The 57,671-nt window shown below is 39.5% G+C and carries 52 protein-coding genes (1 of these 52 running past the window's edge); 22 read left to right on the forward strand and 30 right to left on the reverse strand.

Annotated features, from left to right (window positions below; all coding sequences use genetic code 11):
* Positions 1 to 26: 26 nt before the first annotated feature.
* The 4 genes from R2S10_RS24060 to R2S10_RS24075 all read right to left on the reverse strand — a co-directional run bounded on the left by R2S10_RS24060 (position 27) and on the right by R2S10_RS24075 (position 4,812).
* Entirely contained in the window at positions 27 to 2,189 is a 2,163-nt protein-coding gene (locus tag R2S10_RS24060) for a carboxy terminal-processing peptidase (RefSeq protein WP_316842948.1), read from the reverse strand.
* Between the two features lie 176 nt (positions 2,190 to 2,365).
* Positions 2,366 to 3,046 (reverse strand): hypothetical protein, encoded by a 681-nt coding sequence (locus R2S10_RS24065; protein ID WP_316842949.1) that lies wholly within the window; start codon positions 3,044 to 3,046, stop codon positions 2,366 to 2,368.
* Between the two features lie 20 nt (positions 3,047 to 3,066).
* The gene (locus tag R2S10_RS24070) at positions 3,067 to 3,909 is read right to left on the reverse strand and encodes an isoaspartyl peptidase/L-asparaginase (protein ID WP_316842950.1); all 843 of its coding nucleotides are present in this window, start codon (positions 3,907 to 3,909) and stop codon (positions 3,067 to 3,069) included.
* Between the two features lie 27 nt (positions 3,910 to 3,936).
* Entirely contained in the window at positions 3,937 to 4,812 is an 876-nt protein-coding gene (locus R2S10_RS24075) for a cyanophycinase (protein ID WP_316842951.1), read from the reverse strand.
* A gap of 270 nt (positions 4,813 to 5,082) precedes the next feature.
* On the opposite strand from R2S10_RS24075, the gene cphA reads away from it, so the two are divergent.
* Positions 5,083 to 7,698 carry a cyanophycin synthetase gene (cphA, locus tag R2S10_RS24080; protein ID WP_316842952.1) on the forward strand — a complete coding sequence of 872 codons (2,616 nt, stop codon included), beginning with the start codon at positions 5,083 to 5,085 and terminating at the stop codon, positions 7,696 to 7,698.
* Positions 7,699 to 7,899: 201 nt separating this feature from the next.
* Here the strand turns inward: cphA and R2S10_RS24085 are convergent, their stop codons facing one another.
* From R2S10_RS24085 to fumC, 5 genes are all read right to left on the reverse strand, one after another.
* Positions 7,900 to 8,463 carry a DUF1543 domain-containing protein gene (locus R2S10_RS24085; protein WP_316842953.1) on the reverse strand — a complete coding sequence of 188 codons (564 nt, stop codon included), beginning with the start codon at positions 8,461 to 8,463 and terminating at the stop codon, positions 7,900 to 7,902.
* Between the two features lie 25 nt (positions 8,464 to 8,488).
* A complete protein-coding gene (locus R2S10_RS24090; RefSeq protein ID WP_316842954.1) occupies positions 8,489 to 8,938 on the reverse strand; it encodes a low molecular weight protein-tyrosine-phosphatase in 450 nt (149 codons plus the stop codon).
* A gap of 5 nt (positions 8,939 to 8,943) precedes the next feature.
* Positions 8,944 to 9,750, reverse strand: coding sequence for a S1/P1 nuclease (locus R2S10_RS24095; RefSeq protein ID WP_316842955.1), 807 nt, complete (start codon positions 9,748 to 9,750; stop codon positions 8,944 to 8,946).
* Between the two features lie 65 nt (positions 9,751 to 9,815).
* Positions 9,816 to 10,310 (reverse strand): fumarate hydratase, encoded by a 495-nt coding sequence (locus tag R2S10_RS24100; protein ID WP_316842956.1) that lies wholly within the window; start codon positions 10,308 to 10,310, stop codon positions 9,816 to 9,818.
* A 19-nt stretch (positions 10,311 to 10,329) separates the two neighbouring features.
* Positions 10,330 to 11,727: a class II fumarate hydratase gene (gene fumC / locus R2S10_RS24105; protein WP_316842957.1), complete on the reverse strand. Its 1,398-nt coding sequence runs from the start codon at positions 11,725 to 11,727 to the stop codon at positions 10,330 to 10,332.
* Between the two features lie 281 nt (positions 11,728 to 12,008).
* Between fumC and R2S10_RS24110 the strand changes: the two genes are divergently transcribed.
* Positions 12,009 to 13,226 carry a serine hydrolase domain-containing protein gene (locus R2S10_RS24110; RefSeq protein WP_316842958.1) on the forward strand — a complete coding sequence of 406 codons (1,218 nt, stop codon included), beginning with the start codon at positions 12,009 to 12,011 and terminating at the stop codon, positions 13,224 to 13,226.
* A gap of 7 nt (positions 13,227 to 13,233) precedes the next feature.
* Here the strand turns inward: R2S10_RS24110 and recG are convergent, their stop codons facing one another.
* The 6 genes from recG to meaB all read right to left on the reverse strand — a co-directional run bounded on the left by recG (position 13,234) and on the right by meaB (position 19,513).
* Positions 13,234 to 15,339: an ATP-dependent DNA helicase RecG gene (gene recG / locus R2S10_RS24115; RefSeq protein ID WP_316842959.1), complete on the reverse strand. Its 2,106-nt coding sequence runs from the start codon at positions 15,337 to 15,339 to the stop codon at positions 13,234 to 13,236.
* A gap of 4 nt (positions 15,340 to 15,343) precedes the next feature.
* Entirely contained in the window at positions 15,344 to 16,255 is a 912-nt protein-coding gene (locus tag R2S10_RS24120; RefSeq protein WP_316842960.1) for an EamA family transporter, read from the reverse strand.
* A 3-nt stretch (positions 16,256 to 16,258) separates the two neighbouring features.
* On the reverse strand, positions 16,259 to 16,645 hold the full coding sequence (locus tag R2S10_RS24125; protein WP_316842961.1) for a RidA family protein: 387 nt from the start codon (positions 16,643 to 16,645) through the stop codon (positions 16,259 to 16,261).
* A 21-nt stretch (positions 16,646 to 16,666) separates the two neighbouring features.
* The gene (locus R2S10_RS24130; RefSeq protein WP_316822084.1) at positions 16,667 to 16,801 is read right to left on the reverse strand and encodes a DUF6728 family protein; all 135 of its coding nucleotides are present in this window, start codon (positions 16,799 to 16,801) and stop codon (positions 16,667 to 16,669) included.
* Positions 16,802 to 16,881: 80 nt separating this feature from the next.
* Positions 16,882 to 18,207: an OmpA family protein gene (locus R2S10_RS24135; protein WP_316842999.1), complete on the reverse strand. Its 1,326-nt coding sequence runs from the start codon at positions 18,205 to 18,207 to the stop codon at positions 16,882 to 16,884.
* Between the two features lie 412 nt (positions 18,208 to 18,619).
* A complete protein-coding gene (gene meaB / locus R2S10_RS24140) occupies positions 18,620 to 19,513 on the reverse strand; it encodes a methylmalonyl Co-A mutase-associated GTPase MeaB (RefSeq protein WP_316842962.1) in 894 nt (297 codons plus the stop codon).
* 122 nt (positions 19,514 to 19,635) lie between these two features.
* Here meaB and R2S10_RS24145 point away from each other — a divergent pair, with 122 nt between their 5' ends.
* From R2S10_RS24145 to R2S10_RS24155, 3 genes are read left to right on the forward strand one after another with little or no spacing between them, the layout of a single operon-like run.
* The gene (locus tag R2S10_RS24145) at positions 19,636 to 21,471 is read left to right on the forward strand and encodes an ABC transporter ATP-binding protein (RefSeq protein WP_316842963.1); all 1,836 of its coding nucleotides are present in this window, start codon (positions 19,636 to 19,638) and stop codon (positions 21,469 to 21,471) included.
* A gap of 60 nt (positions 21,472 to 21,531) precedes the next feature.
* Positions 21,532 to 22,557 (forward strand): glycosyltransferase family 1 protein, encoded by a 1,026-nt coding sequence (locus R2S10_RS24150; protein ID WP_316842964.1) that lies wholly within the window; start codon positions 21,532 to 21,534, stop codon positions 22,555 to 22,557.
* Between the two features lie 8 nt (positions 22,558 to 22,565).
* Complete coding sequence (locus R2S10_RS24155; protein WP_316842965.1) at positions 22,566 to 23,351, forward strand: DUF5672 family protein; 786 nt, start codon at positions 22,566 to 22,568, stop codon at positions 23,349 to 23,351.
* Positions 23,352 to 23,386: 35 nt separating this feature from the next.
* Here R2S10_RS24155 and R2S10_RS24160 read toward each other — a convergent pair whose 3' ends face one another.
* Together R2S10_RS24160 and R2S10_RS24165 are read right to left on the reverse strand one after the other, a co-directional pair.
* Positions 23,387 to 24,511, reverse strand: coding sequence for a glycosyltransferase family 4 protein (locus tag R2S10_RS24160; protein ID WP_316842966.1), 1,125 nt, complete (start codon positions 24,509 to 24,511; stop codon positions 23,387 to 23,389).
* Between the two features lie 29 nt (positions 24,512 to 24,540).
* Positions 24,541 to 25,329 (reverse strand): glycosyltransferase family 2 protein, encoded by a 789-nt coding sequence (locus R2S10_RS24165; RefSeq protein WP_316842967.1) that lies wholly within the window; start codon positions 25,327 to 25,329, stop codon positions 24,541 to 24,543.
* A gap of 212 nt (positions 25,330 to 25,541) precedes the next feature.
* On the opposite strand from R2S10_RS24165, the gene R2S10_RS24170 reads away from it, so the two are divergent.
* Both R2S10_RS24170 and R2S10_RS24175 read left to right on the forward strand, forming a co-directional pair.
* A complete protein-coding gene (locus R2S10_RS24170) occupies positions 25,542 to 26,462 on the forward strand; it encodes a glycosyltransferase family 2 protein (RefSeq protein WP_316842968.1) in 921 nt (306 codons plus the stop codon).
* A gap of 13 nt (positions 26,463 to 26,475) precedes the next feature.
* On the forward strand, positions 26,476 to 27,450 hold the full coding sequence (locus tag R2S10_RS24175) for a glycosyltransferase (protein ID WP_316842969.1): 975 nt from the start codon (positions 26,476 to 26,478) through the stop codon (positions 27,448 to 27,450).
* Here the strand turns inward: R2S10_RS24175 and R2S10_RS24180 are convergent.
* From R2S10_RS24180 to R2S10_RS24200, 5 genes are all read right to left on the reverse strand, one after another.
* A complete protein-coding gene (locus R2S10_RS24180) occupies positions 27,447 to 28,304 on the reverse strand; it encodes a hypothetical protein (protein WP_316842970.1) in 858 nt (285 codons plus the stop codon). The genes R2S10_RS24175 and R2S10_RS24180 overlap by 4 nt on opposite strands.
* Positions 28,305 to 28,382: 78 nt before the next feature.
* Positions 28,383 to 31,448, reverse strand: a complete 3,066-nt coding sequence (gene infB / locus R2S10_RS24185) for a translation initiation factor IF-2 (RefSeq protein WP_316842971.1) — start codon at positions 31,446 to 31,448, stop codon at positions 28,383 to 28,385.
* Positions 31,449 to 31,564: 116 nt separating this feature from the next.
* Complete coding sequence (nusA, locus tag R2S10_RS24190) at positions 31,565 to 32,800, reverse strand: transcription termination factor NusA (protein WP_062550746.1); 1,236 nt, start codon at positions 32,798 to 32,800, stop codon at positions 31,565 to 31,567.
* Positions 32,801 to 32,802: 2 nt separating this feature from the next.
* The gene (gene rimP, locus R2S10_RS24195) at positions 32,803 to 33,267 is read right to left on the reverse strand and encodes a ribosome assembly cofactor RimP (protein ID WP_316842972.1); all 465 of its coding nucleotides are present in this window, start codon (positions 33,265 to 33,267) and stop codon (positions 32,803 to 32,805) included.
* Between the two features lie 175 nt (positions 33,268 to 33,442).
* Entirely contained in the window at positions 33,443 to 33,877 is a 435-nt protein-coding gene (locus tag R2S10_RS24200; RefSeq protein ID WP_316842973.1) for a hypothetical protein, read from the reverse strand.
* An 18-nt stretch (positions 33,878 to 33,895) separates the two neighbouring features.
* On the opposite strand from R2S10_RS24200, the gene R2S10_RS24205 reads away from it, so the two are divergent.
* Positions 33,896 to 34,243 carry a phage holin family protein gene (locus R2S10_RS24205; RefSeq protein WP_316842974.1) on the forward strand — a complete coding sequence of 116 codons (348 nt, stop codon included), beginning with the start codon at positions 33,896 to 33,898 and terminating at the stop codon, positions 34,241 to 34,243.
* A gap of 290 nt (positions 34,244 to 34,533) precedes the next feature.
* Here R2S10_RS24205 and R2S10_RS24210 read toward each other — a convergent pair whose 3' ends face one another.
* The 3 genes from R2S10_RS24210 to panC form a co-directional block, all read right to left on the reverse strand.
* Complete coding sequence (locus R2S10_RS24210; RefSeq protein ID WP_316842975.1) at positions 34,534 to 35,673, reverse strand: acyl-CoA dehydrogenase family protein; 1,140 nt, start codon at positions 35,671 to 35,673, stop codon at positions 34,534 to 34,536.
* Positions 35,674 to 35,770: 97 nt separating this feature from the next.
* The gene (gene panD / locus R2S10_RS24215; protein ID WP_062550751.1) at positions 35,771 to 36,121 is read right to left on the reverse strand and encodes an aspartate 1-decarboxylase; all 351 of its coding nucleotides are present in this window, start codon (positions 36,119 to 36,121) and stop codon (positions 35,771 to 35,773) included.
* A gap of 46 nt (positions 36,122 to 36,167) precedes the next feature.
* Positions 36,168 to 37,007: a pantoate--beta-alanine ligase gene (gene panC, locus R2S10_RS24220; RefSeq protein WP_316842976.1), complete on the reverse strand. Its 840-nt coding sequence runs from the start codon at positions 37,005 to 37,007 to the stop codon at positions 36,168 to 36,170.
* A gap of 154 nt (positions 37,008 to 37,161) precedes the next feature.
* Between panC and R2S10_RS24225 the strand changes: the two genes are divergently transcribed.
* From R2S10_RS24225 to glmS, 3 genes are all read left to right on the forward strand, one after another.
* On the forward strand, positions 37,162 to 37,986 hold the full coding sequence (locus R2S10_RS24225) for a glycogen/starch synthase (protein ID WP_316842977.1): 825 nt from the start codon (positions 37,162 to 37,164) through the stop codon (positions 37,984 to 37,986).
* Positions 37,987 to 38,009: 23 nt separating this feature from the next.
* Positions 38,010 to 39,452, forward strand: a complete 1,443-nt coding sequence (locus tag R2S10_RS24230; RefSeq protein ID WP_316842978.1) for a DUF4270 domain-containing protein — start codon at positions 38,010 to 38,012, stop codon at positions 39,450 to 39,452.
* Between the two features lie 75 nt (positions 39,453 to 39,527).
* Positions 39,528 to 41,366 carry a glutamine--fructose-6-phosphate transaminase (isomerizing) gene (gene glmS / locus R2S10_RS24235; RefSeq protein ID WP_316842979.1) on the forward strand — a complete coding sequence of 613 codons (1,839 nt, stop codon included), beginning with the start codon at positions 39,528 to 39,530 and terminating at the stop codon, positions 41,364 to 41,366.
* Between the two features lie 65 nt (positions 41,367 to 41,431).
* Here the strand turns inward: glmS and R2S10_RS24240 are convergent, their stop codons facing one another.
* Genes R2S10_RS24240 through mutY form a run of 3 tightly spaced genes read right to left on the reverse strand, consistent with a single transcriptional unit; the run spans position 41,432 to position 43,413 of the window.
* Complete coding sequence (locus tag R2S10_RS24240; protein ID WP_316842980.1) at positions 41,432 to 41,920, reverse strand: DinB family protein; 489 nt, start codon at positions 41,918 to 41,920, stop codon at positions 41,432 to 41,434.
* Positions 41,921 to 42,349, reverse strand: a complete 429-nt coding sequence (locus R2S10_RS24245; RefSeq protein WP_316842981.1) for a single-stranded DNA-binding protein — start codon at positions 42,347 to 42,349, stop codon at positions 41,921 to 41,923.
* Positions 42,350 to 42,360: 11 nt separating this feature from the next.
* Positions 42,361 to 43,413 (reverse strand): A/G-specific adenine glycosylase, encoded by a 1,053-nt coding sequence (gene mutY / locus R2S10_RS24250; protein ID WP_316842982.1) that lies wholly within the window; start codon positions 43,411 to 43,413, stop codon positions 42,361 to 42,363.
* Between the two features lie 172 nt (positions 43,414 to 43,585).
* Between mutY and R2S10_RS24255 the strand changes: the two genes are divergently transcribed.
* The 7 genes from R2S10_RS24255 (at position 43,586) to R2S10_RS24285 (ending at position 50,617) form a co-directional block, all read left to right on the forward strand.
* Positions 43,586 to 43,888: an HU family DNA-binding protein gene (locus R2S10_RS24255; protein ID WP_062550757.1), complete on the forward strand. Its 303-nt coding sequence runs from the start codon at positions 43,586 to 43,588 to the stop codon at positions 43,886 to 43,888.
* 6 nt (positions 43,889 to 43,894) lie between these two features.
* Positions 43,895 to 44,767, forward strand: coding sequence for a tetratricopeptide repeat protein (locus R2S10_RS24260; protein WP_316842983.1), 873 nt, complete (start codon positions 43,895 to 43,897; stop codon positions 44,765 to 44,767).
* A gap of 250 nt (positions 44,768 to 45,017) precedes the next feature.
* Positions 45,018 to 46,568, forward strand: a complete 1,551-nt coding sequence (locus R2S10_RS24265) for an Rne/Rng family ribonuclease (RefSeq protein ID WP_316842984.1) — start codon at positions 45,018 to 45,020, stop codon at positions 46,566 to 46,568.
* Positions 46,569 to 46,694: 126 nt separating this feature from the next.
* Entirely contained in the window at positions 46,695 to 48,071 is a 1,377-nt protein-coding gene (gene radA / locus R2S10_RS24270) for a DNA repair protein RadA (protein ID WP_316842985.1), read from the forward strand.
* A 389-nt stretch (positions 48,072 to 48,460) separates the two neighbouring features.
* Positions 48,461 to 48,928: a DUF4920 domain-containing protein gene (locus tag R2S10_RS24275; RefSeq protein WP_316842986.1), complete on the forward strand. Its 468-nt coding sequence runs from the start codon at positions 48,461 to 48,463 to the stop codon at positions 48,926 to 48,928.
* Positions 48,929 to 49,094: 166 nt separating this feature from the next.
* Entirely contained in the window at positions 49,095 to 49,658 is a 564-nt protein-coding gene (locus R2S10_RS24280; protein ID WP_316842987.1) for a LemA family protein, read from the forward strand.
* Positions 49,658 to 50,617, forward strand: a complete 960-nt coding sequence (locus R2S10_RS24285) for a DUF3137 domain-containing protein (RefSeq protein ID WP_316842988.1) — start codon at positions 49,658 to 49,660, stop codon at positions 50,615 to 50,617. Before R2S10_RS24280 ends, R2S10_RS24285 begins: the two co-directional genes overlap by 1 nt.
* A gap of 84 nt (positions 50,618 to 50,701) precedes the next feature.
* On the opposite strand, the gene carB is transcribed toward R2S10_RS24285, so the two are convergent.
* Complete coding sequence (carB, locus tag R2S10_RS24290) at positions 50,702 to 53,518, reverse strand: carbamoyl-phosphate synthase large subunit (protein WP_316842989.1); 2,817 nt, start codon at positions 53,516 to 53,518, stop codon at positions 50,702 to 50,704.
* A gap of 232 nt (positions 53,519 to 53,750) precedes the next feature.
* Positions 53,751 to 54,068 (reverse strand): carboxypeptidase regulatory-like domain-containing protein, encoded by a 318-nt coding sequence (locus R2S10_RS24295; protein ID WP_316842990.1) that lies wholly within the window; start codon positions 54,066 to 54,068, stop codon positions 53,751 to 53,753.
* A 346-nt stretch (positions 54,069 to 54,414) separates the two neighbouring features.
* Between R2S10_RS24295 and R2S10_RS24300 the strand changes: the two genes are divergently transcribed.
* From R2S10_RS24300 to R2S10_RS24315, 4 genes are all read left to right on the forward strand, one after another.
* Positions 54,415 to 54,939: a hypothetical protein gene (locus R2S10_RS24300; RefSeq protein ID WP_316842991.1), complete on the forward strand. Its 525-nt coding sequence runs from the start codon at positions 54,415 to 54,417 to the stop codon at positions 54,937 to 54,939.
* Positions 54,940 to 54,997: 58 nt separating this feature from the next.
* The gene (gene pnuC, locus R2S10_RS24305) at positions 54,998 to 55,615 is read left to right on the forward strand and encodes a nicotinamide riboside transporter PnuC (protein ID WP_316842992.1); all 618 of its coding nucleotides are present in this window, start codon (positions 54,998 to 55,000) and stop codon (positions 55,613 to 55,615) included.
* A complete protein-coding gene (locus tag R2S10_RS24310; RefSeq protein WP_316842993.1) occupies positions 55,599 to 56,129 on the forward strand; it encodes an ATP-binding protein in 531 nt (176 codons plus the stop codon). The genes pnuC and R2S10_RS24310 overlap by 17 nt, the downstream gene beginning before the upstream one ends.
* 311 nt (positions 56,130 to 56,440) lie before the next feature.
* Positions 56,441 to 57,671 carry the 5' portion of a TonB-dependent receptor gene (locus tag R2S10_RS24315; protein WP_316842994.1) on the forward strand. Its footprint extends 1,229 nt past the window's final position, so only the first 1,231 of its 2,460 coding nucleotides appear in the window; it begins with the start codon at positions 56,441 to 56,443; the stop codon falls past the right edge of the window.

A 57,671-nucleotide genomic window follows, 5' to 3' on the forward strand; every position in this document is an offset into this window, starting at 1 on the left:
TCCCCTTTTTTTATATAGGTGCGAATTTAATTAAACCCGGTCGTTCTATTCACCAATTCTGATTTCTTTGGACCAGAAAGCTTGATTAAATCGGCCATGATCTGTAAACTTTCATCTTCAATAAAATCAACGTTCTCTTCTTTTTTAACCTTATCTCCTTTTTTAACAGGAGGAAGACCTTTTGAAGCTCTTAACTTATTGATTCTATCCAGTGATTTCGCTTCCAAACTATCGCGCTCCGCTTTAAGTTTTGTTTCATTTAAAGTGATTGAGATTTCTCCATCACGTTTTTTCATATCAGCAATATCTTGTTCCAGCGTTTTGTAATCCAATGATTTCGCCATTCTTTCTTCATGCAATTTAATCAATTCTGGCTTCAATGGTGCTAGATTAGCTACAGGTGCGAAGTTAGATTTAGGCACCTCATCCCAAGGCAAAGCAGATGGCTCTGTATCCTCTCCTATTTTATTAAGAGGATAAAGAGAAGGAAACTGAATATCCGGCATTACCCCTTTATGTTGTGTACTACTACCATTAACACGGTAAAACTTAGCCATTGTTAAGTTGATTTGTCCCAATTGAATTGGTGCGCCATCTTTGGTAGTCATTGTCGTTTTAGCATCTTTATTCACTAATGCAGCAATCCTTTGTAGCAAAGAAGGGTTAACCAACCTGTTAAGATCGATAGACGACTGAACCGTACCTTTACCATAGGTTTGTGTCCCCATGATTACTCCTCTACCATAATCCTGGATGGCACCAGCAAAAATTTCAGAGGCAGAAGCACTCAGGCGATCCACCATCACACCCAGCGGACCATTCCAAGCTACCCCCGGATTAGTATCTTCATTTACTTCGATTTCATTCTTCGTATTTCTAACTTGTACAACCGGTCCCTTATCGATAAACAGCCCTGTCAAATCAATCGCCTCTACTAAAGAACCACCACCATTAGCACGTAAGTCCATTACAATAGCATCCACTTTATCTTTATTTTTAAGTGTATCAATTAATAGCCTCACATCACGGGTAGTACTTTTATAATTCGGATCACCAGCATTGGCCGCTTTAAAATCTGCATAAAAAGCAGGAACTCGAATAATACCAATTTTATACGGTTTGCCATCAGATTGGATTGTTTTCACCGTTTTCTTAGCTGACTGGTCTTCCATTACAATACGCTCTCTCATTAACTCAATAATGACAGGCTTAGAAGAAAGCTCACGTCCAGCAGGAATAATTTTAAGTCTTACCTTGGTGCCTTTAGGTCCTTTTATCTTAGAGACTGAGTTATCAATTCTCCAGCCTATAATATCCTCAAACTCACCATTTCCTTGAGCCACACCTACAATACGGTCGCCGGCACTTAGTAATTTACTTTTGAAGGCAGGTCCTCCTGGAATTACTTCATCAATTTTAAGGATGTCATTTTCCAGTTTAAGTCTTGCGCCAATACCCTCGAAAGAGCGAGCCATATCTTCATTGAATTGTTGTGCATTTGCCGGATTAAAATAATTGGTATGAGGATCGATCGTTTCTGTAAAAGCATCCATGACCAATTGGAACACATCCTGATTATTTACCTTATTGGTCTGAGACTTTAGATTTTCGTATCTTTTTGTTAGTGTTTCTATATTTTTTGCCGGCGGAGTACCTGCAATTTTCAGGTTCACCAAATCATATTTGACCTTTTTCTTCCAAATATCCTGCAATCCTGCAACTGTCGTTTCCCAAGGCATTTTCTCACGATCAAACACATAAGTATCATCTTCTTTGAAATCGTATTTACCTTTAACCTGAGCAAGCGTATAGTTCAACCATTCATTGTATCTTTTCAAATAAACGTTAAAGATGTAAAAGGGCGCACTTAAGTCCCCATTTCTGAAATCGTCATCTAAAGAATACCTGAATTGTTCAAAATCCTTGATATCTGAAGCCAAAAAATAATACCTATATGGATCCAGATCTTTGATATATTTATCAAGAATCAAGGAGGAGATAGAATCATTTAATTTTATCTTTTTGTAGTTATAGTTTTCGATCAAGCCCACAACCTCTCTAACTACAAGTGCTTGGCGCTCGTCCGGCACAATATTACTTACGCCCTTAACTAATGGTTGTGGCTTAGGGGAAGCTTGGCATGCCAATACAGCAGCAGTAAAGATGACCAGTAATGTTCTTTTTAACATTTCTTTGAATAATTTAAAATCCATTTTATAATCCACAACTAATATGATACCAATATCACGAATAAACAGAAAAGAGACAGTATTATTACCGTCTCTTTTCTGTCAACTTCTCAAAAGTAATTAAAATACTTATACAAAAACCTATCAGTTGTGGATAAATTCGTAGGTTTTAAATATTACTTCTTAGCAACTAATTTTGAGGGAATTAACGCTTTTGTCTCCTTAATTCTGCTTTTTAATTGTACATTATTTGCGGATTTCAATAGCAGCTCTGCCCTATTAAGGTCTCTCAAAGCGAGATTATATTCTTTTTTCTTAATTTTCACCTGAGCAATACCGATAACAGACTCAACATAAGCACTATTGTTATTGAGTTGTTTCGCGAGGATGCCTTGCTGAGTATAAAACCAAAGTGATTGTGTCAATTTATTAGCAGCAAAATAAATCCGGCCCAATTGATAATAAGATTCCATCTGGCCGACTTTACTGCCAATTTTAGAATAGTTTTTCAGCGCGACATTTAAGATTACCTGTTCTGCTTCGGTATAATGGTTCATCAATAGGTGTACATTTCCGAGTTTTAATAATGCTTCACCATAACGAACAAAAAGTTTGGAGGTATTAAATTCAAATGCTGCTTTAGCGTATAAATTCAAGGCATCATTCAAGTCACCTCTTTTTTCATTCTTCAGGGCTTCTGCAAAATAGGTATTACCATCTGCCTCTTCCAAGCTGGAGGTAACAATATTAATAGCTCCGCTCGTTACTGGTGGTTCTTGAGGAAGAAAAGTATTGGTTTGTGTCATTGCCCTTTCCGAAAAGAATAGAAAAAGAATAACTAAACAAAGTTTGTTCATCTTGTAAAGATATAACAAATTTAGTTAAACACCTGTAAACTACCGTCAAATGACGCCCAGACCATATAGGGATGGGAGTCGGTATGGTAAATTTCTCCTGAAGCGCTGATACCGACTACTCCAGCAAAACCATCAAAAGTTTTCAGCTCGTCAAAAGATTTATCACAGGCATTTTTTAACGTAAAACCGTCAGTTACTCGGATCACAATTTTGGCTGCAAGCGCTGCACTGACAATATCTTCACCGACGCCGGTACATGAGATCCCTGCTGATGCATTCGCAAAATTACCTGCTACAGTAGCAGAATCACTTACACGACAAGGAATTTCAAATCCTTTCCCTCCTGTGGATGTCGCCGCAGCCAGATTGCCATCTGAGTCTAAAGCTACACATCCTACAGTCCCTAATCTGGAAGACTGTAAAAGCTTCTGTTCATATTCCTGTTGTCGTTGTGGAATGATTGGATCAAAAAAATCAAATCCCTGCTCACGTGCAAAATTCAATGCACCTTCACCGCTCAATACACGGTCCTCATAAGCTAACAGTTTTTTAGAGACCTGGATTGGATTTTTGATATTTTGAACATTAATTACACCGCTAAATTTCTGGCTTTTACCATCCATTAAAGAAGCGCTTAACCTAAGCTGTCCATCGCTCTGAATTTGCGAACCTAATCCTGCATTAAAAAGCGGATTATCCTCTAATAAGCTAACCGCATAAACCACTGTTTCTAATGCCGTATGGGTACTTAAATAGGCGTAAGCTTCGCTTACGATAATAGAAAGGGCTTCTTGCTTTGCTAATTTGGTTTCCTGGTTGGTTCCAGACTCGCTGAAAAAACCGCCATGAATAATGATTTTCATCCTAATAATTTGCTGTATGAACTAATATTAATCTACCGGGATCACTTTTGGGTGATGAATGGTCAATTTATGAGCGGTAAGGTCATAAATATCTCCATCGCACATCACATGAACAGTCATATTACTGATGGAAACCGGCTGTCCCATTTCTACATCTGTCAGGTTAGTATCGGTCATATTTCTTCCATCTACCAGAATAACCATTCCCGATCCTATAGCTTCCATTACATTCCCACCGGAAATAAACAGTCCTGTATCTTCACCTAGGCCAATCCCCAGAATTCCAGGACTACTAGCGGTTGCGTATAACAATCTGCCTATGCGTCCTCTTTGTACAAAATGAGTATCTACAATTACCCCATCAATAAAACCAAGGCCACCAGTAATTTTGACTTCGCCTTTTAGCAAAGCATCTTTACTACTTCCTTGATAAATCATGTTTTTTGAACTTGCAGCAGCACCAGCAGAAGTTCCTGCAATGACTACCGGTTCATCCTGGTATTTATCCAGCAAGATCTGGTGGATGGCCGTACCTCCAAAAATAGAGGACAAACGCAATTGATCACCACCGGTAAAAACAATCACATCAGCTGCTTTGATTCGGGCACAATTTTCTTCGGAATTGGCCTGCTCTCTACTGATGATATTTAAAACACCGACATCCTGAACATCTAATTGTGCAAAAGCTTTAATATACTCCTCTCCAACTCTTTCAGGAATTAAAGAAGCTGTCGTAATAATTTCAAAGCGAGACGCAGTTGCCTTTATAGATTCCGTCGTGATTTTCTTCAGAATTCCTCTTTCAAAGAAATTCATATTCTGGGGCAATCCGAAAGTTGTTTCTGTGAAACTTCCGGTGTTAATTGCACCACCTATAATTATTAGTTTACCCTTCGGAGTCATTATAAATCTTTTCGTTGCTAAATTTCAAATATATAGGGTAATACCCAATATCGATGAATTATTTATCAATATTAGTCCCTTATCAACATTTCGATTTAGCACAATAATCCGTCCGTTATTTCCGCCAAAATATATTACCAAGATTTAACCTCGTTCATAGCTTTTTTTTCGGAAAAAATCCTTACTTTAATGTCTCCGTTCGACCCTATCCGAGAAACTGATAACTTCCCCATAATATGGTCACTACCAACACAAAATAACAAATCTAGAATGAAAATATTAGGCATACAGGTGCTACGCGGACCAAACATATGGTCTATCAAAAGAAAAAAATTAATTCAAATGCGACTGGACCTGGAGGAAATGGAACAGTATCCGACCAACGTGATTGACGGATTTGGAGAAAGAATCGAAAAATTAATACCTACCCTGTATACACATCGCTGTTCAAAAGGAGAACCTGGAGGATTACTCATGAGAATTCAGGAGGGTACCTGGATGGGCCATGTTATTGAACATATCGCCTTAGAAATCCAGACACTTGCAGGAATGGACACTGGATTTGGCAGAACACGCCAAACTAAAACAGAAGGCATTTACAATGTTGTATTCAGCTATTTAGAAGAAAAGGCAGGTCTTTATGCTGCAGAAGCTGCCGTAAGAATTGCAGAGGCGCTGATTGCCGGTACAGACTACGATCTGGAACATGACATCCAAAAGATGCGTGAACTTAGGGAATTAGAGCGTCTGGGGCCTAGTACCGGATCCATTGTTGACGAGGCTATCTCAAGAGACATTCCATGGATCAGACTAAATAAAAGTTCATTGGTGCAATTGGGTTACGGAAAAAATCAGGTACGTTTCCGTGCCACTATGACAGAAAGAACAAACTCTATCGCAGTAGACATTGCCTGCAATAAAGATGAAACCAAGCGTTTACTTCAAGATTCAGCGATTCCCGTTGCAAAAGGAGTAACGATTTGGAATCCTGAAGATCTAGAAGATGCCATCCAAAAAGTAGGCTATCCGATGGTATTCAAGCCCCTGGATGGAAACCATGGAAAAGGCGCAACTATAAACGTAAAAACTGATGAAGAGGCGAAAGCCGCGTTTGAATATGCGCAGCAATATTCCAAGAAAGTCATTATCGAAAAATTCATTACCGGTTATGATTTCAGAATCTTAGTAATAGATCATCAAATGGTAGCCGCGGCACTTCGAGTTCCTGCACATGTGACTGGAAACGGTCAGCTGACGATCCAGGAACTCATCGATAAAGAAAACCTTGATCCAAGAAGAGGCTACGGACATGAAAATGTATTAACAGAAATCAGTGTAGACAGAGACACCCTTGACTTACTGGCGAAGAAAGAATATACATTGGAAACTGTTCCTCCACAAGGAGAAATCGTATACCTCAAATCTACGGCTAACTTAAGTACTGGTGGTACTTCAATTGATGTGACTGATCTTGTTCACCCTCAAAATGTATTTATCAGTGAACGCATTTCCAGAGTCATTGGACTTGATATTTGCGGCATTGATATCATGGCAGAAAACTTAACACAACCTCTAACAGAAAACGGAGGAGTAGTGCTGGAAGTGAATGCAGCACCAGGATTCAGAATGCACCTTGCGCCAAGTGAAGGCTTGCCAAGAAATGTAGCGGCTCCGGTGATTGATATGTTATATCCTCCTGGGAAATCTACACGAATCCCAATTATCGCGGTAACCGGAACTAATGGTAAAACTACTACGACCAGATTAATCGCTCATATTGTAAAAAGCAATGGAACCAGAGTAGGTTTTACTACCTCCGATGGTATCTATGTGCAGAATACGATGTTGATGAAAGGCGATACTACCGGACCGGTAAGTGCAGAATTTATCCTGAGAGATCCAACTGTAGAATTTGCAGTGTTGGAAACTGCGAGAGGAGGAATTCTTAGAGCAGGTCTGGGCTTCAACCATTGCGATATTGGTGTCATTACCAATATCCAGGAAGACCATCTGGGCATTTCAGATATCCATACCCTTGACGACCTGGCAAGAGTAAAATCGGTGATCATAGGCTCTGTTAAGAGAAACGGCTGGGCTGTATTAAATGCAGACAACAAATACTGTATTAAAATTGCCAATGCTGCCGATTGTAACATTGCATATTTCAGTATGGACGAGAAAAACCCTGTGATTGTAGAGCACTGTAAAGCAGGTGGTATTGCTGCAATCTATGAAAACGGGTACATCACTGTTAAAAAAGGAGACTGGAAAATCAGGGTAGAAAAAGTAACTCATGTGCCATTAACCTTTGGCGGCAGCGTAGACTTTATGATCCAGAATGTGCTGGCGGCAACACTTGCAACCTTCCTATGGGGATATAAAATTGAAGACATTCGAATGTCACTGGAAACGTTCATTCCTTCTGCTGCGCAAACACCAGGTAGGATGAATACTTTCAAGTTCAAGGAATTTAAGATTATGGTAGATTTCGCTCACAATCCTGATGGATTTAACGGCATCAAATCTTACTTGAAAACAGTTGACGCTACAGAACATATCGGTGTCATCTCGGCAACAGGCGATAGAAGAGATTCAGATAATTTAGAAATTGCTAAGATCTCTGCACAGATGTTTGATAAGATTATCATTTGTCAGGAGAAATATCTTCGAGGCAGACCTCCACAGGAGTTGATCGATTTATTGATCACCGGGATTCGTGAGGTAAAGCCGGATATGGATATCATCATCAATAATAATGGGGATGACTGCTTGAAATATATTATGGCAACTGCTCGTTCAGGATCATTCTTCACAATTTTAAGTGATACCATAGACGACGCAATTGTTAAAGTAACAGATTACCTTGATAAAGAATTTGGGGTATAAACAATAAATCCTGCGCATAGTGGAAACCGATCTTAAAGATTAGGGCTACTGCAGGATATCAAAACGGGAGTTCTCTTTTCATCCTTGAATCTTTGCTGAAACGCAAATATTCACCGGTTTTCAAAGAAAAACTCCCGTTTTATATTTAACTCAATTTTGTAAACTTCTTTAGATTTTTTGGATTTCGCAGTACTTATCTCTTTAGATTTTACTAAGTTTAAAGTAACCCAGATGGATTTCATCAGCCAATAAACCATCTTCCAAAGTGATTTTTAGCTCATAATTGTTTTTAAGCGATTCAGGAAGTACATCTATTACTTCAAAAGCATCATCCACATCTACACCATACTTATCATCGATATGAGAGGTTGCGCCTTCAAATCCGGTATGTTTATAAAATGTCGTTTGTTTTGCCTGTTGAATGGCGTTAGCCATGTCAGGAGCAACGATGAGCATTTTATAATGCGGCTCATCAAATTCATTAGCCTTATACCCCCCAAGGTTCATGAAAAACAGTTTATGTTGTTGTTCCTGCTCCTTTAGTGCAACCTTAGGTACGACCTCAATTTTATACCCATCCACCGTATTTACTTCACGCCAGGCATCCACATGAATCTTCTCTCCTGCTTCAGGCCAAAAATCAAGAATCTCTTGTTTTAAATCCTTTAAAGCAGTTCCAATAGAGAAAAGCATATCATGTTGCTCAATCCTCCGTGTTGCTGGTTTACAACCCAGCATTAGCATAAACAGTTTAGGTGATTCCATAGTCGGGGTAAAAAAGGGGGGGGGATTATAATGATTCTTTTCTAATCTCTTCGATAATTTCTCTGCAGCGTGCTTCAATTTGAAGGAAAACCGGTTCAAACAACTTATCATCGAAATAAGGATCTGCTACTTCCAGCTCATCTGGCAAAAAGAGCATTACTTTTTCCCGATGGTGTACCACTTCTGCCTGTCTTAGCACATCTTTTTGATTCTGTTGATCCATCACCAAAATCTTGTCGAAAGATTCAAAGTGATCTGCATTAAAATGCCTGGCTCTTTGCTTAGAGATATCATATCCATGTTTTTTTGCAATGGCAATACTCCTTTTATCCGCAGGCTCGTTGATGTGCCAATCGCCTGTGCCTGCAGAGGCGATCTGCCAGTCCAAACCTTGTTCTTCCACTAAATGGCGCATTACCCCCTCAGCTAATGGAGAACGGCAGATATTACCAAGACAAACCATCAATATTTTCATATCTCTTAACTATAAATATCGTTTAGAATATTGGCTAAACAAATCCCGCCCTTCAACAATTGCGCATCTAATAGCCCTACAAAATCATAATTGTATCTGTAACTTAATTTTGCTTCTGGTTTAGTTTCTGCGTAAATCTTATTACAGGCTTCATAAGAACCGTAAACAAAGTCTTTTAGAGAATAGCTTTTCCAAGTGGTTAGCTGTTCTTTAGAAGGGTGGTTAATGGCGTCTGCATATTCTGTATAGCTCAATTGCTGGTAGCCGATTAATCCTTCATCCCAAACCTTGTGTAGATTAGATTTCTCACCAAACCAGGTCACATATACTTTATTACCACCTAGATCTTCTTTACGTGCGGTGTGCATAGGTTGGTTTAAATCTCCTACCATATGAACTAGCATGCGCATCGCCAACAGCTTCTGATCAGCAGTACTTGCTGGATTTTTCAAAATGGCCGCCATTTCAAGCGTCTTGTTATAAACATTGGCATCATGATCTGAATCCAGGAAGCTAAATACGCCTTGCTTATCCAATCCACCTGGAAAGTTGACAAAATGCCAGTTGTACAAATAATTATAAGCGGTATCAGATTTAATAAAATCTCCCCAATTACTGGCCATTGCCAAAGTTTCTGAGCCCAATACTCCTCTTACACCTTTAAGTGCTTTTTTAGTCAGGTGTGTTTCTGCTACTTGTCCAACGATGCGATGACCAAGCATTCCCCATGCATTTGCATTTAAAGGTAGGTAAGCCATAACAGCTACAGTAAGCGCAACCTTAAATGATCTTTTAATAGATTTTGTGTTCATTAGAATTAATATTTAGAGTGCGTTTTTTATTAAAGGCTAATTTATAACTTCTTTTATCGCTCAATTTACAATGCTTTAGGTTCGCAAATGATCTTCTCTTTCAAGACTAGGTTACATTCCCTTTGATCACTGGTATTCACCAGAGACAGTTTATTCGGCTCAAAAGACTTCACAAAAAAGCTCCTCACATATCTTCCAATCTGATAACAACCGGTCACTTTCTGTTTATAATTGGCCTTGGTATACGTACCTTCCAGAATCAGACTGTCATTTCGGACCTCATAAACTCCTTTTGCATACTCCTTCCAAACACCATTATTAAAACAAGAATCAGCATAGTAATTCGCCTTAGAATAAGTAGTTAAATCTACGTAGAACGAATCACAGGTAAATTTAAACTTATGCTGAGTATAATTCAGCAATTCTTCTTTGTGCGCTATACTATCCTGATTCCAAACACCCTGCAAAAAAGCCTCACCTTTCCCTTGCACGTTCGGCAGTCTGGTGCAAGCAGCAAACAAAGCTGAAATTAGTACAAGGGATAATATCAATCTCCGCATATCCGGGTATTTTTATAAATTATTTTAAACTACCAACCATATCTTCCGGGCGTACCCATTCGTCGAATTGCTCACCTGTCAGTAAACCTAGCTCAATTGCTGCAGCGCGTAAAGTTTTGTTCTCTTTATGTGCTTTTTTAGCGATTTTGGCTGCATTTTCATAGCCTACATGAGGATTTAAAGCAGTTACCAACATTAAAGAATTTTCCAGGTGCTTTTTGATTTCTGGTAGATTTGGCAAAATACCTTCTGCACACTTATCATTGAATGAAACGCAGGCATCACCAATCAGACGACCTGATTGTAACACATTAGCAGCAATCACTGGCTTGAATACATTCAGTTCAAAATGACCATTGCTACCGCCAATACCTACGGTTACATCATTACCCATCACCTGTGCGCAAACCATTGTTAATGCTTCTGGCTGCGTAGGATTTACTTTTCCTGGCATGATCGAAGATCCTGGCTCATTATCAGGAATGATAATTTCACCAATACCGCAACGTGGACCAGAACTCAACATTCTGATGTCGTTACCAATTTTCATTAGTGCTACTGCAGTACGTTTGTAAGCTGCAGACAATTCAACCATAGCATCATGTGCTGCCAAAGCTTCGAATTTATTCGGAGCTGTTACAAAAGGAAGTCCTGTCAGGTCGGCGATTTTAGTCGCTACGAGCACATCATAACCTTTAGGCGTATTCAATCCAGTACCTACTGCAGTACCGCCAAGCGCAAGCTCAGCGATCATTACTAGCGCATTTTTGATCGCTCTAACACTGTTGTCAATTTGTTGTACATATCCTGAGAATTCCTGTCCCAATGTTAGTGGCGTTGCATCCATAAAATGGGTACGCCCAGTTTTTACAATGTCACTGAATTCTGCTACTTTCCCACTTAAGGTGTGACGTAACTTCTCTAATCCTGGAATGGTAATTTCTACAGCTTGTTTGTAAGCCGCGATGTGCATAGCCGTTGGATAAGTATCATTTGAAGATTGTGATTTGTTCACATCATCATTCGGGTGCAAAACTTTATTGGCATCCGCAAGTGTACCACCATTAATGACGTGGGCACGATTGGCAATTACCTCATTGGCATTCATGTTACTCTGTGTTCCAGAACCTGTTTGCCAGATTACTAAAGGAAACTGCTCATCCAAAGCGCCTGCGATCACTTCATCACAAGCTGTAGCAATTAATGCTGCTTTTTCTGCTGTTAATACGCCCAACTCTGTATTTGCCAAGGCTGCTGCTTTCTTCAGATAGCCAAAAGCGTGTATGATTTCCTTTGGCATCGAAGCCTCTGGACCTATTTTAAAATTATTACGTGAACGTTCAGTTTGAGCCCCCCAATATTTATCGGCAGGTACCTGCACTTCACCCATGGTATCGTGTTCAGTTCTAAAATTCATAGTGTTTTTTTTGTAATGACAAATTTAGTTTTTTATAATTTAATGGTAGCGCTATTCTCCGATGAGCTGCTGCTGTAAAGAAAAATTTACCTGGCAGTAACATCAGGGCAGAATTCCTTTATCTCCGAATTAAAGTAAAAATGTCGGGTAAATCGCTCATTTGAACAAATGTATACAATTTCGTAAGCTAAATAATAGCTGCCTATAATGTTTAAAACTCTTTTACGTTTAAAAGGTTAATATTCCTTATTTTTCGGGCGTTTAAAGCACCATCATTATTCATGACTTATCGTAATATTCTAGCCGTAGCTTCAGTAGCCACCTTATTATTCTTTTCTTGTTCAAATTCTAAAAAATCCGCGGTGCTTTCTGAGCCAAGTAAGGAGCGGACCGCAGAAGATGACAAGGCCGACAGCTTGCTATTGGTCTACAATCCAGCCAAAGGCGATAAATGGATTGCCGATTTTGTACAGAATCTCCATAAAAAATATGGCTTTAATGGAAATATGCTGGTTGCAAAAGACGGCAAAATCCTTTATGAAAAAGCGATAGGATGGGCAGATTACTTACACCGCGACAGTTTAAAAATCAACTCTGAATTTGAGCTGGCTTCCATCACTAAAACATTTACCGGAACAGCCATCATGCAGCTGGTGGAGCAGGGAAAATTAAAACTAACAGACGATGTAAAAAAGTTTTATCCAAACTTCCCATATGAAGGCATCAATGTTAAATTGCTCTTGACTCACCGTAGCGGAATGATGAATTATGTTTATTTTACGGATGGCATCTGGAAAGACAAGAAAAAACCAATGAGCAACAATGATGTCATGAATCTGATTGCTGAGTATAAACCGAACCGTTATGCCAAACCGGATACCCGTTTTCATTACAACAACTCTAACTATATGGTATTGGCCGCCATTATTGAGAAAGTGACCGGCAAGCCATATTCTGATTACATGATGGAGCATATTTTCAAACCTGCCGGAATGAAAAACACCCATGTTTACTCTACTACTGTCTATCCAAAAATCCCTGTAGATGTGGTAGGCCATGACCGTACCTGGAGATATTCTGTAGTGCAAAACTTCCTGGACGGACCTGTTGGCGATAAAGGAATATACAGTACACTACATGATTTAGTATTGTACGACAAAGCCCTGAAAAACGGTCGTTTGTTAAAGAAAGAGAGTTTAGATTCAGCTTATAAAGGACATAATAAAGCCATCAATGGCCATTTCAACTACGGTTACGGCTGGAGAATGTTTGATGGTGAGAACGGTAGAAAAGTAGTTTACCATACGGGATGGTGGCATGGTTTCAGACACATCTACGTACGTGATGTGCAAAAGAACATTGTGGTGATCTTTTTGGGTAACCTAACCAATGGCAGTTTAATGCATTTGGACGACCTATATAAACATCTTGGAATGCCGATCATTAGAAAAGGAGCCTATTCAGGTTCAGGTTCATTGCCAGGCAGCGATGAAGATTAATAAATATCTAAGAGATTTTATCTAAAGCAATACCTCTGCTTCTTTTAGCGAGGTATGTTTTTAACAAGCTATTTTCAGGGAGTTCCAGCTGTGGATCTCCCGCGAGAATATCAATTACGGTTGACCTGGCCTCCTGTAAAATCAACTGATCCGTTGCCAGATTGGCCAATTTCAATTCCAATACCCCACTTTGCTGTGTACCAGTCAGGTCTCCAGGCCCTCGCAACTGGAGATCGATCTCCGAGATCTCGAAACCATTATTGGTCTTTACCATTGTTTCTAAACGAAGGCGACCATCCGCACTGAGCTTATTACCAGACATCAGAATACAAAAAGACTGTTCCGCCCCTCTACCTACACGTCCACGCAACTGGTGAAGCTGCGACAAGCCAAAACGCTCCGCATTTTCAATGATCATAATCGAAGCATTCGGCACATTCACCCCGACTTCAATCACTGTAGTAGCCACCATAATCTGGCTTTTACCATCAATAAACTGCTGCATTTCGAACTGCTTCTCGGCATTTTTCATTTTACCATGAACGATACTAATCTGAAAATCAGGTCTGGGAAACTGATAGCTCATCTGCTCAATTCCAGCTTCCAGATTCAATAAATCTAGCTTTTCACTTTCCTTGATCAAGGGATAAACCACATACACCTGTCGGCCTTTAGCAATCTCTTCCCTCATAAATCCGAACATACGCAAGCGCTGACCTTCAAAAAAGTGACGGGTATCAATTGGTTTTCTACCTACCGGTAGTTCATCGATTGAGGAGACATCAAGATCTCCGTATAAAGTCATGGCCAAAGTACGGGGAATAGGCGTTGCCGTCATCACCAGAATATGTGGGGGAATTACATTTTTACGCCAAAGTTTAGCGCGTTGTTCCACACCAAAGCGGTGTTGTTCGTCTATGACCACTAAAGCCAGGTTTTTAAACACCACTTTATCTTCAATCAGTGCGTGGGTACCTACCAGAATATCAATCTCTCCTGCTTCCAGCTCTTCATGTAATTTTGTACGTTGCTTTTTGGTACTACTTCCTGTAAGGATCCCCACCTTCGCCAGGCGGCCATCTAACAATGAAGTTATAGATTCATAGTGCTGACGCGCCAGAATCTCTGTAGGCGCCATCATACAGGCCTGAAAACCATTATCTTTCGCCAACAGCATACTCATCAGTGCCACCACTGTTTTTCCACTTCCAACATCACCTTGCACCAATCGGTTCATTTGAACGCCACGTTGTGTATCCGTTCTTATTTCCTTAATTACCCGCTTCTGCGCGCCTGTAAGTTCAAAGGGCAGGATTTCCTTATAAAAAGTATTTACACTCTCTCCTACCGAGTTAAATGGATGTCCTTTAAACTTCCACTCTCTGATTTGTTTATTGTGCAATAGTTGCAGCTGAATATAGAAAAGCTCTTCGAACTTCAGTCTGCGCTCTGCCGCTTTCAAAGCTTTTACATCTCTTGGGAAATGTATACTCAGCAGTGCTTCCTTTTTATTCACCATCTGGTATTTATCCAGAATATAAGCTGGCAAACTTTCCTTCACTTCAGAAAGGTGTTGTTCCATGACCAAAGTCTGGAGTTTCTGAAGTCCTTTACTATCGAGGAAGAATTTCTTTAGCTTTTCCGTGGAGTTATATACTGGCTGCAACCTCAGGTTTCCGGTGATTGTGGCTGGTCTGGGGTAGTTTTCCAATTCTGGATGGGAGATGCTAAACCCCCCATTAAAAGCCGTGGGTTTCCCGAAAACGATATATACTTTTCCGCGCTGCACATTTTCGTCTACCCATTTCAAACTTTGAAACCAAACCAATTCAATAGAGCCGGTTTCATCGGTAAGACGGGCAACGATTCGCTTCTTGTGCTTCTCTCCAATCTGTTCTTTTCCGGTAATCCGACCCAGGATTTGTACGTAGGGAAGTTCGCTGTTCAGCTCATTTACCTTATAAAACCTGGTACGGTCGATGTAACGAAAAGGAAAATAATTGAGGAGGTGATCGTAAGTGAAAATACGCAGCTCCTTTTGCAGGAGTTCCGCACGCTTAGGCCCTACGCCTTTAAGATATTCGATGGTGGTATCTAAACTGGAAGCAAACAAGGCCTTAAATGGTTTTTTTCCTAAAGGTAAGGATATCTTTAATGATGCTCCAATTAAATACGACAACAGACACGACCAGCAGGAAATAAGCAATCAGTTTATTAGAATCTACATGTTCATCAAAATAAAAGATGGCTACATTAAAGGCGATAATGGGATTTACATAAATGATGATGCCCAAGGTCGATGAAGGTATTCCAATTAGCGCATATAGGCTAAGGAAAAGTGGGATGATGGTAAAAAACACCGCGACTACAATGATGTTGCTCCAAAACCAGGCAGAATCAGGAATACCACCGTGTTGAAAAAGATAAAAAGGGAGCATCAGGATTACGGCAAGGCCGATTTGCAGGGCCAGTACATTGAGCTTATCGAGGTTTTGCATTTTCCGCTGAATGATCAGGTAAAACGCATATAGAGAAGCGATGATGACGGACCACAATACTTCTACAAAGGAGCCGGTGGCCAGCAGAATAATACTTAGCAGGGCGATGGCCAGGGAAATCAGTTTTAAACGCGATAAATGTTCTTTGAGAAGGATAAATCCTCCAAATGCAGTAATCAATGGGCAGACCATATAAGCGAAGGCTGCCGATTGAAGACTGACATTATTTACGGCATAAATATAAGTGTACCAATTTGAAGTGAGCAGGACGGTAGAAACTCCAATTTGCAATGCTACGGTATTCTTGTCCTTTCTGCTTAAACCGGCAAGGTAATCCAGGTCCTTTTTGATTTGCTTTTTCCTAAAAACCAATATCGCGATCCACAAAAAAACCAGGGAAGTAAAGATCCTGTAATAAAGGATTTCCTCAGAGGGGAAAGCCTTTAAGTTTCTCAGTGGAATGGAGAAAAAACCCCAGATAGCGAAAGATAGAATGCCGGCAAAGAAGTACCTGAGATTTGATTTCCCCAAAACTTATCCTTTAGAGGCGATGATTGAAATTTCTACGTTTACACCTTTAGGCAAGCCTTTCACAGCAACAGTTTCACGTGCAGGAAAATTGCTTTTGCTATCGAAATAAGAACCGTATACAGCATTCACTTCATTAAACAATGCCATATCAGTTAGAAATATAGTTGTCTTTATCACATCACCGAAGGTATAAGAAGCTTCCAATAATACAGCTTTAATATTTCTCATCACCTGGTGAGTTTCTTCAGAGATCGAAGTCATGTTTAATTCACCATTTTGCGGGTTGATTGCGATCTGGCCTGACAAGAATAAGAAACCATTTGCTTTTACAGCCTGGCTGTATGGACCAATAGGAGCTGGTGCGTCGTCGGTATTGAATATTTGCTTCATAATTATATAGGTTTTATTGTTCTAAAAAAGCCAGCTGATCAGCTTATAAAGCAGTCCAGCTACAAAAACAGCGATTGCAACGGCATTAATGACGTGCATGATTTTTAGGTTGATATTGGTTGGTCGGTTCGGATCTTTCTTTCTAAATAGATACATACGTCCACAAATGTAGGCATAAAAAAAAAGAGAGCTTCAAAATTGAAGCCCTCTTTTTTATAATATTTACTTAGAAAGTATTAGTTTCTAGCAGATTCAACACGACGGTTTTGGATACGACCTTCTTCAGTATCGTTAGAAGCGATTGGATTAGCTTCACCATGACCTTTAGTGATTACTTGACTAGCGTTAACACCAGAGTTAACTAAGTAAGTTTTCACAGAGTTAGCTCTGTCTTTAGATAATTTTAAGTTGTAAGCAGCAGTACCTTCGCTTGAAGCATAACCATTAACAGTTACTTTACCACCAGCATCACGCAATACAGAAGATAATTTATCTAAAGTAGGGTATGAATCAGTTTTAAGAACTGAAGAGTTAAATTCAAATTGGATTCTTTCGAAACCAGTTACATTGCTAGCATCAACTACAGCAACTTCTACTTTAGGTAGAGGACAGCCTGAACCATCAACTGCAACTCCTGCTGGAGTACCTGGACATTTATCGAATTGATCAGCAACACCGTCACCATCAGAATCTTTTTTCAAATCTTCAACAGATTTTTCAACGCTAGATACACGAACTTTTAATGCTTCAACTTCTTGACGTAATGAAGGATCTTTCAATTCATCATACATTAAAGCTAAAGGATTAACCCAGTCAAGGTTTGGTTTAGATTTAGAACCTAGAGAGAATTCTAGACCTGCATATCCGTAAGAGAATTTATCTTTAGTAGTTGCTTTTGCATATACTCCGTCAAAATTATCACCGTCGATGAAGTGCATAGTGTAACCTAAGTTAAATGACACACGGTCAGATACTTTAAATTTAACACCTGCTCCAACTGGGATATAAGCTTCTTTTACGAAGTCTTTATCTTTGTCTTCACCAAATTTACCTTTGTTGTCTTTACCGTCAACGATTGGGTTGTAAGCAACTAAACCGTAACCAGCAGTTACGAAGAAGTTTACTGAGTTCTCACGACGTAAGAAATCTACAGTTGCAACGTTAACAACACCTCTTAAATCGATAGAGTATTGCATTTCAGTTTCGAAAGCTTTCACGCCATTAACAGCACCGCCTACAGCGTCTTTGTTAGTACCTGAAACTTTACCACGGAAAATGTTACCTTCTAATCCGAATGCATGACCTAGTTGTTTTCTCAAAGAGATACCGTAACCTAAGTTTACATCGAAGTTAGTGAAGTCATTTGATCCACCGATAGCAACAAATGGAGATAAAACACCACCGTTTACACCGATTGACCATGATCTGTACTGTGCTCTTCCACCAAATACCTTGGCTGAAGAAGAAGTCGCAGGAGAATCTTGTGCACTAGCAAGAGTCGTCGCTCCCATTAATGCTACGAAAGAGACTGCAAGACCCTTTTTTAAAGTAGAATAATTCATAATTTTCTTTTTTAAGGTTAAACAAATTAATTGTATAATTTTTTGCGTAGCAAAACTAAACAATTTTTTAAATTCCCACAATAGATATACAAACTCCGTTCCAAAGTTTCCAAGGGTGACTAATTGGGTAATTCTAATAGTGCCTGAACCGAATATTTTTCGAAAGAAGAACATACAAATCAACCCGCCCTTTTGTTTTAAAAAAGTAAAACACGCTGTAAAACAACACGATAAGCATTACACTATGCCAAAAAAACACAATAATCATTAAAAATAGGGATAAAGTGTAAAAAATACACCGCCTTCAAATTAATGGCACAAAATTTTCCAGAATTGACAAAAATGTCCTGCCTTTTAGGAAGTCCATTCCTTTTTTCCATACAAATCGGCTATACAGAAAGGCATTGCCAATCTAGGTCGAAATCCAGCTGTCTGCAAATTTATAGATATTAAAATCCGGGGCTTTCAATGCTTCTTTAATGTCCAGCAACAATTGTTTCTTATCCAAACCTGCCATCCGATAATGTTCAATTATTTTCAGTGCCTTTTCTGCAAGGAGAAAAGGCCTGCGATCGTTATCGGCCAAGCTGGGTTCCAGTAACCAGTCGCACAGTGCTGCAATCCCTATATCCTTATCTGCTACAGTTTTAAAAACTGGAATTTGTTGATGCTGCTGATACATCAGTTTTTTAAGGTTATTCGCAAAAGTATCGGCGCCATCACGATCTGCTTTATTCACTACAAATGCCTGTGCTATTTCCATCAATCCTGATTTGATGTGCTGAATTTCATCTCCGGATTCCGGAACCAGGACCACTACCGTTTTATCTGCCAGACCGGCAATTTCTATCTCTGACTGCCCTACTCCTACCGTTTCCACGAAAATCAGGTCAAAGTTGGCCGCTTTAATTACATCTACCATCTCAATGGTTTTAGCGGAGATGCCCCCTAAAGCGCCTCTTGTCGCAATCGAACGGATATATACATTAGGATTATTGAAATGTTGCGCCATTCGGATTCGATCCCCCAGTAAAGAGCCAAAATTAAATGGGGAAGTAGGATCGACGGCGAGAATAGCAATTTTCTTCTGTTGAGCCGTTAAGTGCATTGTGATCGCATTGACCAATGTACTTTTCCCTGCTCCGGGAGGACCGGTTATTCCAATCACAGGAGTCTGATTCAGCTCCAGTGATCTTAATAGCTGAGCAGCAGGAGCAATGCCATTCTCCACCAGGGTAAGCGCCCTGGCCAAAGTAATGAAAGAGCCTTGTTTGATTCCTTTCAGAAGTTCCTCTTTATTAATCATTAATAAAAATTGTTTGGTGCAAAAAAACAGAATTATATCCAATAATAGGTAATCAAATCATGATTCCGCTATATTTTATACCTGCGTGTAATTATGTACCTTTGGAAAATTTTAAATTCTTAATGAAAGACTATTTCAGGTTATTATCCTTTGCAAAACCGATAGAAAAGTTCGCAATTCCTTATGTGGTTGCAACACTTCTTTATATCTTATTTAACACCCTAAATCTGGCCTTGTTGGCCCCATTATTAGATACCTTATTTAACCATAAAGCTGCCATTGCTGCATCAACAGTACCTACAGTGGCTAAAGAGCAATCATGGTGGGATATCATGGGTAAATTCAGAGAGCTAACGGATTACTATATTCGGAACTATGGCCCTACACAAGCTTTAAAATTCGTTTGTCTTGTGATTGTTGGATCTGTGTTCTTATCCAATATTTTCAGGTATCTATCTGCAAAAACCATGGAAGATCTGCGTGTACATACCTTATTAAACTTACGTAAAAAGGTATTCAACAATGTGATGAACTTACATTTGGGTTATTTTAACAATTCCCGTAAAGGTGATATCATTTCTAAAATATCATCAGATGTTCAGGTGGTTCAGTTTACGGTAACCAATACCCTTCAAGTGGTATTTAAAGAACCGGTAACACTGATTGTATATATTGTACTGTTGTTCTCTATCTCTGTAAAGCTGACCTTGTTTTCATTGCTGGTCATTCCTCTTTCAGGATTAATCATCGCAAAAATAGTGAAGCGCTTAAGACAGCAGGCGACACAAGCACATGAAACTTTCGCCAATATGCTTGGATACCTTGACGAAGCCCTTTCTGGAATTAAAATTGTGAAAGCATTTAATGCTACTGAATACGTAAAAGATAGGTTTCACCAGGAAAACCTGAACTATTCAAACATCACCAGAAAGATGGTAAGAAGACAACAGCTGGCTTCTCCAGTTTCGGAGTTCATGGGTGTAATGATGGTTGCCGGCATTGTATATTTTGGAGGCTCATTGGTTTTAACAGGTGAATCAGACTTACAATCTTCAGAGTTCATCGCTTATATCGCGATCTTCTCCCAAGTGATGAGACCGGCAAAAGCCCTTTCTGATGCCTTTAGTGGAATCCATACTGGACTTGCAGCAGGGAAAAGAGTGCTTGACCTGATTGATGAGAAACCGGAAATTGTAGACAAACCGAATGCAATTGAAATAAAATCCTTTAATAAGTCTATCATTATGGAAGATGTTTCCTTCTCTTATGGTGATAGAATCATATTAAACCACATCAATATAGAAATACCCAAAGGTAAGACTGTGGCCCTTGTTGGCCCATCTGGTGGTGGTAAATCTACCTTAATGGATCTATTGCCAAGGTTTATTGAACCTCAGACAGGACGAATCCTTATCGATGGTGTAGACCTCCGTGATATAAAAGTAGAATCATTGAGGGCTCAAATGGGCTTTGTAAACCAGGAATCTATTTTATTTAATGATACCATATTTAACAACATTGCTTTTGCAAAACCTAATGCCACACGCGATGAAGTGATTGCGGCAGCGAGAATTGCGAACGCACATGATTTCATCATGAATACTGATGAGGGTTATGAAACTTCTATCGGCGATCGCGGTATCCGTTTATCTGGAGGCCAGAGACAAAGGTTATGTATTGCCAGAGCGATTCTTGGTAATCCTCCTTTAATGCTATTGGATGAAGCAACCTCAGCACTGGATACTGAATCAGAAAAACTGGTACAGGATGCTTTGTATAAATTGATGGAAAACAGAACTTCGTTAATCATTGCGCATCGTTTATCAACGATACAAAATGCGGATCTGATTGTGGTTGTAGAAAGTGGCAAAGTAATTGAATCCGGCAGCCATAGCGACCTAATTAACCGTAACGGACTATACAGAAGGTTAATAGACATGCAAACCTTTACAGATTAAAACTAAATCATTCGATTAAAATATAATAGAGAATTGGAAATCATTTTAGATTGTGAGCGAATGAAATACCCTTATACAGGGTTATTTGAATATTGCCATCAGCTGGGACTTGCCTTGCTGGAAACAAAAAAGCAAGAAGATCAACTGGGGCTCTATATTCAGCAAAAGGATCAGCATTATTTCCCTGCTGATCTTCGTTTTTTAACTCAAAAAAGCCTGCATAAGTTCCTGTTCCCAAGGCTGGATGCTCATATAGATATCTGGCATTGTACCTATCAAACATCATGGTACATGCCACCTTCAAGCCCGAAGCGTAAGTGTGTATTGACTGTTCATGACTTAAATTTTCTTTATGAAGACAAGTCTGAAGCAAAAAATATCAGCTATTTAAAAAAACATCAGAAAAATATAGATCGCGCAGATCATATTGTGGTGATCTCTGAGTTTACTAAAAAGGATATCCTCAAACACCTAAAAGTGGACAAACCGATCACGGTCATTTATAATGGCTGTAATGTGGAAGAGTTCCCGGAGCATGACGAACCTGTTTATCGTCCTGCTAAGTCCTTTATATTTACCTTAGGAACGGTAAATGCCAAGAAGAACTTCCACACCCTTCCATGTTTAGTTAAAAACAGAGATTTGGAACTAGTTATTGCAGGAAAAACCGATCCGGCCTATGTTGCAAAAATCATGGAAGAAGCGGTTAAATACCAAGTTCAGGATCAGGTAAAAATCCTGGGACCAGTAAGTAAGGAAGATAAATATTGGTATTATAAAAACTGTCATGCTTTTGTTTTTCCATCTTTGGCGGAAGGCTTTGGCATTCCAGTTATAGAGGCGATGAGCTTTGGTAAACCAGTATTTCTTTCCAAGGCAACTTCTCTCCCCGAAATTGGAGCTGAATTTGCTTATTATTTCGATGACTTTGAGGCCAGCCACATGAATATCGTATTTGATACCGGATTGGAGCAACATCATCGCACACATCCTGAGGAAGCCATCATTGCGCATGCAAAACAGTTTAACTGGAAAAATAGTGCTAAAAAATACTGGGAAGTATACCACAGTCTTTTATCAATTTAATCTCACAGATGAGCAATAAAAAATGTGTGGTCGTTATCCCCGCCTACCGGAAATTGCAGCCTATTGAGCTTAGTTTTCTGGAAAATGGCCTGCAAAAAACGGAAGGATTTGAACAAGTAATTATTGCTCCTGAGCGGTTGATTATTGAGGAGTCCTTTGGCAAACTTAGGAACCTCCGTGTAGAACGTTTTCCAAATCATTTCTTTGATAGTATAAAGGGCTATAACCGACTGATGATTTCTTCGGATCTTTATAGTCGTTTTGCCGATTTTGAATACTTGCTGATTCATCAATCAGATGTATATCTATTTAAAAACGAGCTGGATTATTGGTGTAATCAATCTTATGATTATATAGGCGCTCCATGGTATAAAACTTCAGCACTCACAAAAGGGCCTTTACATGCCTGGTTGTATCGTACAATATGGCAACGAATACTCGCCAGAAAAAGAAAGAACGGCTGGTTGGCTAACAAGGTAGGAAATGGAGGGCTATCGCTGCGAAATATCTCATCAGCGCTCAAAACACTGGAATTATGCAATGTTGATTTGTATGAGCGCTATTGGAATCCCAAATCACACAATTATAATGAAGATATATTCTGGTCTATTGAAGCAGTAAAGATAAACCGCGCATTTCGTATTCCCCATTGGGAGGAAGCTTTACAATTTGCCCTGGAATTTGAACCTGAAAATGCAGTAAAAAGAATGGGTGGAAAACTTCCCTTTGGCTGTCATGCGCCACTCCTCATAGGCACAGATTTTTGGAGAAAGCACATTCCTGAGCTAAATTAATCAAGCCTGATTAACCGTCATATCTAGAAAACAGCCTAAAGGCTGTTAGCAACATTGTTTAACAGCGCCTCAAACTTTGGCAATTGCTGCTGCACATCATATTTTAATGCATTACTTTTAAGCTTTTCAACATCATATCCACGATGTTCATAAAACTCCCTCATTCCTGTTAAAAGGTCCACCATACTCCAGTTATCGATCACAATCCCCATTTCTTTTTGCAAAAACTGAGGTACGATTCCTATGTTAAAAGCAACGATTGGAATGCCCAGATAGGCAGCTTCCAACATCACCAGTGAAAAAGATTCTTCTCTGGACAATAGTAAAAATCCATTTGCTACAGACATATAATTATAATAATCCTCAGACAAGGCACCCGTAAATAGGAGTTTACCTGGATACTTTAATTCTGCTATGTGTTGAACATAAAAATCTAATCCGGTGTTAAGTTGCTTACCGATCCAAATGATCTTGATTGGTTCATCCTTAAAATGCTCTAAAATCGGCAATACCTGATCAATTCCTTTCATATAACTAGTCGCACCGGAAACCACCCATACAAAATCCCCTGGCAGAACGCCTAGTTTTTTCTTGATCTGTGCTATACGATCTGCGTCCACCTGAATGGTACTTGCATCAATAAAACTATGCTGTAATCGAATATCTGGATGACCAAAATCTGCAATTTTCTCACAAACGATCTCTGAACAGCCAATGCACACATCCGAATAAGAGAAAATACTTTTTAAAGCCTGCCCTTTTATCAAGGCAAATGCGCCTGGTAATTCGTGGACATGGGTCACCACTTTCACTTGATAATTTTTGGAAGCTTCAAATACATCGGGAATAACGACGGTATTTACGTACCAGATATCCGCTTTAAAATGGCGCATGATGCGATCCACCTGAACGGCAACAGCGTTTTTACCCAGAACTTTTAAGAGCCCTCTAAATGCTCTCTTATACCAATTAGGGCTTGATTTATAAAAAATTTCCTTGCCTATATGATCAGGAAGTAAGTCGAACAACTCCCCTTTCTTCATACAAAGCACATAAATGGAATATTGATCCTTGTCCAGGTTATTTAACAAATACCACAACACCATTTCGGATCCGGTACGGCCAAGGTCCTGGGTAATAAATAATATTCTCTTTTTCATTTATAAATGATCTTTCTCCTAAGCGCTACTTACTTCTTTTTAGACTTAAACAAACGCTTCACAAACCTACGGCATTTGATAAAGTAATTTATCTTTTTCATTTCTACGCTCATTGCAGCATAATCCTTATAATCGGCAAGGAACAGCGGGAAATGTGTGCTTAATACTTTCGAACGTTCCGTTAAAATACGCTCCATATTTATAGGGTCAGAACTCAAACCATCACATAGAAATCTGCTGATGTAATGGTCAATATGCTGATAAGTACAATTAAATTTGCAAGTAGCCAGTATAAAAAACTCCCAGTCAGACACTACGCGATAAGACTCATTATATAAACCTACCAAGTCAAAAAGACTGCGTTTGATAAAAGTTGTGGGATGAGGAATTGTACCTTCATAAAAGGTTTTGAAAGTCAAAACATCTGGAGGACACCAATTTTCATTACGCTCATGAAAGATCATGTTTCCGGAGACCAGGTCTTCCGTCATTCCCAAGGCCACTGCGCCTTTGATCACCTGCGTGTCAATTAAAAAATCTCCGCTATTCAGAAAAAGCAAATAATCCCCGGTAGCCGCCCTGATTCCTTTATTCATCGCGTTATAAATCCCTTTATCAGGTTCAGTTACCCAATAATGAATCTGGTCCTTATAATCGCTGATCACTTCTTTACTTCCGTCTGTTGAATCCCCGTCAATTACAATATACTCTATATTAAGATAGTCCTGATTCAGAACAGACTGAATCGTTTCCTTTAATCCTGCGGAATTATTATAGTTAATCGTTATAATTGAAATTTTCAGATCCTTGGACCCCATAAATCTTAAAATTAGTTATAAAAGGTATTACTATATTTACACTTTTCAATGGCTAAGGGCAGCAAAAACTGACTTATTAGTCTTATTTTTGTTAAAACATTTGCCGGAGTTGTAATATTTTAACAAAAGTAATGATAAATACACGCTTTGATCCGCAAATATTTAACGAAATATATAAAAATCCTCTATTTTTACTTCCCATCCCATCCTTTATGCCAAAAGTATCTGTTATCGTTCCTAATTACAATCACGTCAAATACCTGAAACAACGGATAGAAAGCATCCTTTCTCAGACATATCAGGATTTTGAACTCATCTTAATGGATGATTGTTCAACAGATGACAGCAGAAACGTATTAAACGAGTACCGTGATCATCCAAAAGTAACGCAGGTTATTTTTAATGAACAAAATAGTGGCAGTACTTTCAAGCAATGGAAAAAAGGTGTAAACGCTGCGAAAGGCACCTATGTATGGATTGCAGAAAGTGATGATTGGTGTGAGCCATCGCTGCTGGAAACACTTGTAGCGGGTATGGAAAAAGATAAAGACACGGTGATCAGCTATTGCCAGTCCTACTGCATCAATGATCAGCATGATATTATTTTCCAGTCCTTCCATAAAGCCTTGTCGGAAACAGTAGATGGGAACCAGTTTATTCAAAAATATCTAGCGGTTCCTATGGCCATTTTCAATGCCAGTATGGCCATCTGGAGAAGGGATAAATTTGACCAGATTCCTGAGGAACTGACTACTTTCCGTTTTTGTGGTGATTGGTATTTCTGGGTACAGTTATCCAGATTAGGAAAGGTTCATATCAGTGCCAAAGTCCTCAATTACTTTAGAAAACATGGTAATGATGTGAGTGGAAAAGCTTACCTGAGCGGATTGAATTTCGTGGAAGAACTTAGGATTCTGAATATCATGTATACCGAACAGCTGATTACGGAGCATCAATATTACCGTGCCTACAAAAAGAAATTTGTGGAATATTGGCTGGTAAAAGACACTATTGACAAAGGCAACAAAGCGGTCGTAAAAGACCTATTTAACAATGCCCTTTCTACCAAGGTAAGTATGGTAAAATTAGTCCCAGCTGCCATCTGGAAAAAATTCAGGCGGAAAAGAAAATAAAGAAATTATTAGAATGATTAAAGGAATTACAGTCCTTGTCTGCACCTATAATGGTGCTTCAAGGCTTGCAAAAACTATCCAACATCTTGCTTTACAAACGGTAACAGCTAAAATCCAATGGGAACTGATTGTGGTAGACAATGCTTCGAAGGATGACTCAGCGCTAGTTGCTCAAAGAGAATGGGACAAATACAACCTACCTAATGTTCCTTTTACCATACTTTCTGAGCTAAGGCCAGGGAAGAGCTATGCGCTGGATCTGGGTGCTGCCAATGCTAAATTCGAATACCTTTTAATTTGTGATGACGACAACTGGCTGAGTCCGGATTACCTTGAAAAAGTATATGAAATTTTGGATAACCGTCCGGAAGTTGGCGCTGTTGGTGGACAAGGAATTGCGGTATGCGATCTACCTGCGCTTCCAGACTGGTTTGCAGAATATGAAGAAGGTTATGCCTGTGGAAAGCCAGCGAAGCAAAGCGGTCTGGTTACAGACAAAGGATATTTATGGGGTGCAGGATTAGGTACACGTACTGCATTATACCTGAAAATGTATGCTGGTTTCCCTTCCTTACTAACCGGTAGATTAGGAAAACAACTAACCGCAGGGGAAGATGCCGAATATTGCAAACGGCTAATTCTGGCAGGTTATCAGCTGTATTATGACGAACAACTCAGCTTCGAGCATTACATGCCCGAGAATCGCCTGCAAAGCGAATACAGGGTTCAACTTTTTAACGGATTCAAGGAGAGTAATCAGATCCTGCGAAGATATGATCTGGCAAATACACTGAAACAAAAATGTGAAAAACACTTACTCACAAAAATCAGATTATTGTTGGTTACACCATTCCGCTTGCTGTTTACAAGTTCAACCGAAAAGAAAGAAAAAGCCGCTGACACCCTCATTTTCTTAAGTCCGATTGATATCGGCAAAAATTCAGTGATGCTAAAGATTAAAACATTTTATCAGGGAATTCGCCGCTAGTCCTTTAGCTTTTTCCATAACCGGGATAAGAAGGACTTGTTTTTTACCGGTTTCTGGTTATTGGTTTTAAAGCTTTTCAGCTGCTCTGAATTCAAAATCTCATTGATTGTCCCCCTAAAGAAAATCAATTTGGGCCAGGTCACAGGATTAAGAGGATGAAAGTCTCTCAGACAATTGTAGTTGTTCTCATCTATAGCATCCCATAGTTTAAAAAAGCTCTTGGTATTGAAATCATCCTTATGGCTCCAGTTGTCCAGCTTTTGCTGAATCTCAATGGTTGTTCTTGCCCAGCTTTGGTGTAGCATTAAATTATCCCAATGCAGCTGCTCATTGCCGGAATTGTTGTTTCTGGCCAGGTCATATACCGGATGATTTGTAGCAAAACTAAGGGTTTCAAAAGAATCGTCTATCAATAGAAAACCGGCAGGAAGCTCCTTAAATAAGGTCGCTACACTACAGTAGATGCTGGTTGGCTTTTCCGGATGAAACGTTTTCAGTCTTTTTATAAAGGCTTCAAAATCTACAAAATACTCGTCAGAATCAATTTGAATATACCAATCGGCCTTACCCATCCTTTTCCCTAAAAGGTTCCTTTCCCGGGTATCACATTCCATTGGCGCAAGACCAGGAAGGTAAAAATGATCTTTATAAATTGTGATTTTTTGTTCTTTATCAAAAGCTTTAACCCATTCCCAAAACTGAGGGTCAATTTCCAATGAACCGCCAGACCAGGTTTTCCCATCCACATCTACGGCAAAATATATTTCATCTACAAAATCATATATTCTGGGTAATGAGGTTTTAACAAACTCATAATCGTAAGAAATAAGGTAACCTGCTTTAATGGTGGTCATTTGGATTTATATTTTTTATGCGTAAAAAAACCGCCACAGGATATGTGGCGGTTTGATTTTTTATTTGTTAAAGAAAGCTTATAACTTTCTTTTTACTTCAACTTGTTCGTAAGCTTCAACGATGTCACCTACTTCGATGTTGTTAAAGTTCTGAATGTTCAATCCACACTCGTAACCTCTTGATACTTCTTTCACGTCATCTTTATAACGTTTCAATGAAGCCAGCTCACCTGTGTAAATTACCACACCATCTCTAACGATACGGATCTTACTGTTACGAGTGATCGTACCATCCAATACCATACATCCTGCAATTGTACCCACTTTAGTGATTTTGAAGGTATCTCTGATCTCCACGTTAGCGGTGATTTTCTCTTCAAATTCTGGAGCCAACATACCTTCCATCGCTGCTTTAATCTCATTGATTGCATCGTAGATGATCGAGTAAAGTCTGATGTCGATTTGTTCTGCCTCAGCAAGCTTACGCGCTCCTGGGGAAGGACGAACCTGGAAACCGATGATGATCGCATCAGAAGCAGAAGCTAACAATACATCAGATTCAGAAATCTGACCTACCGCTTTACTAATGATATTGATTTGAATCTCTTCTGTAGATAGTTTCAATAATGAGTCAGATAATGCCTCGATTGATCCATCCACGTCACCTTTAACAATCAGGTTCAGCTCTTTAAAGTTACCGATAGCCAAACGACGACCGATCTCATCCAAGGTAATGTGTTTCTGAGTACGAAGACCCTGCTCACGCATTAACTGTAGACGTTTATTGGCAATTTCTCTTGCTTCAACTTCACTTTCCAGTGCATTGAATTTATCACCTGCAGTAGGCGCTCCTTGCATACCCAATACCTGTACTGGTACTGATGGGCCTGCTTTATCAACTTTCTGACCACGTTCGTTAAACAACGCTTTCACACGTCCGCTATAACTACCCGCTAAGATCGGATCACCGATTTTCAAAGTACCTGCCTGAACAAGAACCGTAGTTACAATACCACGACCTTTATCTAATGTTGCTTCAATTACACTACCTGTAGCACGTTTGTTAGGGTTGGCTTTTAGGTCAAGCATTTCTGCTTCTAATAATACCTTCTCTAATAACAAGTCTACGTTTAGTCCGCTCTTACCTGAAATCTCCTGAGATTGGAAACTACCTCCCCAATCCTCTACAAGGATATTCATTGTTGATAATTGCTCGCGTATTTTTTCTGAGTTTGCACCCGGTTTATCAATTTTGGTAAAGGCAAACACCAATGGTACGCCTGCTGCCTGAGCATGTTGGATTGCTTCTTTAGTCTGAGGCATTACTGCATCATCCGCTGCAACCACAATGATGGCAATATCGGCAACTTTCGCACCACGTGCACGCATTGCTGTAAAGGCTTCGTGACCTGGAGTATCTAAGAAAGTTACTTGTTTACCTGTAGGTGTGGTTACCATATAAGCACCAATGTGCTGTGTAATACCACCGGCTTCACCAGCCACTACGTTTGCTTTACGAATATAATCCAGCAATGAAGTCTTACCGTGATCGACGTGACCCATAATCGTCACCACCGGTGCTCTTGGAACCAAATCTTCTTCGTTATCTTCTTCTTCGATTAGAATATCGCTTTCATCATCCGGTTTCACGAATTGAATTTCGTAACCGAATTCATCTGCAACAATGGTTAATGTTTCAGCATCCAAACGTTGGTTGATGGATACGAACATACCTAGACTCATACAAGTTCCGATAATTTTTGTTACCGGCACATCCATCATCGTAGCCAACTCATTTGCCGTAACAAATTCCGTCACCCTTAATACTTTGGATTGTGATTCTAATTCCATCGCAGCTTCGTCTGCAGAAAGTGCCACATCATCACGTTTTTGACGACGTAATTTTGCACGTTGTGCGAACTTACCAGATTTACCTGCTCCACTTAAACGTGCAAGTGTTGCTTTAATCTGATCCTGGATTTCTTTTTCCGTAGGTTCTTCTTTAGGACCGTTACCAGGAGATCCCGGTTTATTGTTCCTGAAGTTTGGCCTGTTGGCAGTGTTATTCGTATTGTTCCTGAAATCAGGTCTGTTGGTAAAAGTAGGTGCTGGTTTCGGCGCTGTTGTGCCTGTTCCTGCAGCTCCTGGTGCCGCTTGATTTCCTCCGGAAGTATGACCTCCCTGACCAGGATGGCCTGGAGTCTTTTTACGCTTACGCTTTCTCTTTGCATCATTGCTGTCTGCCGATGAGGCTACAGGTGATGATTTACGATCAGGAGTTACCGGTAATACAATTTTACCGATGATGTTTGGTCCTGATAGTTTTACAGAACGTGCCTTGATTACTTCCACACCGTCAGTTTTTTCAACTTTAGGGGCTTCCGCTACTTTAGGCGTTTCAATTATTTTTGGTGCTTCCACTGGTTTTGGAGTTTCTTTTACTTCTGGCTCTATTTTAGCAACAGGTTGCTCAACAGGCTTTGGAGTCTCTTCCACCTTAGGTTGTTCCACAGGTTTAACCACTTCCGCTTTTGGGGCTTCTACTGGTTTCTCAACTGCTTTCTCTTCTACAAGTGCTTTCTCCGCTGGAGCAGGGGCTGGTGTTGGTTCCGCTACTTTAGGTACTTCAGCAACTGGCTGAGGCACTTCTGGTGCTTCGTCTTTCTTGACCGGACGGGTTTTAGTGTTTAAATCGTCTAAATTGATTTTCCCTACTATTTTCACACCCGGCAATGCTCCCTCTTCAGGTTTCTCTTCTGTTTTTTCCACTACAGGAGCCACCGGTTTTGCCGGAGTTTCTTCTTTAGCTTTCTCTACAGGAGGAGTATACGAATGAAGGTTCTTAATTAAGATGCCTTCATTTTCGAATTCTACATTTTTTCTAGGTGCTTCTGCAGCTTTTTCAGCTGCTTCCGGCTCATCACGACGAATTTTACCAATAACAATCTGATTGGCTTCTTCTTTTACGATCTTATCGCCCTGAAACTCTTTCAACAGCGCATTATACATGTCGCGGGAGAGCTTAGTAGTGGGTTTATTCTCAACAGAAAAGCCTTTCTTTTCTAAAAACTCAACGGCCGTAGCTATGCCTACGTTAAGTTCCTTAACTGCTTTAAATAAAATTATTGGTTTGTCGTCTGACATTGATATCCTATTTTTTCTTTAATTCTTATACAAAAGTAACGTTTATTCTTGTTTATTTCATGGGTATGTGATTTGTTTTTAATGGCCACATAATTTTGACTGTTCAAGTTAACGTTTTATTCAAACTCTGATTTTAATATACTCATCACTTCTTTGACGGTTTCTTCTTCAAGGTCGGTACGTTTTACCAACTCGTCAATTGAAAGTGAAAGTACACTTTTTGCGGTATCACAACCGATTGATTTCAATTCATCAATGATCCAGCTGTCGATTTCGTCTGAGAATTCTTCAATATCCACATCCTCATCTTCTTCGCCTGCTTCACGATAAACATCGATCTCATAACCGGTTAATTTACCAGCTAATTTAATATTATGCCCACCTCTACCGATTGCCAATGAAACCTGATCTGGTTTCAAATATACCGAAGCGTGTTTCGTTTCATCATCTAACTTAATAGAAGTGATTTTTGCCGGGCTCAATGCTCTGGTAATATATAATGAAACGTTGTTAGTGAAGTTAATCACATCAATGTTTTCATTTTTAAGTTCTCTAACGATACCATGTATCCTTGAACCTTTCATACCCACACATGCGCCAACAGGATCAATTCTGTCGTCATAAGATTCCACTGCAACTTTCGCTCTTTCTCCTGGCTCACGCACGATTTTCTTGATGGTGATTAAGCCGTCAAAAATCTCAGGAACCTCAATTTCAAACAAACGTTGTAAGAATTCAGGGGCAATCCTTGAAATGATAATTTTTGGTGTTGCATTGATCATATCAACCTTAAGGATCACCGCGCGAACAGTATCACCTTTTTTGAAATAATCAGCAGGAATTTGTTCCGTTTTTGGCATCATCAACTCGTTGCCTTCATCATCCAGCACCAATGTTTCTTTCTTCCAAACCTGGTAAACTTCTCCAGTTACAATCTCACCAACTCTATCTTTATATTTTTTGAAGATCTCGTCTTTCTCTAATTCTAATACCTTAGATACAAGGGTCTGGCGTGCAGCTAAAATTGCTCTACGTCCAAAGCTCTCTAAAGTGATCTGCTCAATGTAATCGTCGCCAACTTCCATATCAGGATCTAAGCGCTTTACTTCAGACAGTTCGATCTCCAGGTCATCATCTTCAGAAAAACCATCCTCCATCACCTTTCTCGTACGCCAGATTTCCAAATCCCCGTTGTCCGGGTTAACGATGACGTCACAATTCTCATCTGTACCGTATTTTTTACGCAACATACTGCGAAATACCTCTTCCAGCACACTAATCACTGTAGGACGGTCGATGTTCTTGAACTCTTTGAATTCCTGAAATGAATCGATTAAATTAATATTGCTCATTTTTATTTAAATGAAATTAAAACCTTTGTTTCTGTTATACTACTAAAGTCGATACTGGTTTCTTCCAGCGTCGCCTTTTTACCTTTTTCTTTAACCTTCGCTTCGATGGTTATGCCATTATCTTCAACAGAAAGCAACTTGCCTTCTTTAATTTCTCCACCGTTCAGCTTCACACTTAACTCTCTGCCAATGTTTTTTACATATTGTCTTTTCAGTCTCAGCGGTTCACCAACACCTGGTGAGGATACCTCTAAATTATAAGCTTTATCGATGGTATTTTCTTCTTCCAAATGAAAACCTACATGTCTGCTGATCGCTGCACAATCCTGGATACTAATCCCTTCATCGCCATCAACATGAATAATAAGCTTATTGTTTGGAAGCATTTTAACTTCTACCAAAAACAACTCCGGCCTATCCGAAATCTTCTCTTCAACTAACTCTGTTACTCTTTTTTCTGCTTGCATAACCAATTTGCTAATAAAAGAAAAGAGGGGACTCCTGTCCCCTCTTGCCCTCTATTACAGTGCAAAGATATGAAATATTTTCACAAAATAAAAATGGAACTGATGTTATATGTAAGGTATGTGCAACTTTTTCAGCAAGATACGGGACAGAAACTAAGCCATACAAAGCGCTCTGCTACCTGTTCAACACCTTTTGTTGCGGCTTAATGCTATAGCTTAATTTTCCTTTGACAATTTCTTCCGGCTTAGCAAATTGAATATTCAAATGAGTAATGACCAGATAGGTTCTGCCCTTTACAAAAGGTTGTAGGGGGCTGAACACAAGGCTGCTGTCGCTCAGAGTCATCTGCCCAGGGATCGGTTCCTCCCTAATGAGCGAATCTTTTTCCGATGGCGTTTGTAAAACCGAAATTAAGTCATTCAAAACAGAATCTCTATTTTTGAGCCCCTGCAATTCCAATAAACCCCTTGGATCAATGTGCGTAAACACGATCTTTGAACTGTCTGCCGAGAAATCTATAGAAAGTGGCTTATTATTTGCATCGGAGCAACCGGCAAAGGAAAGGCTGGCACAACCAACCAGGATCAGCCTGACAAAGTATTTAAACATGACACTAAATTAAACATTATGAAGCTTATTGTAGAAATTTTATTATTAGGACTTGCCGTATTTTTAGGCTCAAAAATTATCCCCGGTGTACACGTAGATACCTATTGGACGGCCGTTCTTGCCGCAGTACTGATATCGCTGGCGAATGCTACGATCGGAACCATCCTCAGAATCTTCACTTTCCCTATTAACTTTTTAACCCTCGGCCTGGTTTCTTTCATCATCACCGTCCTGATGATTTTATTGGTTGATAACATGATGACCACCTTTAACACAAGTGGTTTCTGGGCAGCAGCATTATTAGCCATCGTAGTGGCCGTCATCAAAGCATTATTAGGCGCTCTAATGGGCACAGATAAAGATTAATCCTCCTTTAAGGGCTTGCTGTTAAAAATATAAAAACATGGAGAACTTGCTATAAAGAGACTAGTTTTCGCCTAAGGTTAGGAAAGGGTTCGGTTAGGGTTGACTTAGGGTTCAGATACTTCAGGACTATAGCAACCCTAACCGAACCCCTTCCCAACCCTTTCCCAACCCTAACTGAACCTGCAACAGTTGCCCAACAGTACTTAGCCTCTATCCGAGGTCAGAAAATATAGTTCAAAAAAAAAGGGAGCCACCACCTGACTCCCTTTTTATATGGCCAATTAAATGACCTATCTTAATATTTCTCTGGAAATTACCATTTTCTGAATTTCCGTAGTTCCTTCATAGATCTGAGTGATTTTAGCATCTCTCATCATACGCTCTACATGGTATTCTTTTACAAAACCATAGCCGCCATGAATCTGAACCGCTTCAACGGTTACATCCATTGCTACTTTAGAAGCGTACAACTTAGCCATAGAACCCGCCAAAGTATAAGATTGTCCCTGGTCTTTCAACCAAGCCGCTTTATACACCAACATCCGCGCCGCTTCAATACTAGTAGCCATGTCTGCCAGCTTAAAGGCAATCGCCTGATGTTCTGCAATCGCTTTACCAAATGATTTGCGCTCTTTTGAATAAGCCAAAGCCAGTTCATAAGCACCTGCAGCAATACCCAGGGCTTGTGCAGCAATACCAATACGCCCACCCTCCAGGGTTTTCATCGCGAATGTGAACCCAAATCCATCTTCGCCAATCCTGTTTTCTTTAGGGACTTTAACATCATTAAACATGAGTGAATGGGTATCAGAACCACGAATACCCATCTTATTTTCTTTCGGACCAACGGTAAAGCCTTCCATTCCCTTTTCAACAATAAAGGCGTTGATTCCTTTATGCTTCAAAGCGCGGTCAGTTTGCGCAATCACCAGATAGGTGGAAGCGGTATTTCCATTAGTAATCCAGTTTTTTGTACCATTTAACAGGTAGTAATCGCCCATATCTACAGCAGTTGTTTGCTGTGAGGTGGCATCTGATCCGGCTTCAGGCTCTGATAAACAGAAAGCCCCGATTTTTTCTCCGGCAGCCAATGGCTTCAGATATTTCTCTTTTTGAAATTCGGAACCGTAAGACTCCAGTCCATAACAAACCAGGGAGTTGTTCACGGAAACCACCACAGAGGCAGAAGCGTCTACTTTCGACAATTCTTCCATCACCAGGACATAAGATAGCGCGTCTAGCCCGCTGCCATTATATTTTTCTGAAACCATCATTCCAAGAAACCCGAGTTCACCCAGCTTTTTTACTTGCTCGGCAGGGAATTTCTGGCGCTCATCTCTTTCGATAACTCCGGGCTTAAGTTCAGTCTGTGCGAAATCCCTTGCGGCCTGTTGAATCATCAATTGTTCTTCACTTAATTGAAATAGCATAATTATATAGATAAAAATATACGTACTGCCAAATTTAGTATTTCTAGATCAGATTACTATGGCTGCATAGTATTATTTTACGCGATATAACTCCCTGCTATTTTAAAAGGCGATTATTGTCGTCAGGAAAAACAAGAACAGGATGATATTTCTTTGCTTCTTCGATCGGCAGAGAGCCAAAAGACATAATGATAAGGATATCGCCGACCTGCACTTTTCTGGCCACGGCTCCATTTAAGCAAACAATACCCGTTCCGCGTTCGCCCTTAATCACATAAGTTTCAAAACGTTCTCCGTTGTTGTTGTTTACAATCTGCACCTTTTCATTGGCAATGATCTGAGCAGCATCCATCAGATCCTGATCGATAGTAATACTACCTACATAGTTCAATTCTGCCTGTGTTACTTTAACACGGTGTATTTTCGATTTTAATATCTCGATAATCATAATTCAAAGTTACGAAATTTTAGTGGATACGGTATTTAATGGATGGTCAATTGAGTAGCATATTATCGATAAGCCTCGTCTGACCTACCTTTGCAGCCACTAATGCCACTAAATCCTGTTGATTTTTATCAGAGTCCGGAAGCAAGGTTTTCCCATTTGCAATGGTAAAATAGTCTAGCTCCACCCCTGGGATCGCCGAGATCATGCTTTTTGCATTTTCCAGTAATACCGGAATACTCAGGTCATTAAAGTGATCTTTTACATAGTTTAAAGCAGCGCTCAATACCAAGGCATGTTTGCGGTCTTCTGCAGTCAGATGAATGTTTCTAGAACTCATGGCCAGGCCGTCATCTTCCCTGATAATCGGACAGGAAATAATCTGTACCGGTAGCTTAAAATAGGCCACCATATTTTCAATCATCAGCACCTGCTGGAAATCTTTTTGTCCGAAGAAAGCGATGTCAGGATTAACGGCATTGAACAGCTTATTCACGATTTGTGTAACGCCCTGATAATGGCCTCTCCTGAATTCTCCCTCGAGTAAAAACTCTGCAGGGCCCAGGTCAATGTGCCATTCCTCTTGTTCAGGGTACATTTCCTTTACAGAGGGCATAAATACCACATCGCATCCTGCCGCTAAAAGCATTTGCATATCGTGTTCTAAAGGACGGGGATATTTCTCCAGATCTTTTGGATCGGTAAACTGCGTTGGGTTTACAAAAATGCTGCAAACCACTACATCAGCATGCTGCTGTGCAATCTTAATTAAGGAGACATGTCCTTTGTGCAATGCACCCATAGTAGGCACTAAAGCAATTTTCTGTTGACCCAATTTTATTGGTTCAAGCAACGACTTTAACGCTGCAATGGTGTTTATAACTTTCAAACTAGCCTATAAAATTTCAAAGGGCAAAGTTGGTTAATTATCTATTCCAAACAAAACATCTTGCCTATATAATTGATAAATGTTATTATTTTGCTTACCTTTGCCCCTTGATAATCTTTTCTTTAACATAATTATTTATTTACAGAATATGGAGATGGCCAAAACGAAGCTACTGATTGTTACACACGAGATGTCGCCTTTCCTTGAACTCACTAAAATTTCAGAAATAACCCGTCAACTACCACAGGCGATGCAGGATAAAGGATTCGAAATCCGTATTTTGATGCCTAGATTCGGGAATATTAATGAAAGAAGGAACAGATTGCACGAAGTGATACGTCTTTCAGGAATGAACATTATCATTGATGATAATGACAACCCTTTAATTATTAAAGTTGCCTCTATTCCAGCTGCTCGTATGCAGGTGTACTTCCTGGATAACGAAGATTATTTCCAACGCAAATACGTTTTTAGAGACAAAGAAGAAAAATTCTATGCGGATAATGACGAAAGAACAATCTTCTTTTGCAAAGGCGCATTGGAAACTGTTAAGAAACTAGGCTGGGCTCCAGACATCGTTCACTGTCATGGCTGGATGACCTCTTTAGTGCCTGCTTACATCAAAACTTCTTATAAGAATGATCCTACTTTCAAAAATGCTAAAGTAGTATATTCTATCTATGAGAACTGCTTTACAGAAAAACTGCATGCAGATCTTCATAAGAAAGCAGTAATGAACGCAATGACACTTGAGGACACGAAAATGTTTGAAAATGCAGATTGCAATACCTTACACATGGGCGCCATTACTTACTCAGACGCAGTCGTATTAGCGCATGATAAGATCGATGCAAATGTGTTAAAATTTGTTAAAGATTCTAATAAACCAACTTTAGCCTTTAATTTAACCGAGGATTTCGAAAACTTCTATTCTTTATATGAAGAGATTTCGGATGAAGAATTGGTTTCTATAGCATAAACTCAGGTATTATTAATTTAAATATGAAATTTACAAAACAAGACTTATTAACCATGTTGATAGGTCTTTTTCTTTTTTCTTCGTGTAAAGATGACCATACAATTGGCCTTGGTCCGGATGGTGATACTATCAAAGGAGAATTATACGATAATACAACGCTAACTTCCCGTACACAAAGGGACGAAGCCGTTTCAGCCAGTACCTTAGTTAGATACCCAATAGGTATCATGAACGATGCAATCTTCGGAAAAAGTGAAGCAGGAACAGCAATGACGGTGAATATCCCTTCGGTAGCTTACCGCTTTGGTAAAAATCCAATCGTCGACTCGGCAGTTTTGGTATTGCCTTATTCTACTAGCTTCTACGGAGATTCTACACAGAAATTTACCTTTACGGTAAAACAACTGGCAGTGGACCTAACCTTACAAACTAGCTTTTTAAGCTCTACAAACTGGGGAGCACAAACCTCTGAAGTTTTAGGACAAAGCACAGATCACCAACAACGCCCAAACAGCCGTTTTAAGGTGATTAATTACGTAACTGGTAAAGCAGATACTGCGGTGACGGTAGCCCCACAAATCAGAATTAACCTGGATCCTACAAAAATCCTGAATAAAATTGTGAATATGGACACCCTTGCTTACGCCAGAAACGATTTATTCATCAGCAAATTTAATGGCCTGTATGTAAATGTAACACAGGCAACAGGGTCAGGCGCAATGGCCTTCTTCAATCTTGCACCAAATGCGGATGTGAATAATGGCGCGAAACTACAGGTGTACTACAGAAAAGACGGCTTATCCCCTGGAACCAAAGACACCGTATCGGTGATTTTTCCGATCGACAACTCAACAAGCCCTGTAGTTGCTTATGCAAATCACAATTACAGCAGTGCAACAGCAATTCAAACGCAGCTAGATGATGCCTCTAATACACAATATCCAAAAACGTATGTACAAGGCCTAACCGGTTTGAAAAATAAAATCTCTTTTGATTTTACGGAATTCAAAACCAAGCTTGCCGGTGAAAAAGCATCCATCAATAAAGCAGAATTAGTGATAGACCTTGCGCCGGAAGAGGATACTTATTTTAAACCTGCTCCAAGATTAAGACTGTACAGGTTTAGTGCAGCAGGACTACCAGTAAACGTTCCGGACAATGACCTGACTATACAAAATGTATACAACGGTGACCCAAGAGCGCTTCAGGCTCCTGAATTGTTTGGTGGATATTTTGACTCAGTCAACAGAAGGTATATCTTTAGCATTACGGCCTATATACAGGACTTAGTAGACGGCAGAACGCAGGATTATGGCACCTTTCTTTCCCCAACGCCAGCTACAGAATTTACAGTAAGTCCTTTCGCCAGTTCCGCAGAACGATCAATTTTACTGGCTCCAGTAAAAGACGCGCCAGCAGGAACCAGACGAATGAAGCTTAACATCTTCTATACCAAAGTGAAATAATTTAACACCAACCATATTCTAATCCCCCGAGATTCATTAATTTCGGGGGATTTATTTTTTTAAAACATTTTTTCTATGTGTGGAATAGTTGGTTACATTGGTCATAGGGAAGCCTGGCCAATCGTCCTAAAAGGACTGAAAAGATTGGAATATCGCGGATATGATAGTGCAGGAATTGCATTGATCAACCAGAGCGGGTTAAATATTTATAAAAAAGCAGGAAAGGTCCAGGAACTGGAAAACTTTTCAGCAGGGAAAGATCTTTCCGGAAGCATCGGTATCGGACACACCAGATGGGCAACTCATGGTGCACCTTCAGATCGTAACTCTCACCCTCATACTTCTAATAGTGGAAAATTAACCATCATTCATAATGGGATCATAGAAAACTATGCCACCCTGAAAGAAGAGTTGATCCACAGAGGCCATGAATTTAAAAGTGATACCGATACTGAAGTTCTGGTACACCTGATTGAAGAGATCTATAAGAATGAAAATACTGATCTTTTTGAAGCAGTAAGACTTGCCTTAAATGAGGTAACGGGTGCTTATGCCATTGTTTTAATGGATGAAGATCAGCCAGAGCAGTTGATTACCGCCAGAAAAGGAAGTCCCTTGGTAATTGGTGTAGGTGTAGGTGAGTATTTTATTGCCTCTGATGCCACGCCTATTATTGAGTATACTAAAAATGTGATTTATCTGAACGACAATGAAGTTGCACTTGTAAAACGCGACGAATTGCTGATCAAACGATTAGACAACGTGGTTCAAACACCATATATTCAGGCATTGGAATTGAAGCTGGAAATGTTGGAAAAAGGGGGATATGAGCATTTTATGCTCAAAGAGATCTTTGAACAATCCCGCTCTATCCGTGACTGTATGCGTGGTAGAATTTATCCTAATGAAGGGATCGTTCAACTGGGTGGTATCAAAGAATATGCCGATAAACTGAAAAATATCGACCGTATTATCATTGTAGCCTGTGGTACCTCATGGCATGCAGGTTTGGTAGCAGAATACTTGATTGAAGAATATGCCAGAATTCCAGTAGAAGTAGAATATGCTTCGGAATTCCGCTATAGAAATCCAATCATCACCGAAAAAGATATCGTGATCGCGATTTCACAATCCGGAGAAACTGCGGATACCATGGCCGCAATTGAAATGGCAAAAGAAAAAGGTGCAACCATTTTTGGTGTGTGTAATGTAGTCGGTTCTTCTATCCCAAGGTTAACTCATGCAGGAGTATATACGCATGCCGGACCGGAAATCGGTGTGGCTTCTACCAAAGCATTTACCGCTCAGGTAACCGTACTTACCCTGATGGCTTTCTATATGGCGCAACAAAAAGGAACCATCACTCACTCTAAATTAGTAGAACTGTTAACAGAATTAGATTGCATTCCTGATAAGATTCAAAAAGCATTAGAATCTAATGATTTGATCAAGGAAATTGCAGCTAAATTTAAAGATTCTAGAAATTGCCTGTTCCTTGGAAGAGGTAGTGGTTTCCCTGTTGCATTAGAAGGCGCTTTAAAGCTCAAGGAGATCTCTTATATCCATGCGGAAGGTTATCCAGCCGCCGAGATGAAACATGGCCCTATCGCCTTGATTGACGAAGAAATGCCGGTTGTAGTGATTGCTACTAAAAACTCTTCTTATGAAAAAGTAATTAGCAATATTCAGGAAGTAAAAGCAAGAAAAGGTATTGTACTTGCGATTGTTACTGAAGGAGACACAGAAGTGAGAAAGATGGCAGATTATTGCATTGAAATCCCAGATTCTAGTGAGGCCTTCCTACCACTATTGGCTACGATTCCATTGCAATTGTTATCCTACCATATCGCTTTAATGCGCGGATGTAACGTAGATCAACCAAGAAACCTCGCAAAATCAGTTACTGTAGAATAGATAAACTGTTAAAATAGCAAATGGCTGGAAGGCATTCCTTTTTTTAGGAAAGCTTCCAGCCATTTTTATAGGATTTCCAATCTTCTCTTGAACTTTTCAATCTGGCGTGTATGCCGGAGTACATGAACAATCGCATGCTCCATCATTTGCTCAATATCATAAGTTTGCTGCCAGCGGCTATGGATTTTCTCTTTGGGGTCAAACTTTTCTAAATCGGAATCGCTTAAGGCTTCAAATACAGTTAGGGTAAAGGCAAAAGCATCGTTGAGGTCCTGAAGATAAGCCAAAACTGTATCTCTTAACCTTAGTCCAGGGCGAGGATCCCCTTCCCCACTTAGTTCCTGAATATAAATTGCATAACTGAAAGCACTGCCTACCACATGACCTAAAATGGTCTGTATAGAGCGGCAATTTTCGTCTTTACTATCCGGGTCAAGCAGGGTTAAGAGCGCTTCATCGGTAAGGTATTCAACCTCCTGACACAATTCTTGAATTGCATCTTCATAAACATCCAGCATTGCTCCTTTTGCGCCTAACCGGGTTAAGCGCACCATTTAAAAGGGCAGATCTCCTGATACCTCCGTCGGATCAAGATATTCCGTTTCACTCTTTGGAGTAGTGTTTTCGTTCGTCACAGGGGTATGCTCAAAATCACTTTTTCTACCCAGAATGGTAAAGTTCTCTGCCACTACTTCTGTAACATATTTCTTTACCTTCTCGCGGTCCTCGAAAGAGCGGGTACGCAATTTTCCCTCAATATAGACCAATTTTCCCTTTTGCAAATATTTAGAGGCCACTTCTGCCAAGCCCCTCCATAAAACAATATTATGCCATTCCGTTTGCTCAATGCGCTTACCATCTTTGTTATAGGTCTCTGATGTTGCCAATGGAAAACTAGCTACAGTAACCCCTCCTTCTAAATGTCTAACTTCAGGATCTTTGCCTAAATGTCCGACTAAAATAACTTTGTTAATACCTGACATGGAATCTATTTTTACTGTTTAATTGAATTGGAATTCATAAAATTTGTAATTACTTTAGGTTGAGGCAGCTCCTCAAATTCTGCCAGGGATACCCATTTTATTTCTGCATCCTTCTTAAAGTTAATGATATAATTGTCTAAAACAAAAAATTGAACGTATATAGTTTGGTGAGTCAGTAAATGTTTTTGTACAGATATTGGACTAATCAAACAGTCTGATCCAAAGCTATTTTTTAACTCTGACAAAAAGTTACCCTGATCTTCCAGGTAATTTTTTTCCGTTTCTATTAAGGGGAAATCATATAATTCCTGCCACACATCTCCGGCAATCCGTTTTTTCACCAGTAAGTTTTCAGCATCCTGACATACAAAATAATTGAAATAACGAGTACGCTTTTTTAGCTTTTTTAATTTTAAAGGCAGTACGTTCACACGGTCATTTGCCCTCGCATAACAGCCCGATTGAACAGGGCAACTGCTACAATCCGGCGACTTAGGCTTGCACATCAGCGCACCAAATTCCATGATAGCCTGATTGTAGATTGAAGGATTTTGACCTTCGATTAATTCATTCGCCAATGCCGTAAACTCCTTTTTCCCCTCTGTACTATTGATGGCAGTTTCTAGCCCGAAATACCGGGACAATACCCGGAAAACATTGCCATCCAATACCGCCCTGGATTCATTCGCGGAAAAAGAAGAAATCGCGGCCGCAGTATACTCACCCACACCCTTTAGAAGGATCAGTTCTTCGTATTTACTAGGGAAAATACTCTCAAATTTTTCCTGAATCAGCCTTGCTGTAAATAGCATATTTCGACCCCTGGAATAGTAGCCAAGCCCCTGCCACAATTTAAGCACCTGAGCCTCTGTGGCATTCGCAAAATCATTAACCGTTGGATAATTTTGCAGAAAGCGCTGGAAATATGGGAGGCCCTGCTCCACACGCGTTTGTTGCAAAATAATTTCTGACAACCAGATCACATACGCATCAGTCGTGTCTCTCCAGGGAAGTTCCCTTTTATGGATGGAATACCATTTAACGATTTCTCTCTGAAAACTCATAACCGCAAAAATACACCCTAAATATTTATTTTTACCAAAACTTGCAATTCAGTGATACTATCGGCTGCAAATAAATCCACTTTTATTTTCCTATCTCATTAAAAAGCAATACTTTTGCAACCCCAAAACACTTATAAAGTATATAACACACTATAAATTAATAACAGAGAATATGACTAAGGCAGATATTATTTCAGAAATATCAACGAAAACAGGAATTGAAAAGGTAGATGTACAAGAAACCGTTGAGGCATTTTTCAAGGTCATCAAAAACAGCATGATTGGTGGAGAAAATGTATATGTTAGGGGTTTTGGTAGTTTTGTTGTTAAAAAACGCGCACAAAAAACTGCAAGAAATATTTCTAAAAACACTGCAATTATTATCCCGGAACACTTCGTTCCAAGCTTTAAACCAGCAAAAGTATTTGTTGATAAAGTGAAAAATAATTCAAAAATAGTTAGCGTAGAAGCTTAATTCATTATGATAAAAAATATCCGAACTAAACAAGCCATATTGATAGGAGCAGTTGTACTGCTTGTAGCGTTTTTGTTTACACGGGATATTAAGGGGTTAGTAAAGCCAAAAGAAGAAACCAGCAGTACGCCTGCAGGTGCTCCAATGAATGCACAAAGCCCGGCAACAGCTGAAATCAACCTTAAAGAGGTTTCAACTGTCGCTAAAAATACCATCAATGCGAGTTTAGCCGCTGAAATCGTTACCCTTGAAAATGCATATAACAGTGCTCCTGAAGACAAAAAAGCTGCAGAAGCTAAATTATTAGCAAAGAAATGGGATGATTTAGAGCAAACGGTTCCAAGTGCGTTATATTTGGAAATCGTAGCCAGCAAAGAACCCTCATTAAACAATTGGTTGACTGCCGGAGATACTTTTATGAAGGCATTTGACAACACCCGTGACAGTGTGTTATTACCTGCATTATTGCAAAAAGCGAATTTAGCTTATACCAATGCAGTGAAAATAGACTCCAACAGCAATGATGCTAAAACAGGTCTTGGAATTACCATCGTTAATGGAATGGGTGCGCCAATGGCTGGGATAGCAATGTTAATGGACGTTGTAAAGAAAGATCCGAAGAACTTAAAAGCAAATATGAGCTTGGGTACTTTCGCTATGAAGTCGGGACAATTTGATAAAGCAATAACCAGGTTCCAAAATATTATTGCCATGAAGCCTTCCCCAGAAGCTTACTTCTATTTGGGAACGGCCTATGAAAACCTTGGAAAAAACTCGGAAGCTATTGAAGCTTACGAAAAGAGTAAAAAATTAGCTGCAAACGCGACATTGTCAAAGTTTATCGATGATAAAGTGAATGCGTTAAAGAATAAAAAATAATAAACAGATTTACGAAAATATTTAAAACCCAAAGATTATGCCAAGCGGTAAGAAAAGAAAGAGACATAAAATGGCTACCCACAAACGCAAAAAACGTTTAAGAAAAAACAGACATAAGAAAAAATAGGTTTTCTTAATGTTTTGCTCAACAACTAAGGCTAGGATTTGATCGTAGCCTTAATTGTTGGTAGCAATATTTTTTTTATTGTCCATGTGTTAATAAGGCGAATAGCCTTAAAATCTGTAGCTTTTGGTAAAGGAACTCATTATAGATTCATCTCCCTCGGGAGTAACCATAGCTTTAGTTGAAGACAAACAACTTGTAGAACTTCATAAGGAACACATCAATAACAATTACGCCGTAGGCGATATATATTTAGGCCGCATAAAGAAAATTATGCCTGGTCTGAATGCTGCGTTCGTTGATGTGGGGTACGAAAAGGATGCTTTTTTGCATTACTTCGACCTTGGTCCACAAGTACAATCTTTAATTAAGCTTACTAAAATCAAGCGTAATGGCTCTGTTAGCGGAACTTTATTAGATAATTTCAAGCTAGAAGGAGACATTAACAAAGCTGGGAAGATCTCTGAAGTGGTCAGCAAGAATCTTGTCTTACCAGTTCAAATCGCCAAAGAACCAATTTCAACAAAGGGCCCACGTTTAAGTTCAGACTTATCTATAGCAGGACGCTATATTGTGCTGGTTCCTTTCTCTAATGTCATCTCGATTTCCAAAAAGATTAAAAGCAATACGGAACGTAATCGTCTAAAAAAGATTATCGAAAGTATCAAGCCTAAAAACTTTGGAGTGATCATTAGAACGGTTTCTGAAGGTAAAGGCGTTGCCGAACTTCAAAAAGACCTTTTGGACTCTGTTACAAAATGGGAAAACTTCATTAAGAAGTTGCCAGATGCAGAGCCTTCAAAACGTGTTTGGGGAGAAATGGACCGTACTTCCACGCTCATCCGTGACATTTTAAGTACCGACTTCACTAACGTTTATGTGAACGATAGTAACTTGTTCGAAGACATTCGTTCTTATGTGCATGAAATCTCTCCTGAGATGGAGAAGATCGTTAAGATCTACAAGCATAAAGAACCGATATTTGAACATTTCGGTATCGAAAAGCAAATTAAAAATGCTTTCGGAAAAACAGTAAACCTGGCCGGTGGTGCCTACCTTGTGGTAGAACATACCGAAGCATTGCATGTAGTAGACGTGAATAGCGGAAACAGAACGGCAAGCAAAGAAAATCAGGAAGAAAATGCCCTTCAGGTAAATAAAGAAGCGGCGAAAGAAATTGCGAGACAACTACGTTTACGTGATATGGGTGGTATTGTAGTTATCGATTTTATCGATATGCACAAACCTGTAAACCGTAAGATGTTGTTTGACTACCTAAAGGAACTAATGCTCCTGGATCGTGCGAAACATACCATTCTTCCTCCAAGTAAGTTTGGCCTTGTTCAAATCACACGTCAGCGCGTTAGACCGGAAATGAACATCGTAACCAGTGAAAAATGCCCAACCTGTGACGGTACGGGTGAAATTAAGGCAAGTATTGTATTGATGGATGACATCGAAAACAATCTGACCTATATTTTGCAGGAGCAAAACGAAAAAAATATTACACTTTGTGTACACCCTTATATTGAGGCTTACATCAAAAAAGGGTTCATATCTTTACAATGGAAGTGGTTCTTTAAATTCGGACAAAGAATCAAAATCAAAGCGGTTCCTTCTTATAACCTGACTGAATTCCATTTTATTTCGTCTAAAGACGAAGAGATTAAATTATAATCACGGTTAAATTTCTTTAAACAGGCCTGCTCCTCTTGGAACAGGCCTGTTTGCTTTATAAGGGATTTTTAAACCACTTTTATACCGAATTATCTTAAATTCGTACCTCATTAAAACTCCAATAAATTGGCTAAAACTAAATCAGCATATTTCTGTCAGAATTGCGGACATGAAGCCGCGAAATGGCTCGGCAAATGTCCCTCTTGTAACCAATGGAATACCTTTGTAGAAGAGGTGATAGAAAAAGTCAGCTCTAAAGTGCCGGCCTGGAAAACTTCTACGGCAACTAGCAGGGTGAATAAACCAAATAAAGTTGACAATATTCCCTCTATAACTGAGGAACGTGTCTCCACTGGAGACCAGGAGCTGGACCGCGTATTGGGTGGCGGACTGGTAGCCGGTTCAGTTATTTTAATTGGAGGAGAGCCAGGAATTGGGAAATCAACATTGATGCTCCAGCTCGCACTAAGTATCCCCGGCAAAAAGATATTATACATCTCCGGAGAAGAAAGTGAACAACAGATCAAAATGAGAGCAGAAAGGATCACAGCTAACCCTACTGCACAATGTTATATCCTCACGGAAACTTCTACTCAAAATATTTTCAAACAAATTGAAGAACTGGAACCAGATCTGCTGATTGTAGATTCAATTCAAACGCTCCACTCCTCAAATATCGATGCTACACCAGGTAGTGTCTCACAAGTGCGTGAATGTACCTCCGAACTGTTGCGATTTGCAAAAGAAACAGACACTCCTGTGTTTCTAATTGGCCATATCACTAAAGACGGTACCATTGCAGGCCCTAAAATCCTGGAACATATGGTAGACACCGTATTGCAGTTTGAGGGCGACAGAAACCATGTATACCGTATTTTACGCTCAATTAAAAATCGCTTTGGCGCGTCAGCTGAACTGGGTATTTATGCTATGCACAGTACCGGATTAAGGCAGGTTTCCAACCCTTCTGAGATATTATTATCACAAAGGGATGAAGAACTAAGCGGAATTGCGATTTCCGCGACATTAGAAGGCGCCAGGCCAATGTTAATAGAAACACAGGCCTTAGTAAGCGCCGCGGCATACGGAACGCCTCAGCGATCCTCTAATGGCTTCGACACCAAAAGAATGAATATGCTCTTGGCAGTGCTTGAAAAAAGATGTGGATTTCGCCTAAGCACCAGAGATGTATTCTTGAATATCGCCGGAGGAATCAAAGTAGAAGATCCTGCAATTGATCTCGCAATTTTAGTCGCAATCATCTCTTCTCATGAAGATATATTCATCTCATCAAAGATTTGTTTTGCTGCAGAAGTTGGCCTTTCCGGAGAAATTAGAGCCGTCAACAGGATCGAACAGCGTATCTCGGAAGCAGAAAAGCTAGGTTTTGAAAGGATCTTCATCTCGAATTATAATATGAAAGGTCTGATCACTGAAAAATATAAAATAGAACTTAGCCCAGTTAGTAAAATAGAAGATGTCTTCTCTTTACTGTTTGGATAAGTCAAATCTATTTGAATCAATTGAATAAACTGCAAAAACATGGAGAGTTTTCCCCAATATGTAGAAATAATTAATGCTTTTTCTACATATTGGGGAAATTATTCCCCTTCCAGGCTAAAGGCCTAAAATCACACAAATCAGAAACAACACTGATTATCAATCACTTACCCGCTACACAAGTGCGTTTTTAAAAATCGGCCTATAAGTTGCCTAATGTAAATTGTTAATCATTTATGATTTAACAACAATAGGGATGATTATCCTCGTTATCGATAGATAACGAGGATTTTTTTTGTTTTGAGCCATTTCTCCGAACTATCTTTAAGAATTAAAGAAAATTTGATACTTTTATCTCAACCATAAGAATTTCAACACTTTAATCTTACCTCATGAAAAAAATACTTTTAAGCCTGGGCTTTTGCGCATTATCCTTATGCACACTAGCACAAGACACAACAAGCCTTCCTGGCAAGTCCTTTGGAAATGGTGTCAGCGCTGGCAACCTACTCCCAGTTTCGAAAATAGAGTCAGCCATGGGTGATCAGAAAATCGCCGAAATGAAAATTACAGGAGAAGTCGTAGAAGTTTGTAAAAAGAAAGGCTGTTGGATGACGTTGAAAACACCAACAGGCGAAGCAATGCGCATCACATTTAAAGACTATGCATTCTTTATGCCAATGGACATCGTTGGAAAAAAAGTAGCCCTTGATGGCATCGCAAAAAAACAAACCATCTCTGTAGAGACTTTACGTCACTATGCAGAAGATGCACATAAATCTGCGGCAGAGGTGGCAAAAATTACAGCTCCTAAAAAAGAATTGGCTTTTGAAGCTAAAGGGGTGGTGATTCTCGAGTAAATCATCTCTTCTTCCCATTCTTATTTTGCATCAAGATAAAAGCCTTGCTTTTTATAAGAGCAGGGCTTATTTTTTCCGTCAAAGATTACTCCTTAAAACAGAAATCAGAAATACTTCAGGAAAAACCTATATCTTCCATTTATATTCAACCTCTTAACTTCATTTTATGATTATTGCTCTTGTAATTATTATAGTCATCCTCATCGCAGTCATTTGTATTTCGATATACAATTCCTTAATCGCAAAGAAGAACGAAATTGACAATGCCTTTGGGGCAATTGATGCGATGCTGAAAAAACGCTTCGACCTCTTGCCTAACCTTGTAGAAACGGTAAAACAGTATATGCAATATGAAGGTGACCTGCTCACAAAGGTCGTTGCCTTAAGGAGCCGCGCCAGCAGTCCGAATTTGAGTAATGATGAAAAGTTAAAGATAGACCAGGAACTTAGCCATGAGATAAAAGGACTGATGGTCAACGTAGAGAATTACCCCAACCTTAAAGCAGATCAGAGTTTTACAAATCTACAAACCACCTGGACGGAAAGCGAGGAACAAATTGCTGCCGCCAGAAGAACTTATAACGCTGTAATTACAGATTATAACAATGCCATCATGATGTTTCCCGGCAGCATCTTTGCAGGAATATTAAATTATACTGCTAAACCAGTAATCTCTATTTCCGAGACGGAACGCAACAATGTTAACGCAAAAAATCTCTTTAATAGCTAATGCACAATATATCTCATTTAGATTCGGCTACAATAGAGGTGCTGAATGATTTAGAGGCAACCAGAATAAGCTTACGTAAGAAAAGAGTAATCCATCTCGCAATTTGTTTTATTGGCATACCGATCGCTATAATCGGTTTTACGTTTACGATACTCTCCATGATAGCTATTGGCATCATTTGTTTTTTTGCTGGTTTAATATCAATATCGGTAAATTTGGGAGCAGTGGATCAATATCGCCTTGATTTTAAACAAAGATTAGTCGCACAGACGATAAAAATGATAGACCAGAGTCTGGAAATAGATCCTAAAAGAGGATTGTCTCAAGATGATTTTTTCGGTTCTTTATTGTTCAAAAAAAAGCCCGACAAGTATACGAGCGAAGACCGGGTATCTGGCAATGCAGGAAAAACGAGATTTAGCTTTTCAGAAGTAAACGCGCAATACAAAGAACTCACCATCACTAAAAAAGGCACAACCCAGGAGACCTGGCATGAACTTTTTAATGGCGTGATCTTTCAAGCCGATTTTAACAAGAACTTTAAAGAACTAACAGTGGTTCAATCCAAAGCCTTTGGAAGCGATGTATCTGAATGGTTTGGGAGTAATACTCCATTTTTTTCAGGCGCAAAAGAACGTGTTAAATTAGAAAATCCAGAATTTGAAAAGCATTTTGCTACTTATTCTTCAAATCAGATAGAAGCAAGATACATTCTGACGCCATTGATGATGGAATCAATATGCACGCTAAACGACAGGTGCGAAGACAGCATCAGTCTTTCCTTTGTCGGAAATATAATAACTATTGCCTTTCCTCTATCCAGAAATTATTTTGAAGCTCCATTGTTTGATAGCTTGATGACCGATGGCTTGATGAAGGAAGATCTGGAATTGGTATGTCATATCTACAAAGTGATTGAAACCTTAGATTTAAATACCCGAATCTGGGGAAAGAATTAACATGATTTTTAAAGTAAGTCAGTAAAAACATCCCTACCTTAAAAATCATGTAAAATAAAAAAGCCCCTTTCGGGACTTTTCTTATTATTTCGATAAGTACATCGATTTGTCTTTCACTAACTTTCTGAAGTAAGGATCTTCCAGGTCTTTAATAAACCTGATCGCCTCTCCTGTAGACTTCATCTCCGGACCTAGCTCTTTCACTACTTCCGGGAACTTATCAAAAGAGAATACAGGTTCTTTGATCGCATAACCTTTCAGTTTTCTTTCAATTGTGAAGTCTTTCAGTTTGTTAACACCCAACATCACTTTAGCAGCGATATTGATATAAGGAACATCGTAAGCCTTCGCAATGAAAGGAACCGTTCTTGAGGCTCTAGGATTCGCTTCAATCACATAAACTTTCTCGTCTTTTACTGCAAACTGAATGTTTAGTAACCCGATTACATTTAATGCTTTAGCAATTTTCTTAGAGTAATTTTCCATATCATTCATTACCTTCTCAGATAAGCTGAATGGTGGCAATACTGCGCTGGAATCACCAGAGTGAATCCCTGCAGGCTCAATATGTTCCATTAAACCAACGATATGCACATCCTCTCCGTCACAAATAGAGTCCGATTCAGTTTCTTCTGCTCTGTCTAAGAAATGATCAATCAACACGCGGTTTCCAGGAAGATCACCTAGTAGTTTAACTACAGCTTTCTCCAGATCCTCGTCGTTAATTACTATGCTCATTCCTTGTCCACCCAGTACATAACTTGGTCTTACCAATACCGGGTATCCTACTTCTTGAGCAACGATAATCGCCTCCTCTGCATTTTCAGCAACACCGTATCTTGGGTAAGGAATCTCTAATTCTTTAAGTAAGTCTGAGAAACGCCCTCTATCTTCCGCAACATCCATGTCATTGTAAGATGTACCAATAATTTTAATGCCGTTCTCCTCTAACTTCTCAGCCATTTTCAAAGCAGTCTGTCCACCCAGTTGAACAATCACCCCGATTGGGTTCTCCAATTCAATGATTTCACGAACATGTTCCCAGAATACTGGCTCAAAGTATAACTTATCAGCCATGTTGAAATCTGTAGAAACCGTCTCAGGGTTACAGTTAATCATGATCGCTTCAAAACCGCTTTCTTTAGCAGCAAGCAAACCATGTACACATGAGTAATCAAATTCAATCCCCTGACCGATACGGTTAGGACCTGAACCCAATACAATTACTTTCTTTTTATCTGTTGGGATGGATTCATTCTCCTCTTCAAATGTAGAGTAGTAATATGGTGTTTGTGCTGCAAATTCAGCGGCACAAGTATCTACCATTTTATACACACGTTTGATACCTAGAGATTTTCTGCGATTATAAACTTCATCTTCCGTTACATTACCTAACAAATAAGCAATCTGGATATCAGAGAATCCTTTTTGTTTCAACGTGAAGAAGAAATCTTTAGGAATGTTATTTAGTGAATATCTTTTTAACTCAACTTCCAGATGTACTAACTCCTGAATTTGAGAAAGGAACCACTTATCGATTTTCGTTACCTTACGGATAGACTCCAAAGGAACGCCCATAGTCATCGCATCTTTGATTAAGAACAAGCGATTCCAGCTTGGATGCTCCAAACCATGCATGATCTCTTCGATGCTTCGGTTATGTTTACCATCTGCACCTAATCCGGCTCTACCAATCTCTAAACTCTGGCAAGCTTTCTGTAAGGCTTCGATAAAGGTACGTCCGATAGACATTACCTCACCTACCGACTTCATTTGTAATCCAAGCTCCATGTTAGCACCTTTGAATTTATCAAAGTTCCAACGAGGTACTTTCACGATCACATAGTCTAATGTAGGCTCGAAATAAGCAGAAGTTGTTTTTGTAATTTGATTTTCGATCTCGTCTAAGTTATAACCAATGGCTAATTTAGAAGCGATTTTTGCGATCGGATATCCTGTTGCTTTACTCGCCAATGCCGAAGAGCGTGATACCCTTGGATTGATTTCGATCGCAATAATATCATCATTGTCAGGATTCACAGAGAACTGAACGTTACAGCCCCCAGCGAAAGTTCCAATGGCACGCATCATTTTGATGGCCTGGTTACGCATGTCCTGGTAGCAACGATCAGATAAAGTCATTGCTGGTGCTACTGTGATCGAGTCTCCGGTATGGATTCCCATTGGATCAAAGTTTTCAATAGAACAAATGATGATCACGTTGTCATTGCTATCTCTTAGCAACTCCAATTCGTATTCTTTCCATCCTATTACCGCCTTCTCTACCAATACTTCATGCGTTGGTGAAGCTTCTAATCCGCGTTGTAAAGCGTGGTCGAACTCCTCTTTCTTATGCACGAAACCACCACCTGAACCGCCTAATGTATAAGAAGGACGGATTACCAGTGGATAACCGATTTCCTGAGCTGCTTCTTTACCTTCTAAGAAGGAGTTTGCAATTTTGGATGGAGCAACGCCTACACCTATATCAATCATTAATTGACGGAAGGATTCTCTGTTTTCAGTTTTCTCAATCGCGGCAACATCTACCCCGATTACTCTAACACCGTACTTCTCCCAAACACCACGCTCTTCCGCTTCTTTACAAAGGTTCAAAGCAGTTTGTCCGCCCATAGTAGGCAAAACTGCATCGATTTTTCTTTCGATTAAAATCTGCTCAATGGAGTCTACCGTTAAAGGCCAAAGGTACACATGGTCCCCAATCACCTTGTCGGTCATGATGGTTGCAGGATTAGAGTTGATGATGGAAACTTCAATTCCCTCTTCCTTTAAGGATAAGGCAGCTTGAGATCCTGAATAATCAAATTCACAGGCTTGACCAATGATAATAGGTCCCGATCCGATAATTAATACTGAGCGTATGGAGGTGTCTTTAGGCATAAGGCTTTAAAAAGTCTAAAGTTATATAAGTGAAATTGGTAAAAATTGCATTCTAAAGGACCAGAATAGTCTAGAGATTTTCTCTGCTTTGCAAGGGGAATATCCCGACTCTTCCGTCGGGATGCAAAGTTACGTTTTTGATCCATAAAAATATGCTCTTTTTTAAAAAACAGTTCAAATAAAAAAGGGCCTTAGAAATTCACCTAAAGCCCTTTTAATCATTTACTATGAATTACTGTAGCAATTTAATCTCTCCAACGTCTGTTGCAGCACTATCTACCACCGCAACATTCTCTACAGAACTGTCTTTATATGGCGGATTTGCTTTCACCCAAATGGTGTAAGTTTGAGGTTTAACCTTGCTGAAAACGAAGCTTCCATTGTTAATTGAGGCGCGTAAAGTATCCCTCCCAGCTATGGCCAAAACCTGAGATGCGCCTTCAGCCGGACTTACTTTCCCCTGAATGCTGCCTTCTCTGATACTGCTGAATGCCAATAAGCCTAATGAAAGTCCTGCTGCTACGATAAAATTTAATTTGAGCCTTTTCATTATGTTCAATTTTAGGTAAAAATTATAAGGTTTTTATATTTAATGCTATCATAACTACAAGTGGCACAGAATTATGTTTTAACTCGTCTGGATGCAAGCCCCTGCACATAGATTCTTTTATCCTTATTATTTAAACGCGATATACTTGATTTAGTATACCTATACTTGAATTTAACGACTTAATTTCCCCTATAAGGTCGCCTATCTTCCTTCAACCAGCAACACCTATCTCTTTGTTTTAAGCATTAAAAAAAAGACGACAATACACAACATCAGACAATTTGGAACAACATTTGCCGTTCCTATCAGACATATACTATATCAAATGACAAGAATGTACAGCCCAATGAAAAAAATATTCCCGGTACTAATAACCACGATAGTGATGCTTTCCAGCTGTGCTACAGTACAATCCCTGATAAAATCTTCTTTCCCATATAACGCTAATGTAGTAATCCCTGCTGGCTCAAAAAGCAACACAACCATCTCCACAAGTTCTGCTGCGACTAGTTTCGATCAAGTTTTTGGAAATCAAAACGGTACAGATTATGTAAAAGAGATCAGAATTGCTTCTGCAAAAATGGAAGCTAGTAATCCCGCCAGCAAAAGTTTAGGGATGTTCAAATCTGTGAAACTATTTGTAGCCAATGAAAATGGTGAAGAGATAATGGTAGCCTCAAGAAGTGATGTTCAACAGAATATTGGCACAGGATTGGTCTTGGATATTGACAATTCCCGCTTTCTGGATAATTATGTAAAAGGAACAAGTCTACGTATCAGAATGGAGTATGTTTTAAGAGAAAAAACAACTACCGACATCAGTGTTCGTGTATCATTGAGTTTTAGCACCTCTCCGAAAACAAACAAATAACAGCATTCCTCCAAAGCTTTTATGTTGCAAATAATTTTAGGATAAGTACTTTTGGCTCATGTTACTTCTTGAGTCTTCATTTTTTCAACTAATTACTGATCAATTTATTCATACCACATGGGTGGAATGGCTAGGTGTATTATCCGGATTTATTTGTATTTACCTGGCCACAAAAGAAAATGTTTTAAGCTGGCCCATTTCAATCATCAGCGTGATCGCTTATGCCTGGGTGTTTTTTGATGCAAAGATGTATGGAGACATGGCTTTGCAATTCTATTTTCTTTTTACTGCTTTTTATGGCTGGTATTATTGGATAAGAAAAACAAAAGTTGATGACAAACCGGTAAGTAACTTATCGAAGAAAGGCTGGTGGTTAGCAATTGCCTCAATAGTTATTTTATCTGTCTCCTTGGGATTATTCTTAGATCATTTCACAGATACGAACGTCCCTTATGAAGATGGCTGTTGTACTGCGATTAGCTTTGTAGCACAATTAATGCTAACCAGAAAAATTCTGCAAAACTGGATACTATGGATTGTGGTCGACCTCTGCTACATCCCATTATATATTTATAAAAATCTAAATTTAAGCGCCATTTTTTATGCATTCCTGGTTGCCATTGCCATCAAAGGATATTTAGACTGGAGGAAAACGTATCGTGAACAAACAAATTAAAAAAATCGCCATCGTTGGCCCGGAAAGTACAGGAAAATCGACTATTGCACAACAACTAGCAAAGCACTACCAGACGCTTTGGGTACCAGAATATGCCCGTTATTATTGTGCCGCTTTAACAGAGCCCTGCAATTTACAAGACGAAGTAAACATGTATCACGGACAAGTCGCTTTAGAAGAATCTATCCTCGCCATAGCAGAAAAAGATTTGATCATCTGTGATACAACTTTTATCACCGTAAAGATCTGGAGTGATGAGGTTTTTGGAAACACTCCGGAAATAGTACTAAATGCATTACCACTCCATACTTATGATTTATACCTGCTCATGGACATTGACTTGCCATGGCAAGAAGATCCACTTCGAGATTTCCCTCATAAACGGGAACATTTTATGCAGGTATGGCACCAGGAATTAAAAAACTTAAATGCAAATTATGTAGTAGTTAGTGGAACGGAAGAAAGATTTAATAATGCTATTGCAGCAGTTGAATCCTTTCTTGAGAAAAAATAGCACTTTTTAATTAGGAGGGGCTTTCATCCTGATAACGCATACTAATCAACCATACCGTATACTATTTACCAAAAAACCGGAAATAGACATCTCTCATGGAGATTCAATTTTTATCAATACCTTTGTTCCATCAAAAAGGGGTGCCTTGTTTTGTAAAAAACACAAAAACAGGCTGAGAGCATACCCATTATATCTGCAAACAGATATATACACCTGATCCGGATAATGCCGGCGGAGGGATTGGAGTTATGGAGTTTAACTGGGCTGTAAGTGCCCCTTACTTACAGTGGTTTAACTAAAAAAACAAAGAATTGAAAAAGTTATTGACCATAGCGCTAGCTATGTTGTTGTTGCCTATATTAACAAAGGCACAGTTTACGATTTCGGGAGTTGTGTCCGAAACAAGCCGTCAGGCATTACCTGGCGCGACGATCCGTTTAAAAGGAAAATCTTTTGGTGTTACAGCCGATGGTCAGGGAAAATTCCAACTTAAGAATCTTAAAGCAGGAAACTATACTTTAGTGGTAAGCTTTATCGGCTACCAAACGACAGAGAAAAACCTGGAACTGAAATCCGATTGGGTCGAAAATTTCAGTCTTAAACCTGCTGCTTTTCTTGCCGATGAGGTGATTGTTAATGCCACACGCGCCAACGATAAATCCGCTACTACTTATAAAAACATTAGCAAAGCTGAGATTCAAGAAAACAACTTCGGACAAGATCTCCCATTTATCTTAAACAATACCCCTGGAGTAGTAGTTACATCCGATGCAGGGGCAGGTATAGGTTACACAGGCATCCGAATCAGAGGTAGCGATGCCAGTAGAATCAATGTAACAATCAATGGTATTCCTTACAATGACGGCGAAAGTCAGGGAATATTTTGGGTTAACATGCCTGATTTTGCTTCTTCCATAGAAAATGTACAAATCCAACGCGGTGTAGGTACCTCTACCAATGGTGCTGGTGCTTTCGGAGGAAGCTTAAATATCCAGACTAGCGCACCTTTAGAAAATGCTTACGCAGAACTAAACAATACTTACGGCTCATTCAACACCCTTAAAAACACCGTTAAGCTAGGAACAGGTTTGATTGACAATAAATGGAGCTTCGATGGCCGACTTTCAAGAATAAAATCAGATGGCTTTATCGACCGAGCAGCATCTAATTTGAAGTCATATTACCTTTCCGGTGCTTATCATGGTAAAAATGAATTACTTCGCCTAAATGTGTTCTCTGGAACTGAAAAAACTTACCAGGCTTGGGACGGTATTCCCGAAGCAAGATTAAAAGGTGATGTACAGGGTATGCTGGATTTCAGCAAGCGTCAGGAATTTAATGACGCGCAAACGCAGAATTTGTTGAATTCAGGGAACCGAACTTATAACTCATTTACCTATAAAGACCAGACCGATAACTACGCACAAAATCACTATCAGGCGCTTTATGCCAAACAGATTAACGAGCAATTCTCTTTCAATGCCGCCTTACATTATACCGATGGAAAGGGTTATTTTGAAGAATTTAAATTCGATCAAAAAC

Source organism: Pedobacter gandavensis (genome assembly GCF_032678745.1).
Classification (GTDB): domain Bacteria; phylum Bacteroidota; class Bacteroidia; order Sphingobacteriales; family Sphingobacteriaceae; genus Pedobacter; species Pedobacter gandavensis_C.

What these genes read in the sequence shown, in the direction of transcription:
- R2S10_RS24225 (WP_316842977.1), top strand. Translation starts at nt 37,162, where the DNA reads ATGGCCAAAACGAAGCTACTGATTGTTACACACGAGATGTCGCCTTTC.
- R2S10_RS24205 (WP_316842974.1), top strand. Translation starts at nt 33,896, where the DNA reads ATGAAGCTTATTGTAGAAATTTTATTATTAGGACTTGCCGTATTTTTA.
- mutY (WP_316842982.1), bottom strand. Translation starts at nt 43,413, where the DNA reads ATGAGTTTTCAGAGAGAAATCGTTAAATGGTATTCCATCCATAAAAGG.
- R2S10_RS24155 (WP_316842965.1), top strand. Translation starts at nt 22,566, where the DNA reads ATGAGCAATAAAAAATGTGTGGTCGTTATCCCCGCCTACCGGAAATTG.
- R2S10_RS24110 (WP_316842958.1), top strand. Translation starts at nt 12,009, where the DNA reads ATGACTTATCGTAATATTCTAGCCGTAGCTTCAGTAGCCACCTTATTA.
- R2S10_RS24090 (WP_316842954.1), bottom strand. Translation starts at nt 8,938, where the DNA reads ATGAAAATATTGATGGTTTGTCTTGGTAATATCTGCCGTTCTCCATTA.
- R2S10_RS24245 (WP_316842981.1), bottom strand. Translation starts at nt 42,349, where the DNA reads ATGTCAGGTATTAACAAAGTTATTTTAGTCGGACATTTAGGCAAAGAT.
- R2S10_RS24085 (WP_316842953.1), bottom strand. Translation starts at nt 8,463, where the DNA reads ATGGAATCACCTAAACTGTTTATGCTAATGCTGGGTTGTAAACCAGCA.
- panD (WP_062550751.1), bottom strand. Translation starts at nt 36,121, where the DNA reads ATGATTATCGAGATATTAAAATCGAAAATACACCGTGTTAAAGTAACA.
- fumC (WP_316842957.1), bottom strand. Translation starts at nt 11,727, where the DNA reads ATGAATTTTAGAACTGAACACGATACCATGGGTGAAGTGCAGGTACCT.
- R2S10_RS24100 (WP_316842956.1), bottom strand. Translation starts at nt 10,310, where the DNA reads ATGCGGAGATTGATATTATCCCTTGTACTAATTTCAGCTTTGTTTGCT.
- carB (WP_316842989.1), bottom strand. Translation starts at nt 53,518, where the DNA reads ATGCCTAAAGACACCTCCATACGCTCAGTATTAATTATCGGATCGGGA.
- R2S10_RS24170 (WP_316842968.1), top strand. Translation starts at nt 25,542, where the DNA reads ATGCCAAAAGTATCTGTTATCGTTCCTAATTACAATCACGTCAAATAC.
- pnuC (WP_316842992.1), top strand. Translation starts at nt 54,998, where the DNA reads ATGTTACTTCTTGAGTCTTCATTTTTTCAACTAATTACTGATCAATTT.
- R2S10_RS24210 (WP_316842975.1), bottom strand. Translation starts at nt 35,673, where the DNA reads ATGCTATTTCAATTAAGTGAAGAACAATTGATGATTCAACAGGCCGCA.
- R2S10_RS24200 (WP_316842973.1), bottom strand. Translation starts at nt 33,877, where the DNA reads ATGTTTAAATACTTTGTCAGGCTGATCCTGGTTGGTTGTGCCAGCCTT.
- R2S10_RS24125 (WP_316842961.1), bottom strand. Translation starts at nt 16,645, where the DNA reads ATGAAGCAAATATTCAATACCGACGACGCACCAGCTCCTATTGGTCCA.
- R2S10_RS24260 (WP_316842983.1), top strand. Translation starts at nt 43,895, where the DNA reads ATGATAAAAAATATCCGAACTAAACAAGCCATATTGATAGGAGCAGTT.
- R2S10_RS24255 (WP_062550757.1), top strand. Translation starts at nt 43,586, where the DNA reads ATGACTAAGGCAGATATTATTTCAGAAATATCAACGAAAACAGGAATT.
- R2S10_RS24145 (WP_316842963.1), top strand. Translation starts at nt 19,636, where the DNA reads ATGAAAGACTATTTCAGGTTATTATCCTTTGCAAAACCGATAGAAAAG.
- R2S10_RS24165 (WP_316842967.1), bottom strand. Translation starts at nt 25,329, where the DNA reads ATGGGGTCCAAGGATCTGAAAATTTCAATTATAACGATTAACTATAAT.
- R2S10_RS24180 (WP_316842970.1), bottom strand. Translation starts at nt 28,304, where the DNA reads ATGACCACCATTAAAGCAGGTTACCTTATTTCTTACGATTATGAGTTT.
- R2S10_RS24285 (WP_316842988.1), top strand. Translation starts at nt 49,658, where the DNA reads ATGCACAATATATCTCATTTAGATTCGGCTACAATAGAGGTGCTGAAT.
- infB (WP_316842971.1), bottom strand. Translation starts at nt 31,448, where the DNA reads ATGTCAGACGACAAACCAATAATTTTATTTAAAGCAGTTAAGGAACTT.
- R2S10_RS24280 (WP_316842987.1), top strand. Translation starts at nt 49,095, where the DNA reads ATGATTATTGCTCTTGTAATTATTATAGTCATCCTCATCGCAGTCATT.
- R2S10_RS24175 (WP_316842969.1), top strand. Translation starts at nt 26,476, where the DNA reads ATGATTAAAGGAATTACAGTCCTTGTCTGCACCTATAATGGTGCTTCA.
- R2S10_RS24070 (WP_316842950.1), bottom strand. Translation starts at nt 3,909, where the DNA reads ATGAAAATCATTATTCATGGCGGTTTTTTCAGCGAGTCTGGAACCAAC.
- cphA (WP_316842952.1), top strand. Translation starts at nt 5,083, where the DNA reads ATGAAAATATTAGGCATACAGGTGCTACGCGGACCAAACATATGGTCT.
- nusA (WP_062550746.1), bottom strand. Translation starts at nt 32,800, where the DNA reads ATGAGCAATATTAATTTAATCGATTCATTTCAGGAATTCAAAGAGTTC.
- R2S10_RS24230 (WP_316842978.1), top strand. Translation starts at nt 38,010, where the DNA reads ATGAAATTTACAAAACAAGACTTATTAACCATGTTGATAGGTCTTTTT.
- meaB (WP_316842962.1), bottom strand. Translation starts at nt 19,513, where the DNA reads ATGATTAATAAAGAGGAACTTCTGAAAGGAATCAAACAAGGCTCTTTC.
- R2S10_RS24150 (WP_316842964.1), top strand. Translation starts at nt 21,532, where the DNA reads ATGAAATACCCTTATACAGGGTTATTTGAATATTGCCATCAGCTGGGA.
- R2S10_RS24275 (WP_316842986.1), top strand. Translation starts at nt 48,461, where the DNA reads ATGAAAAAAATACTTTTAAGCCTGGGCTTTTGCGCATTATCCTTATGC.
- R2S10_RS24295 (WP_316842990.1), bottom strand. Translation starts at nt 54,068, where the DNA reads ATGAAAAGGCTCAAATTAAATTTTATCGTAGCAGCAGGACTTTCATTA.
- glmS (WP_316842979.1), top strand. Translation starts at nt 39,528, where the DNA reads ATGTGTGGAATAGTTGGTTACATTGGTCATAGGGAAGCCTGGCCAATC.
- R2S10_RS24240 (WP_316842980.1), bottom strand. Translation starts at nt 41,920, where the DNA reads ATGGTGCGCTTAACCCGGTTAGGCGCAAAAGGAGCAATGCTGGATGTT.
- R2S10_RS24130 (WP_316822084.1), bottom strand. Translation starts at nt 16,801, where the DNA reads ATGTATCTATTTAGAAAGAAAGATCCGAACCGACCAACCAATATCAAC.
- R2S10_RS24095 (WP_316842955.1), bottom strand. Translation starts at nt 9,750, where the DNA reads ATGAACACAAAATCTATTAAAAGATCATTTAAGGTTGCGCTTACTGTA.
- R2S10_RS24300 (WP_316842991.1), top strand. Translation starts at nt 54,415, where the DNA reads ATGAAAAAAATATTCCCGGTACTAATAACCACGATAGTGATGCTTTCC.
- R2S10_RS24060 (WP_316842948.1), bottom strand. Translation starts at nt 2,189, where the DNA reads ATGTTAAAAAGAACATTACTGGTCATCTTTACTGCTGCTGTATTGGCA.
- R2S10_RS24065 (WP_316842949.1), bottom strand. Translation starts at nt 3,046, where the DNA reads ATGAACAAACTTTGTTTAGTTATTCTTTTTCTATTCTTTTCGGAAAGG.
- R2S10_RS24075 (WP_316842951.1), bottom strand. Translation starts at nt 4,812, where the DNA reads ATGACTCCGAAGGGTAAACTAATAATTATAGGTGGTGCAATTAACACC.
- R2S10_RS24160 (WP_316842966.1), bottom strand. Translation starts at nt 24,511, where the DNA reads ATGAAAAAGAGAATATTATTTATTACCCAGGACCTTGGCCGTACCGGA.
- R2S10_RS24135 (WP_316842999.1), bottom strand. Translation starts at nt 18,207, where the DNA reads ATGAATTATTCTACTTTAAAAAAGGGTCTTGCAGTCTCTTTCGTAGCA.
- rimP (WP_316842972.1), bottom strand. Translation starts at nt 33,267, where the DNA reads ATGCAAGCAGAAAAAAGAGTAACAGAGTTAGTTGAAGAGAAGATTTCG.